This is a genomic window from Actinorugispora endophytica, assembly GCF_004363075.1.
Lineage (GTDB): Bacteria > Actinomycetota > Actinomycetes > Streptosporangiales > Streptosporangiaceae > Actinorugispora > Actinorugispora endophytica.
Map to the genome: position 1 here is coordinate 1 of NZ_SNYN01000006.1, position 57250 is coordinate 57250.

Consider the following 57250-nt stretch of genomic DNA (forward strand, 5'->3'; position numbering starts at 1 on the left):
GCCGCCCGCCGTGACCTCGCGATCCGCGTGGCGTGAGGCCGAAAGACCCACCCGAAGCACCGGCACGCGAATCACCCCCGCGCCGGAGCCTCCCTACTGGAAGTAGGCGTCGGCTTCCTCGGGGGTGAGGTGGCCGTCCACCGCGTAGGTGTCGGCCTCGTCCTCCACCGCGGCGAACCGCTCGTCGAAGTTCTCGTCGGTGACGGTCTCGGGGATCGGCAGGTACAGGGTGTTGCCGTCCAGCGCGTCGGGCGCGAACTCCCGGCCCTCGAGCATCCGGACCACCACGTGCAGCGCGGAGACCGACCCGGCGGGCGGGTTGGGCACCCCGATGCTGGAGTACTCCGGGTCCTCCTCGCGCTGCTCGGCCCAGCGCCGCATGAAGCCCACCCGGGCCTCCCCGGTGATCGCGACGTCGTCGACCAGGTCTTCGGCCTCCAGCGCCTGGAGCGCGCCCAGGGCCATGCCGTCCTGGACGAAGACGCCGTCCACGTCGGGGTGGCTGGCCAGGAGGTTCTGGGTGACCTGCTGGCCGGTGGCCTGGTCCCATTCGGCGAAGTCGTTGGCCACGACCTCCACCCCGGCCTCCTCGAAGACCGCGCTGGCGCCCTCCCAGCGGGCCTCGTTGGCGGGGTGGCCGTCGATGCCGTTGACGGCGATGACCTCGCCGCCCTCGCCGACCTCCCCGGCCAGCCAGCGCGCGCCGGTCGCCGCCCATTCGCCCTGGTCGATGACGACGTTGGTGACGTGCTCGGAGGTGACCGCCTGGTCGATCGCGACGATCATGATGCCCTGGTCGGCGGCCTCGGCGAAGACCTGGTCCAGGGCGGTGGGCGAGTTGGGGTTGACGATGATGGCGTCCACCCCCGAGTTGACCAGGTTGCGGATCTGCTGGATCTGGCCGTTCACGTCGACGTCGGCGCTCTCCACCACGAGCTCGTCGACGACGCCCTCGGCCTCGTACTCGGCGACCGCCTCCTGAAGGGTGGCGAGCATCTGCTCGCGCCATTCGCTGCCGATGAAGCCGTTGCTGAGCCCGATCGTGAACGGGCCCTGCGCGTCGTCCTCCCCGCCGCCGCCGGACTCGGGAGTGGTGCAGGCGGTCGCGCTGATCAGGATCGCGCCGGCGGCGAGGGCGGACAGGCGCGGGAGTCGTGGTCGTGTGGTCATCATGGGCCTCCAGGTCGGGATGCCGGGTGCTGCGGGAGAGGGACGGCGCCGGTGGGACCGTCAGGTCGCGCCGGTGGGCGGGGAGAGGGCGCGGTTGACGTGGTCGGGGGCGAGGACGTGGTCGATCGCCAGGCGGCCCGCGCCGAGTACACCGCCCTCCTCGCCGGAACGGCTGGGCACGACGGTGAGGCGGTGCGTGGCCAGCGGCAGCGACCGCTGGTAGATGACCTCGCGCATACCCGCCAGGAGGGGTTCGTGGACTCTGGCCATCACGCCTCCCACGACGATGACCTCGGGGTTGAAGAAGTTGACCAGCCCGGCGAGCACGTCGCCGATGATCCTGCCCCCCTCGCGCACCAGCCGGAGCGCGGTGCCGTCGCCCTGGTTGACCAGGGCGACCACGTCGCGGCCGGTGGCGGCGGGGACGCCGGCCGCGGTGAGCCGGGCGGCCAGGGCGGCGCCCCCGGCCACCGCCTCCAGGCAGCCGGTGTTGCCGCAGCGGCACAGCGCGTCGGCGGCGTCGGGCACCCGGATGTGCCCGATGTCCCCCGCGCCGCCCTGGGCGCCGCGGTGCAGGTGGCCGTCGACGACGACGCCGCAGCCGATGCCGGTCCCGATCTTGACGAACAGCAGGTGGGCGGAGTCCGGGTAGGCGAAGCGCCGTTCGCCCAGGGCCAGGACGTTGACGTCGTTGTCCACCAGGACCTCGACGGGGTAGCGGCCGGTGAAGAACTCGGGGACCGGGTACTCGTGCCAGCCGGGCATGATCGGCGGGGCGACGGGGCGCCCGGTCGCGAACTCGACCGGTCCGGGGACGCCGATGCCGACCGCCTTGAGCGTCTCCAGCGGGCGCCCCGCCTCGGCGAGGAGCTCGTGCATGCGGGTGTCGACGTGTTCGAGGACGCTGAGCGGCCCCTGGCCGATCTGGACGGGGTCCTCGCTGGCGGCCAGGATGGTCCCGCCGATGTCCATGAGCGCGACCCGGCAGTGGGTGGCGCCGAGGTCCACGCCGAGGACGCAGTTGCGCGCGGTGTCGAGCCGCAGCAGCCGGGGCGGGCGCCCGCCGGTGGACGCCCCGGCACCGGTCTCCTCCACCAGCCCGTGCTCGATCAGCGCCTCCACCCGCTGCGCCACGGTGGAGCGGGCCATCCCGGTGAGCCTGGCGAGGTCCGCCCGCGTTCCGGCGGCCCCCCGGCTGATCAGGGCCAGCACGTCTCCTGCTGAGTTCAACACGGTCTCCGAAGTCCCGTTGTGTGATGTGACACACAAACTAGGACGACTTTTGAGAGCTCGTCAACGCCCCTTTCGTCGACGATCGACCGAAGTTACCGAACCGAGTTATGCCGAGCCGTCGGCGAAAGCCCCGGTTCGCGGTCCCCCTCCTCCCGGTGATCTTGACCTTTTCGGGGTCTCAGAGGCGGTTGAGGCCCCGAAAAGGTCAAGATCACCGGAGAGAGCCCCGAACAACCCCGCGTCGAGCTTCCCTAGACCGGCGTCGGCGCCGTCTCGCCGGGGCGTGTGGTGTACCAGCGGGAGCGGACCAGCAGGGTGGCGGCCACCAGGGCCGTCGCGGCGGCGGCCGTGGTGAGGGCGAACGCGCCCGAGGGGCCGAACCGCTCGGCGAGGCGGCCGGCCGCCGCCGAGCCCAGCGACTGGCCCAGGATGAGGAAGCTGAGCAGCACGGTCATGGCCTGGGCCAGCCGGTCGGCCGGGGCGGCGCGCTCGACCAGCGAGAAGACCGTGACCAGGTGCGGCCCGACGGCCGTGCCCAGCAGCAGCATCGCCGCCAGCAGCGTCCCCGTTCCCGGGGCCGCCAGCATGGGGAGCGAGAAGACGGCGAGCCCGGCGGCGGCCAGGCGCAGCCGGACCGGCAGCGTCACTCCGGATGGCACCGAGGCCATCAGGAGTCCGGCGGCCGCGCTGGTGACCCCCATGACGGCGTACAGCAGACCGGACAGGTCGGGGCGGCCGATCTGCTGGCTGAACGCGGTCACCCCGGCGGTCGCGCCGCCGAAGAACGCGCCCTGGCAGAACATCGGGACGGCGAGCACCAGCAGTCCCGACCGCCACAGCCGCTCGCCCCCGGGCCGGGGCGGCGCGCCCAGCGGCGCGGTGCGGTGCAGGGCGAACGCGGAGCCGAAGACGGCGACCAGGACGGCGGCGCCGAGCACGGCGGCCGCGGGACCGACCGCGACCGCGAGCAGGCCCACCACGGCCGGGCCCACCACGAACCCCGTCTCGTCCAGGACCCCGTCCACGCTCATCGCGGCCGCGACGGAGCGCTCGCGTTCGCGCTCGTTCGCGGCGCGTCCGGCGATCGAGATCCACCGGGACCGGGCGAGCGGGCCGATCTGCGGCATCGCCAGTCCGGCCAGGACCGCGAGCGCGACCGGTACGGCCGGTGCGGTGTCCGCGGACACCGCGAGCACCAGCAGGACCAGAAGCGCGCCCTCCGCCAGCGAGGCGGCCAGGACCACGGGCCGCTGGCCGCGCCGATCGGCCAGACGCGCGATGACAGGACCGCCGACGGTCTCGCCCAGGGCGAGCGCGCCGGAGGCCAGGCCGCCCGCGGCGACGCTGCCGGTCTCGGCGGTGACCAGGGTGAGGATGCCGATGAGGGACATGGACATCGGCAGCCGGGCCAGGAAGGAGGAGAGCAGCAGGGGCGTGCCCGCGATCTCGCGCATGCGGCGCAGGGTGCTGAGGGGTGACACGGGAGAGGGCTCCTTCGTACCCTCCAGGCGAGCGCCTTCCCGGAGCGCGGGGACTCGTGTGCCGATCGTGCGGCGGGCGCTGCAGCTCTGCGGGCTGGACGAGCCCGGATGGCGGTGGACCGGCATCCGGAATACATCCTATCTATCGATCCCGGAGGGCGGTTTCAGGGTGTTCGTCCGGTGGCGAAGAGTGTTCGGGGTCGAATTGCGGTGCGCCGGGTAATACTCTTTCGATTGAATCGAATGCTGTACGAATTGGTAACCCGCTCGGGTAAACCGGTTCACAAACGAGCGGGGGAGTTGATATGAGGCGTCCGACGATCGTCGACATCGCCAAGGCCGCCGGGGTGTCGAAGGGCGCGGTCTCCTACGCGCTCAACGGTCGGCCCGGAGTCTCGGACGCCACCCGCCGGCGCATCCTGGACATCGCGGAGCAGCTGGGATGGGCGCCCAGCAGTGCGGCCAGGGCGCTGTCGGACGGACGGGCCGGGGCGATCGGCATGGTGGTGGACCGCCCGGCCAAGATACTGTCGGCCGAACCGTTCTTCATGCGCCTGATCGGCGGGATCCAGGCCGAGCTCGCGGGCGGGGCCACCTCCCTGATGCTCCAGTCGGCCGACGACAAGGGGCTGGAGATGGCCACCTACCAGCGTTGGAACGCCGAGCGCCGGGTGGACGGCGTGCTGCTGGTCGACCTGCGCCGGGACGACCCCCGGCTGCCGGTCGTCAGGGACCTGCGGCTGCCCGCGGTGGTGATCGGCGGCCCCGACCACACCGAGGGCACGCCGTGCGTGTGGACCGACGACGCCGCGGCGATGAGCGAGGTGGTGGAGTACCTGGCGGGGCTGGGCCACCGGCGGATCGCCCGGGTCGCGGGACCGGCCGAGTTCGTGCACACCGAGACGCGCTCGCGGGCGTTCGCCGGGACCGCGAAGGAGGTGGGCCTGGCCTCCGCGGAGGTGGTCCACACCGACTACCTCAGCGACCAGGCCGAGGTCGTCACCCGCGAGCTGCTCACCGGCGCGAACCCGCCCAGCGCGCTCGTCTTCGACAACGACCTGATGGCGGTGGCGGCGCTGGGGGTCGCTCAAGAGCTCGGCGTCCCGGTCCCCGAGCGGCTGTCCATCGTGGCCTGGGACGACTCGGTGATCTGCGGGGCGATCCGCCCCGCCCTGACCGCTGTCGGGCGCGACGTGACCCAGCACGGCAGGCTCGCGGTCTCCCTGCTGCTGGAGACCATCGCGGGCGGGCCGGCGCGGTCCGTGCGGACCCAGCGCAGCCGGCTGGTCCCGCGAGCCAGCACCGGTCCGGCCGCGTCCTGACGTGCGCCCTGTGCGGCGATAGGGCCCCTTTGGGGCCTTTTCGCGTCTTCGGGAGCCTTCGCGGCAGCCGGGGGACGTTGGTCCCGTACCGTCCGTGAACCGGTTTAGTTTTCATAACGCATCTTGACGCTGAACCGGTTTAGTGATGTTCTTTCGTTCACTCCCCGACGTGACCCGCGTCACGGCGGGGCGGGAGAGCATGAGACACCGCATCAGGCGATGAACGCGTGATCGGGCGGTCGGCTACGGGGGGACCGGAGCCTGGGAACGCTCTCGAACGACTGCTGCCAGGGGCGAGGCCCCCGGCGGCGGATGGAGGAGAGAAGGATGACACGAAACCGGTTCAGGTTTCTGATCCCTCTCGCGCTGGCGGGCCTGGTGGCCACATCCTGCGCGAGCGACACCGGAGAAGGGGACGCCCCGGCGGGGAACTACCCGCGCGCGGAGACCCTCTACACCGGCGGAACCCAGTGGGGACCGCCGATCAGCTGGAACCCCCTGGACACCGGTAGCTATGCTACCGGAACGGTCGGCCTGGTCTACGAGACGCTGTTCCTGTACGAGCCGCAGTCCGGCGAGTACATCCCCTGGCTCGCCGAGAGCGGCGAGTGGACCGACGACAGCACCTACGAGCTGAAGCTCCGCGAGGGCGTCGAGTGGTCCGACGGCGAGGCGTTCACCGCCGACGACGTCGTGTTCACCGTCGAGGTCGGCCAGATCGAGACCTCCTCCTACAGCAACCTCTGGCAGTGGCTGGAGAGCGCCGAGGCCGTCGACGACCACACGGTGGAGTTCACCTTCTCCGAGGCCAACTACGCGCAGTGGGCGAACTGGCTGTACTTCAACGCCATCGTGCCCGAGCACCTGTGGGCCGACCGCTCGGACGAGGAGATCATCACCGGCGCCAACGAGGACCCCGTCGGCACCGGCGCCTACGCCTACGAGACGCACGACCAGGACCGCCAGGTCTGGAGGAAGCGCGAGGACTGGTGGGCCACCGAGGCCCTGGACCGCGAGGTCGCCCCCACCTACATCGTCGACGTGGTCAACACCAGCAACGAGGCCGCCCTCGGCCAGGTGCTGCAGGGCAACATCGACATGAACAACAACTTCCTGCCGGGCGTCGCCCAGCTGGTCCAGGGCGGCTACGGGGTGGAGACCTACTACCCCGAAGAGCCCTACATGCTCTCCGCCAACACCGCCTGGCTGGTGCCCAACACCACCCGGGAGCCGATGAACGACCCCGAGTTCCGCAAGGCGCTCTCGGCCTCCATCGACATGGACGAGATCGTCAACGGCGTGTACGGCGGCATCGTGACCCCGGCGGACCCCACCGGTCTGCTCCCCGCCTGGGACGACTACATCGACACCGAGGTCGTCGAGGAGTACGCCACCCCGTTCGACACCGACGAGGCCAAGAGCATCCTGGAGGAGGCGGGCTACGAGGACACCGACAACGACGGCCTCGTCGAGACCCCCAACGGCGACCCGATCGAGCTGTCCCTGATCGTGCCCAGCGGCTGGACCGACTGGATGGAGGCCGCGCGGGTCATCAGCGAGAGCGCGACCGCCGCCGGCATCAACGTGACCGCCGAGTTCCCCGAGTTCAACGCCCTGGTCGACCAGCGCAACAGCGGCGACTTCGACCTGGTGATCAACAACGAGCGCCAGATCAGCAACACGCCGTGGACCTACTACGACTACATGTTCCGCCTGCCGGTCCAGGAGTCGCAGACCACGGTCAACTTCGGGCGCTACGAGAACGAGGAGGTCTGGGAACTGGTCGGCGAACTCGACCGCACCCCCGTCGAGGACACCGAGGCGATCCTGGAGATCACCGGCCGGCTCCAGCAGATCCACCTCGAGGAGATGCCCATCATCCCGCTCTGGTACAACGGCCTGTGGTCGCAGACCAGCAACACGGTGTGGACCAACTGGCCCTCCAGCGAGACCGACAACCACTACCTGCCCTCGACCTGGCGCGGCTACTTCCAGCTGGGCGGCATCCTGATGCTGACCGAGCTCGAGCCGGCCACCGGAGAGTAGCGGCGGATCCCCGAGTGAGCGGCCGGTGACGGCCGGTCCCCGCCCCGGCCCCCGCACGGGGGAGCGGGGCGGGGACCGGCCCCGGCCGCCAGGGCCAGGAGGGCCTGTTGCGTAAATACTTCGGCCGCAAGATCTTCGTCTACGCGCTGACGTTCTTCGCCGCCGTCACCATCAACTGGATGATCCCGCGCTTCATGCCGGGAGACCCCGTCCAGAGCAGACTCGCCCGCGCTTCGCTGTCGAACCCCGAGGCCTCGCAGGCGATGCGCGACTACTACAACAGCGTGTTCGGCCTCGACATGCCGGTCTGGCAGCAGTACCTCAACTTCTGGGGCTCGCTGTTCAAGGGCGACCTGGGCGTCAGCATCTGGCTGTTCCCGACCCCGGTCACCGAGGTCATCATGGACGCGGTGCCCTACAGCCTGGGCCTGCTGCTGCCCGCGATCCTGCTCAGCTGGGTCATCGGCAACAAGTTCGGCGCCTACGCCGCGCGCAGCAAGTGGCTGGACAACACGGTCCTGCCCGTCGGCTACGTGCTGACCGCCACCCCGTACATGTGGCTGGCCCTGCTCCTGGCCTGGAGCCTGGGCATCGTCGGCGGCTTCTTCCCCTCCTCGGGCGCGTACAGCTTCGCGTTGCGCCCCGAGTTCTCCTGGGTGTTCGTCTCCAGCCTGCTCGAGCACTGGTTCCTGCCGTTCCTGTCGCTGTTCCTGGTGTCGCTGGGCGGCTGGGCGATCGGCATGCGCAACATGATCATCTACGAGCTGGAGTCGGAGTACGCGAACTACCTCCAGGCCCTGGGCGCCCCGCGCCGCCTGATCCGCAGGTACGCCTTCCGCAACGCGATGCTCCCCCAGCTCACCGGCCTGGCCGTGCAGCTGGGGACGGTCGTGGCGGGCGCGCTGCTCACGGAGATCGTCTTCTCCTACCCGGGCCTGGGCTTCCTGATCCTCCAGGCGATCCAGAACCAGGACTTCTTCCTGCTCCAGGGCGTGTTCCTGTTCATCGTCGCCGGAGTCCTGATCGCCAACTTCATCATCGACATCGTGTACGTCCTGGTGGATCCGCGGACCCGGATCCAGATGCAAGGTGGGGCCAAATGACCGCCGCACAGCCGCTGCCCGACCCGGCCACGTCGCCCGACGCGCCCGTGCCCGCGCTTCCGGAGGCGCCCAAGCGGGAGGCGCTGTACTTCGCGCTGCGCAACCCCAAGCTGCTGATCGGCCTGGGGATCGTGCTGGCCTTCCTGGTGACGGGGATCCTCGGGCCGTTCTTCCTGAGCCCCGACCCCAACGCGCGGATCGCGCCGCCGGGACTCCCCCCGTCGGGGGAGTACTGGTTCGGCACCACCCAGTTCGGCCAGGACATCTTCACCCAGTTCGTGTACGGCATCCGCGCGACCTTCCTGGTGGGGATCCTCGGCGGCGTGGTCGCGGCGGTCATCGGCATGGCCATCGGATTCGTCGCCGGGTACAAGGGCGGCTGGGTCGACGAGATCCTCAACATGATCACTAACGTCGTGCTGGTGCTGCCGACCCTGGCGGTGCTGTTCATCCTCGTCGCCTACATGGACTCGCGCGGCGTGATGATGCAGTCCTTCTTCATCGGCCTGACCTCGTGGCCGTGGGCCGCGCGCGCGATCCGCTCCCAGGCGCTGTCCCTGAGCTCGCGCGACTTCGTGGACCTGGCCCGGCTCAGCGGTGTGAGGACCTGGAAGATCATCGTCCGGGACATCGCGCCGAACATGAGCTCCTACCTGTTCATGACGCTGATCCTGCTCTTCGGCGGCGCGGTCCTGGCCGCCGCGGGCCTGGACTTCGTGGGCCTCGGCCCGACCGACGGCACGTCGCTGGGCCTGATGATGCACCAGGCGGTCAAGTGGGGGGCGCTCCAGCTCGGCGTGTGGTGGTGGTTCGTACCCCCGGGCCTGGGCATCACCGCGATCGTCGGGTCGCTCTATGTCATGAACGTGGGACTGGACGAGGTCTTCAACCCCAGACTGAGGGAGATGTGACGGTGAGCCTCAAGGTCTCGGACCTGCGGGTCTACTACCGGACCCTGCGCGGGGACGTGCGCGCGCTCGACGGGCCGGCCTTCACCCTGGCCGACGGCGAGATCATGGGACTCGCGGGGGAGTCCGGCAGCGGGAAGTCCACGCTCGGCAAGAGCCTGATCCGCCTGGACGGGCGGATGAAGTACGTGGGCGGCGCCGTCGAGCTCGACGGCGACGAGGTGCCGGTCTGGGACGACAGGAAGATGAACGACTTCCGCTACAAGCGGATCTCGCTCATCCCGCAGTACGCGATGAGCGCGATGAACCCGACCCGCAAGATCGGCAGGATGACCGCCGAGCTGCTGGAGTCGCGGGGCGTGCGCTTCAGGGAGGTCCGCGAGGAGCTGAACCGCCGGATCGAGCTGGTGGGCCTGGACGTCGACGTGCTCGACCGGTACCCCATCGAGCTGTCCGGCGGTATGAAGCAGCGCGTCGTCATGGTGCTGTCCACGCTGCTGAACCCGTCCCTGCTGATCGCCGACGAGGTGACCTCGGCGCTGGACGTCTCCACCCAGCGCGCGGTCGCCGAGACGCTGGTGGAGTTCCGCGACCGCCGGTTCGTCAAGAGCATGATCGTGGTCACCCACGACATCTCGCTGGTGTACCAGATCGCCGACAGCATCATGGTGATGTACGCGGGGCGGCTGGCGGAGAAGGCTCCGGCCCGCACGATCATCGAGGCGCCCCGGCACCCCTACACCAAGATGCTGATCTCGGCGCTGCCCGAGGTGGGCGTCAAGTACGCGGAGAAGCGGCTGACCGGGATCCCCGGGAGCCCGCCCGGGCTGCTCGACCCGCCCAAGGGCTGCCGGTTCCGGGCGCGCTGCCCGCTCGCCTCCGAGGAGTGCGAGGAGCAGCCGCCGTTCGTCGAAGTCGAGCGCGACCACTACGTCGCGTGCTGGAAGGCCGAGTGAGCAGATGTTGAAATTCGACCGGGTCTCCAAGGTCTACAGGGTCGGCTCCTTCGGCGGCGACGAGCTGACCGCCGTGCGCGACGCCGACTTCGAGGTGCGCCCCGGCGAGGTGGTGTCGCTGATCGGTGAGAGCGGCAGCGGCAAGAGCACGCTGGGGAAGATGGCGCTGCGCATCGCGTCGGTCAGTCGCGGGGCGATCACCTGCGACGGGACCGACATCTCCACGCTGCGCGGCAACCGCAGGCTCAAGGAGTACTACCGGAGGGTCCAGGGCGTCTTCCAGGACCCCTTCAGCAGCTACAACCCCATCTTCAAGGCCGACCGGGTCTTCGCGGTGATCCGCTCCGAGTACCACCGGGGCGTGTCCGACGCGGAGTGGCGCGAGAAGGTGCGCTCGGCGCTCGACGTGGTGCGCCTGGACCCCGCGCAGGTCCTCGGCAAGTACCCGCACCAGCTCAGCGGCGGCCAGTTGCAGCGGCTGCTGATCGCCCGCGCGCTGCTGCTGGACATCGACTACCTGGTGGCCGACGAGGTGATCAGCATGCTGGACGCCTCCACCCGGATCGACGTGCTCAACCTGCTCGCCGACCTGAAGGCGCGGGGCATGGGCATCCTGTTCATCACGCACGACCTGGCGCTGGGCAACTACATCAGCGACCAGACGGTGATCCTGCACAAGGGGTCGATCGTGGAGCGCGGCGGCACCGAGAAGGTGTTCGGCGACCCGCTGCACCCCTACACCAGGAAGCTGCTCGCCTCGGTGCCGCAGTTCCACAAGAAGTGGGAGGAGGTGGAGGCCGAGCTGCGCGCCCGCGAGCTGGCCGACACCGGGTCCCGCGACTACCACCTGTCGACCGCCCAGGAGGTTCCCGGCGACCTGGTCGAGGCGTCCGAGGACCACTTCGTGCAGCCCTTCGTCCCGGGGGTCCGGGCCTAGGGCGTTCCCGGTCCGCGGCGGCCCCCGTTGGCCGTGACGTTTCCAGGGTCCCGGGGACGGTCGAGACCCCGGAAACGTCACGGCAAACGGGGGAACTGAACCGATTCATTTTACTTCTTACTCTTGACCCTGAACCGGTTTAGTAGTCTCATTGAATTGACGGCGGCGACATGAGGAGGACATGGGGCCGCCGAAAGCCGGGTGCGGTCCGGCACCGGGTTACGCCCCCTCCCTCCTCCAGGCGCCCGGGCCGCACCCTCCGACAGTGGACACACCCGCACAAGTGTGGAGACGCAATGGCAGTGCGCATCGATCTGCGCGACGACTGGACCCTGCGAGCCGAGGCGCCCGAGGAGGTCCCCGCCTCGATCGGGTCGGCCGGCGTTCCGGCGACCGTGCCCGGATGCGTGCACACCGACCTGCTGGCGGCCGGCCTCATCCCCAACCCCTACGAGGGGGCGAACGAGGACGAACTGACCTGGATCGGCCGGACCCGGTGGAGCTACACCACCGGTTTCGACGCCGCCGCGCTGGCCGGAGCCGAGCGGGTGGACCTCGAGTGCGAGGGCCTGGACACCGTCGCCGACCTGAGCCTCAACGGGCGGCCCCTCGGCCGGACCCGCAACATGCACCGCGCCTACCGGTTCGACCTGCGTCCGGCGCTGCGCGAGGGCGGCAACGAGCTGCGGGTCGAGTTCGCCTCGCCGTACGGCTACGCCGAGGCGCTGCGCGAAGAACTCGGAGACCGCCCCAACGCCTATCCCGAGCCTTTCCAATTCATCCGGAAAATGGCGTGCAATTTCGGCTGGGACTGGGGGCCGACCCTGGTCACCTCCGGTATCTGGCGGCCGATCCGGCTGCACGCCTGGAGCACCGCCCGGCTTTCCCGGGTGGTCCCGCAGGTCACCGTCGCCGCGACGCCCGAGGGCGGCGCGCGGGGGCGGGTCCTGGTCCGGGTCGAGGTCGAGCGGTCCGACACCGGTGAGGACGCCGGGCTGACCCTGCGCGCCGAGATCGCCGGGCGGACCGCCGCGGTCGCGGTGCCCCCGGGCGTGTGCCGGACCGAGGTCGAGGTCGAGGTCGACGACCCCGCGCTGTGGTGGCCGATCGGACACGGGGACCAGCCGCTGTACGACCTGCGCGTGGTGCTCTCCGCCGACGGCGCCGAACTGGCGGACTGGCGGCGGCGCGTCGGCTTCCGCACCGTCGAGCTGGACACGGGCGTCGACGAGGGCGGGCGCCGCTTCACCTTCGTGATCAACGGCAAACCCGTCCTGGTCAAGGGCGCCAACTGGATCCCCGACGACTGCTTCGTCACCCGCGTCGGCCGCGAGCGCTACGCCGAGCGCATCGACCAGGCGGTCGGGGCGAACATGAACCTGCTGCGGATCTGGGGCGGCGGGCGTTACGAGAGCGAGGACTTCTACGAGCTCTGCGACGAGCGCGGGGTGCTGGTCTGGCAGGACTTCCTGTTCGCCTGCGCGGCCTACCCCGAGGAGTCGCCGCTGGCCGAGGAGGTCGAGGCCGAGGCCCGCGAGGCCGTGGTCCGGCTCGCCCCGTACCCCAGCCTGGTGCTGTGGAACGGCAACAACGAGAACATCTGGGGCTTCTGGGACTGGGACTGGGAGAAGCCGCTGGCCGGGCGCAGCTGGGGCGAGGGCTACTACCTGGACCTGCTGCCGCGGGTGGTCGCCGAACTGGACCCGACCCGCCCCTACTGGCCGGGCAGCCCCTACTCCGGCTCCCCGGACGTGCACCCCAACGACCCCCGGCACGCCGCCATGCACATCTGGGACGTGTGGAACGAGGTGGACTACACCGTCTACCGCGACTACAAGCCCCGCTTCGTCTCGGAGTTCGGCTTCCAGGCCCCGCCCGCCTACGCCACGCTGCGCGCCGCCCTGCCCGGCGAGGACCTGCGCCCGGACTCGCCCGGCATGCTGCACCACCAGAAGGCGATCGACGGCAACGGCAAGCTCGCCCGGGGACTGGCCCCGCACTTCGGCGACACCGCCGACTTCGACGACTGGCACTACCTCACCCAGGTCAACCAGGCGCGCGCGCTGACCGTGGGGATCGAGCACTTCCGCGCCCAGTGGCCGGACTGCGCCGGCAGCGTGGTGTGGCAGCTCAACGACTGCTGGCCGGTCACCTCCTGGGCCGCCGTGGACGGCGACGGACGGCGCAAGCCGCTGTGGTACGCGCTGCGCGCGGTCTACGCCGACCGCCTGGCCACCATCCAGCCCGAGGGCGAGGGGCTGGTCCTGGCGCTCGCCAACGACACCGACCAGGAGTGGGCGGGGACCGCCCGCCTGGCGCGGCGCTCCCTGGAGGGGGTGGTGCTGGCCGGGGCGGAGGCGCCCTTCACGGTGCCCGCGCGCGGCCTGGTCCGGGTGGAGGTCCCCGCCGACGTGGCGGGTGCCGGGGACGCGGCGGCCGAGCTGGTCACCGCGGACACGGACGAGCGGCGGGCGTACTGGTTCTTCGCGGAGGACCGAGACATCGCCTACCCCGAGCCCGGGTACGACGTCGGCGTCGCCCCGAGCGGTGAGGACCTGCGGGTGACGGTGGTGGCGCACAGCCTGCTGCGCGACCTCTCGTTGTTCGCGGACCGCCTCGACCCGGGGGCCGAGGCGGACGACATGCTGGTCACCCTGCTGCCGGGGGAGTCGCACACCTTCACGGTGCGCGGCGGCGCGCACCTGGACCCCGGGCTGGTGGCGCGCGCGCCGGTGCTGCGCAGCGTCAACGACGCGCTGCGCGCGTCCGGGCGGGACGAGCAGGTGGTGGCGTGATCGGCACCGAGGCCGGTTCCGGAGGGAGATAGCGGGCTCTCCGGGACCGTGGCAGGACGGCGCGTGGTGGGTTCCCATCGCGCGCCGTCAGTGTTTTCCGGATCGGGACAAGTTTCTGCTTCGAGAGTACTTGCCAAATTGGAAAGTACTTGCCATTCTTGTGGCGAAGGTCCGGGAGCCGGGCCCCGAGGCGAGGAGATCCGATGAGTGAGGGCACCTACCGTCCCGAGGCCGCGCAGGCGGCACTGGCCGACGTCGAAGCCGTCGGCGGCAGGGTGCGGCGGCACACGCGCGGGTACGGCGTCTTCGTCCTGGCGCTGGCGGCCTTCTTCCCCCTGGTGCTCCTGTTCTGCGGGTTCGCCCCGCTGTCCGGAGCGGTGCTCGGCGCGGTCAGCGGCGTCGCGGGCGCCCTGGTCGGGATCGGCAGCGGGCTGGCGGCCACCCGGATCAGGGCGTTCCCCCGCAGGTACGGCCCGCGCTACCTGCTGGCCTTCCTGACCTCCGCGGCCCTGTACGCGGTGGTGCTGATCCTCGGCGGCTACCTCTTCGAGGACGTCGCCGCGTGGTGGATCGGCGGCGCCGTCGCCACCGCCCTCCCCCTGACCGTCCTGGGAGTGTCGGTCCTGCGCTCCGGCGGGGCCCGGTCGTGACCGCGGCGCGCTCCGGAGGGGCGGGGGCTCCCGGCGGCCACCCGCGCGGCAGGCTCGACGACGTCATCCACGCGCCCGTGCGGTTCTCCGTCACGGCCGCGCTGGCCGCCGTCGACGAGGCCGAGTTCAAGGTCGTGCGGGACGCGGTCGAGATCACCGATTCGGCGCTGTCCAAGCAGGTCGCGGTGCTGGAGGAAGCCGGGTACGTCAAGGTCCGCAAGGGCTTCGTCGGGAAGCGCCCCCGAACCCACCTGTCGCTGACCGGGGCCGGTCGCGACGCCTTCGCGCGGCACGTCCGGGCACTGCGCGACATCGCCGCGACCGGCCTCCCCGGCTCCCCGCCGTGAGCCCCGGCCCCCGTCCGGGGGTCAGCGCCCGGGATCGCTCATGCGGGCGTAGACCACGGTGTTCTCCGAGTAGTGGCCCGTGGCGCGGTCGAACTCCCCGCCGCAGGTGATCAGGCGCAGCGCCGGGTGGTCCACGGGCCCGTAGACCTGTTCGGCGGGGAAGTCCTCCTTGGCCACGCGCTCCACCCGCTGGACCGTGAACTCGGGCTCGGAGCCGTCGGCGCGGCGCACCCGGACGGTGTCGCCGCGCCGCAGCTCGCCCAGGCGGAGAAAGACCGACGGCCCGGTCCTGGTGTCCAGGTGGCCGGTGATGACGGCGGGCCCGGCCTCGCCGGGGGCCGCGCCCAGCGAGTACCACCCGGCCAGGCCGGCCTCCTCCAACGGCGGGTCCTGCAGGGTTCCGTCGGGGTTCAGGCCCAGCCGGACCAGCGGCGCGTCCACCCCGATCTCCTCGATGGACAGGTGGACGGGGGCCGAGCGCGCCAGCGGCTCGGGCCCGCCCGGCCCCCCGAAACCCCCGAGGTCGTCGTCCACCGCGAACGCGAACACCGCGCCCACCGCCAGGGCCGCCAGCAGGCCCGCGCCCGGTCCCCTATCGGCCATGGCGCACGGCGCGCCGGTAGGCCACCAGCCCGACACCGGCCACGACCAGCAGGCCGCCCGCCAGGGTGGCCAGCGGAACGGTCGGGTCGGTCCGCTGGTAGGTCCCGCCGCCGCCGGACTGCGGGGCGCCGGCCGGCGTCGGGGGGACGGCCGGGACGGCGTCCGGCCCGGAGGAGGGGTCGTCCTCGACCACGACGATCTCGGAGCGCACCACCTCGTCGGAGGGGCCGCCCTTGCACTCGCCCCTGACCTCGTAGACGCCCGGCGCCAGCCCGTTCTTGAGGGTGGCGTGCGCGGAGCCCGCGTTGTCCTGCAGAGAGACGGTGGCGGTCCCCGCGAAGGCCTGGGAGGTGTACTCCAACCGCTTGGCGCCCTTCACGCAGGACGACTCCAGTACGACCGCCGACCCCGGCCGGGCCTCCCGCGGGACCACAGTGACGGAACCGTCGGCCGCGGCCGGCCCCGCGACCAGGACCAGAGCGGTCGCCGCGATTCCGGACGCCATCAGAAGCTTCATGGACTCTCTCCCTCGCCCGCCGGCACGTTCGCGCCGGTCACCCCACGGAGATATGGGCATTGATGACTCAGGGTAATCATCCCTTGTGGACTTTTTGCCTGCCCGATACCGGAACTTTCTTTCATGACTTTCGGTGGTGCAGTAGCGGCCCCGAACCGCTGTAGCGTCGCCGCATGAGGTTCTCGGTGTCCGACCTCGGCACGGCCGTCCGCCCGCTCCAGGGCTGGCCGACCAGGGCGGAGAAGGTCAAGGACGCCCTGCTGGTGCTGGCGCTGGTCCCGCTGGTCGTACTGAACGTCGCGGGGATGCGCGGAGGGGGCGGGACGCCCGCCCTGATCGCGACCGAGACCGTGGGGGCGGTGCTGCTCCTGGCCGTCACGGTGCTGCTGACCCGCCCGTACCCGCTGGTCGCCCTCGTCGTCGCGCTCCTGGCCGTCTCGTGGGCCGGGGTCTTCTCGCTCGTCCTGATGGTCGTGGCCTACCTGGCGGGCCGCCGGATGCCGGACTCGCGCCCGGCGCTGGTCCTGTTCGGCGCGGTCGCGACCGTGGGCGTTCCCCTGGTGGCGCTGGTCTCGCTGGACGAGCCCGAGAGCTGGATCACGGTGGTGGGGGTCTTCGCCTTCAACATCCTGTTCCCGTGGGTGGTCGGGATGTACCGGCGCCAGCGGCGGGAGCTGGCGCTGGCCGGCTGGGAGCGGGCCGAGCGGCTGGAGCGCGAGCAGCGCATCGTCGCCGACCAGGCGCGGCTGCGCGAGAGGTCCAGGATCGCCCAGGACATGCACGACTCCCTCGGGCACGAGCTGAGCCTGATCGCGTTGCGCGCGGGCGCGCTGGAGGTCGCCCCCGACATCGGCGAGCGCGTCCAGAAGGCGGCGGGCGAACTCCGGGAGAACGCCACCACCGCCACCGAGCGGCTGCGCGAGATCATCGGGGTCCTGCGCGACGACGCCGAGCCGGTGCCCATGGAACCCGCCGGAGAGGACGTTTCCGCCCTCGTCGAGCGGGCCCGCGCCTCCGGTATGGCGGTGACGCTGATCCGCCGCGGCGACCCCGCCGGGCTGCCGCACATGGCGGACCGCGCCGTGTACCGGATCGTCCAGGAGGCGCTGACCAACGCCAACAAGCACGCGCCGGGCGCGGTGGCCACCGTGCGCCTGGAGCACGCCCCGGACGGGACCCTGGTGAGGGTGTCCAACACCGCGCCGAGGACCGGACCCGCGCCGGACGCGGGGGGCGGCCGCCACGGGCTGATCGGGCTGCGCGAGCGCGTCCGCCTGGCGGGCGGCGTCCTGCGGGCGGGCGGGAACGAGGACGGCTGGCTGGTCGAGGCGTACCTGCCCGCGCGTCCCAGGGGCGCGAAGGACCCGGACGGGGAGTGCTCCGCCGAGCAGGAGGAGCAGAGCCGCACCACCCGCTACTACCGCCAGGCCCAGCGCCGGGTGCGGTGGGGGCTCGTCGCGCTCGTCGGCCTGCCCGGGACGGGGATGGCCGTCCTCGTGGCGCTCGCGGTCGGGGTCACCTACGCCGAGGCCGTGGGCAGCACGCTGCCGCCCGAGCGGTTCGACGGGCTGCGGGTGGGCCAGGCCGAGGCGGAGGTCCGGGACCGGCTCCCGGAGACGGAGTGGGGCTTCTACGAGCCCGAGGAGTCCGAGGATCCCCTTCCCGGGGGATGGGAGTGCGCGCACTACCGGTCCGCCCCGGACCTGTTCGACGTGGACTACCGGATCTACCGGCTGTGCTTCGCCGACGGACGTCTGGCGGCCAAGGAGGACGTCACCCCGTAGTGGCGCGGATGCCGCGAAACAGGATGAACCAGGGAAAATCGACGACGCGGCCGCGCGGACCGCGCCCCGGCCGCGCGGGCACCGAAGACGAGTACGGACGACTGCGACCACGGGGGAACCGAGTGATCCGAGTGCTGCTGGCCGACGACGAGGCCATGATCCGGGCGGGGGTGCGGGCCATCCTGGGCGCGGACCCCGGAATCGAGGTGGTCGCCGAGGCGGCCGACGGGCGCGAGGCCGTGGAACTGGCCTGCTCGCACCGGCCCGACGTGGCGCTGTTGGACATCCGCATGCCCCGACTGGACGGCCTGGCCGCGGTCGCCGAGATCCGCCGCGCCGTGCCGGAGACGGCCGTGGTCGTCCTCACCACCTTCGGCGAGGACGACTACATCGCGCGGGCCCTGGGCGACGGCGCGTCCGGGTTCCTGCTCAAGGCCGGGGACCCGCGCGAACTGATCGCGGGGGTGCGCGCGGTCGCCGACGGCGCCGCGTTCCTGTCGCCCAGGGTCGCCCAGCGGGTCATCACCGAACTCAGCGACGGGCGGATGGAGCGGGGTGCCAGGGCCCGCCGCCGGACCGAGGAGCTCACCGGGCGCGAACGCGAGGTGCTGGCCCTGGTCGGGGCGGGGCTGTCCAACGCCGAGATCGCGCGCCGCCTCTTCCTGGTGGAGGGCACCGTCAAGAGCTACGTCAGCGCGATCCTGAACCGCCTGGGCGCCAGGAACCGGGTGCAGGCCGCGATCGTCGCCTACGAGGCGGGCCTGGTCACCGAGCGCCACTGAGGTTTCCGGAAGCGGTGCCGGGGCCGTCCCGTGTCACGGGTTCCGCCCCCGCTCGTGGCGATCACGGGCTTTCCGCTCTTCCGGGCCCAGAAACGGGCAGAAAGCTCAAGATCATCGAGCAGGGCCTTTCTGCGGACACCGGACAACCCCCGCGCCGCACTGCCGTCCCGCGTCACGGGGGCCGCGCGGGCGGCCCCCGACCGGCCGGGACTTCCGCCGGCGGCTCGGTCGGGGGCCGGTGTGCCGGGGTCAGGCGTCGCGCCCGCGCAGGACCGCGTAGCCGGCGGCCAGGCCCGCGACCGCCCAGGCGGCCATGAGGAGCGCCGCGAACTGCGGCGAGTGCGGGACGTCCCCGCCCGAGGTGAGGAGCTGGCCCTGCGGGTTGGGGGTGTGGTCGACGATCCTCAGCAGTGTTTCGTTGCCGACGATCTGCGCGATCAGGGGGAGCCCCACGAGCAGGCCGATGGCCCCGGTCAGGGCCCCGGCGGTGCTGCGCACCACCGCGCCCAGCCCCAGGACGAACAGCGACAGCAGCGCCAGGTACAGGCCCGGCCCCAGCAGGCCGTAGAGCAGGCCCTCGGCGGTCACCTCGAGCGAGTCCCCGAAGTACCAGGCCGTGGCGGCGAGGGAGAGCAGGCCGGTCAGGACGCCGGTCGCCAGGGACACCGCCCCGATCACCACGGCCTTGGCGGCCAGCGCGGTGCCCCGGCGCGGCACGGCGGTCAGCGTGGTGCGGATCGCGCCGGTGGCGTACTCCCCGGTGACGGCCAGCGAGGCCAGCGCGATGAGGATGAACTGGGGCAGCATGATCGCCAGCGACGCCAGGGTGTGGGCGTCGACCTCGTCCGCCCCGCCGCTGATCTGGATCGACTCCGCGCCCAGCACGGACGTGGCCAGCCCCAACAGCAGCGTCGCGGCCAGGCAGACCCAGGTGGAGCGCAGTCCCCACAGCTTGGTCCACTCGGCGGCGAGCGCCCCGGCGAGGCCGCCGCCCGATCGTCGGGCGGCCGGTCGCGTCATCGTCTCGGTCATCGTCCTCACACCCGGGTCTTCCTGGTCTCGGCGGGGCCGCCCGGGAGCAGGGCGGTGGTGTACTCGACGCTGGAGGCGGTCAACTCCATGTACGCCTGCTCCAGCGAGGCCGACCGGTTGCTCAACTCGTACAGCAGGGCCCCCGCCTCGTGGGCGACCCGGCCGACCTGCTCGATGGTGGCGCCGGTGACGATCAGCTCGTCGGTGGAGGGCTGCTCGACCCGGGCCTCCGACGCCGCCAGCAGCCGGCCCAGTTCGGAGGCCTGCGGGCTGCGGACCTTCACCGCGTTGACCGAGCTGCCCGCGATGACCTCCCCGATCGGGGCGTCGGCGATCAGCCGCCCGCGGCCGAGCACGACCAGCTGGTCGGCGGTCTCCTGCATCTCGCTCATGAGGTGGCTGGAGACGAACACGGTGCGTCCCTCGGCGGCGAGCGAGCGGACCAGCTCGCGGACCCAGCGCACGCCGTCGGGGTCCAGGCCGTTGACCGGCTCGTCGAACATCAGGACGCCCGGGTCCCCGAGGAGCGCTCCCGCGATGCCCAGGCGCTGGCCCATCCCGAGGGAGAAGGACCCCGCGCGCCGGCCCGCGACCCCGGTCAGGCCGACGGTCTCCAGCACCTCCTCCACCCGGGACACCGCGATGCCGTTGCTGCGCGCGACGGCCCGCAGGTGGGTGCGGGCGGTGAGCCGCGGGTGCACGGCCCTGGCGTCCAGGAGCGCGCCGACCTCGCGCAGCGGGTGCCGCAGCGCGGCGTAGGGCACGCCGTTCACGAGCGCGCTCCCGGCGGTGGGGCGGTCCAGGCCCAGGATCATCCGCATCGTGGTGCTCTTGCCCGCCCCGTTCGGACCGAGGAACCCGGTGACCCGTCCCGGGGAGACGTCCAGGTCCAGGCCGTCCACGGCGGTCTTGTCGCCGTAGCGCTTGGTCAGTCCCCGAAGGCTGATCATGTGGTCTCCTCTGCTGTCTTCGCTGTCCGTCCCGACGCTACGGACCGGCCGCGTCCCGCCGCATCCGGCGATGGTTCGGAGGGCGCGCCCACTTTCGACGTGGTCCGCCGCGGGCGCGGGACCGACTTTCGTCCACCGGTGGCCGCAAGTGGTCCACCCCTACCGGCCGGTCGCCCGGATAGAGGTCCCGAGGCCGGGGTATCCCCAGTGCGCCCGCACCCCGCAGGGGCACCGCGGACAGCGGTACGGGAGGAGAAGCAGATGTCGTTGCGCCGGCCCGACCTGTCGGACGCCTGGAGGCGCCTGGCCGGATCGGGGGCCGAGGCCACCGCGGTGGGAGCCGAGCTGCTCGCCCGCTGGGCCGAGCCGCACCGCCGTTACCACACCCTGGACCACCTGAGGGCGGTGCTGGCGGGCGTGGACGAGCTCGCCGGGGAGGCCCGCGACGCCTCGTCGGTCCGCTACGCGGCGTGGTTCCACGACGCGGTGTACCGGGGGGAACCCGGAGAGGACGAGGAGAGCAGCGCCCGGCTCGCCGAACTGCTGCTGCCCTCGTGCGGGCTGACCGAGGACCGCGCCGCGGAGGTGGCCCGGCTGGTCCGCGTCACCGCGGGGCACGATCCCGCGTCCGGGGACGCCGACGCCGAGGTCCTGTGCGACGCGGACCTGGCGGTCCTGGCCGCCGCTCCCGACGAGTACGCCGCCTACACCCGGGCGGTGCGGGAGGAGTACGCGCACGTGGGGGCCGCGGACTTCGCGCGCGGACGGGCGGCGGTGCTGGGCGGCCTGCTGGCGGCGCCGCGGCTGTACCGGACCCGGTACGGCCACGGGCAGTGGGAGGCCAGGGCCCGCGCCAACCTGACCGCCGAGGTCGCCCGGCTAACCGAGTACGCGACCCGGTTTGCGCCGTCGCAGACCTGAGGCGTGCAGGCGCGCCACGATCGTGCGGCTCGACACGGCGAGCGCGCCGAGTTCCACCGCGCGCTCGTACAGCGTCTCGGGGACGTCGTAGTGGTCCCGGTCGAAGGCGCGCTCGGGCACTCCGAGCCCGCGCGCGAACGCGTGCAGTTCGGCGTACGAGGAGTCGCTGACCAGATGCGACCACAGCAGCCCGCGCGGCCCCGGCCACGCGGGAGGGTCGATGAGAACGCTCACCGGACCGAGGGTACCCACCGCCGGGCCCCGCGCGGCCGGCCCCGGCGGCAGGGGCTCACCGGGGCGGACGGGCGCCCGGGCGGCCGACCGGGCGCCAGGGCACCGGGCTGGACAGCACCATCGTCGAGGACGGGCGGCCGTGCTCGGCGAGGGCGTCGATGACCTGCTCGAAGTGCTCCATGGAGCGCACCCCGATGAGCAGGACGCAGCAGGCGTCGCCGGTCACCCGGTGCAGCTGCAGGATCTCCGGGCGGTTCACGGCCGCCTCGTCGCGCAGCAGGCACAGCGGGCCGTAGCAGCGCATCTGGACCAGCGCCGTCACCGGCAGGCCCGCCGAGGCCGGGTCCACGTGCGCGTGGTAGCCGGTGATCACCCCGCGCTCCTCCAGGCGGCGCACCCGCTCGGCGACGGCGGGGGGCGAGAGCTTCACCCGGCGGGAGAGCTCGTTGAAGGAGAGGCGGCCGTCGGCCTGGAGCTCGGTGAGGATCCGCCAGTCGACCATGTCTGTCATACCTGTCGATTGTAAGGCGGAAACGTGAAACAGCTCGTATCCCGAAGGTCGAATCCGCCGTACGGCGCGCGACGCCCATTCTCTTCACGGATGAATAGGGACATCCTGGTGGTAGGTCCGAACCGGTGGACGCCGGGCGCTGTGAGAACAGCGGGACAGCACGAGAAGCACGGGAACGGGGTGCGTGACCATGGCCTCCTCAACGGCCTACTCACATCGGGAACGAGCCGGACAGGACGGGGAACTGCCCACGCTCTCCTTCGACGGGGGCACCCCGTACGCGCGCTACGGCGGGATCGACACCCTGCTGTCCCTGCAGAACCCCGTCTCCGACGAGCCCGCGGAGACCTCGTTCATCATCACCACGCAGGTCATGGAGCTGCTGTTCACGCTCGTCCGGCACGAGTGGGAACTGGCCCGCGACGCGCTGGAGGCCGACGACGTGCCCGCCGCGCTGGCCGCGCTGCGCAGGGGCGCGGGAGCCCAGGACGTGCTGGTGGAGTCCTGGGGCCTGCTCGCCACCATGACGCCCACCGAGTTCGGCCGGTTCCGCGACGGACTGGGGGAGGCGTCGGGCTTCCAGTCCCACACCTACCGCCACCTGGAGTTCCTGCTCGGCAACAAGTCCGCCGCGATGGTCCGGCCGCACCGCGCGACACCCGAGGCGCGCGCCCGACTGGAACGCGCGCTGGCCGAGCCCGGCCTGTACGACGCGGCCCTGCGGCTGCTGCACCGGCGCGGGGTCCCGGTGCCCGCCGAGCGTGTGGAGCGCGACTGGACCAGCCCCGCGCCGCCGCACCCGGACGTGGTGCGCGCCTGGGCCCTGGTCTACGCGGACGACCGCCCCGGAAACGAGCTGCTCGCGCTGGCCGAGGCGCTGCTCGACACCGCCGAGCGGATGACCCGCTGGCGGCACCGCCACCTGATGGCGGTCAAGCGCACGATGGGGGCCAAGCCCGGCACGGGAGGGTCCAGCGGCCTGCGGTGGCTGGACAGGAACGCCCGGGAGGACGTGTTCCCCGAGCTCTGGCAGCTGCGCACCGGCATCTGAGAGGGGCGACCGCCCCGCCGGACCAGCGTCGACCACAGTGGACAGTGGAAGGGCGCGGCCCCGGTCCGGGAGGACCGCCGGCCCGACCACGACCACGACCACGGAGAGGAACCCGTGCGCATGACCACCACCCCCACGACCCGGGACGACTGCGCCGAGCGGGACGCCGCAGACCCGCTGGCACGCTTCCGGGACGAGTTCGCGCTTCCCGACGGAATCGTCTACCTCGACGGCAACTCCCTCGGCGCGCTGCCCAGGGCCACCCCCGGCCGGGTCGCGGACGTGGTCGAGCGCGAATGGGGACGACACCTCGTCGCGAGCTGGAACGACGCGGGCTGGTGGGACAAGCCGCGCACCCTCGGCGCCGCGCTCGCGCCGCTGGTGGGGGCCGGGGCCGACGAGGTCGTGGTGGGCGACGGAACCTCGGCGAACCTGTTCAAGACGCTGGTCGCGGCGCTGCGGCTCAACCCCGGACGCCGCGTGGTGGTGGGGGAGGAGGGGAACTTCCCCACCGACCTGTACATCACCCAGGGCGTCGTGGAGCTGTTCGAGGGCGCGAGCACCCGGCTGGTCGGCGAGGACGACGCCGGACTCGCCGCCGCGCTGGAGCCCGGCGACGTCGCCGTGGTGCTGCTCAGCCAGGTGGACTACCGCACCGGCGCGCTGCGCGACATGGCCGCCGCCACCGAGCTCGCGCACGCCCACGGCGCGCTCGTCGTGTGGGACCTGTGCCACAGCGTCGGCGCGCTGCCCATCGCGCTGTCCGAGGCGGGCGCGGACTTCGCCGTGGGCTGCACCTACAAGTACCTCAACGCGGGTCCGGGCGCGCCCGCCTTCACCTACGTGGCCCGCCGCCACCACGCCACCGCGCGCCAGCCCCTCACCGGCTGGCACGGCCACGCCGAGCCCTTCGGGTTCACGGGGGAGTACGTCCCGGCGCCCGGGGCGAGCCGGTTCCTCAGCGGGTCGCAGCCGCTGGTCGCGGCCGCCGCGCTGGAGGCGAGCCTGGACATCTGGGCGCGCGTGGACATGGCCGGGGTCCGCGCCAAGAGCCTGGCCATGACCGACCTGTTCCTGGAGCTCACCGCCGGGACCGGCCTGGAGCCGGTCACCCCCGCCGAGCACGCCCGGCGCGGCAGCCAGGTGTCGCTGCGCCACCCCGACGGCTACCCGATCGTCCGGGCGCTCGCCGAGCGCGGCGTCATCGGGGACTTCCGCGCCCCCGACGTCCTGCGCTTCGGCTTCACCCCGCTGTACCTGCGCTACGTGGACGTGTACGACGCCGCCGCCGCCCTGGTCGACGTCCTGAAGACGGGGGAGTGGCGCGAGCCCCGCTTCGACGTCCGCGCCCAGGTCACCTAGTCCGTCTTCCCCGCCGGTCGTGGCCTTTCCGGGGGCTCGGAGGCGGTCGAGACCCCGGAAGGGCCACGACCACCGGGGCGGCCGCCGCGGACCGGGCGCCCGCGCGGCGCGGAGTGACTCATGTCTCCTCCCGGCCTCCGGGTTCTCCCCGATCCCCGGCCCCACAAGGGAAGGCGGGCCGCGCGGAGTGTGGCGGAGCGCTCGCGGCCAGTCGTTTTACCTTTTTCTGTCGCATTCCGGGACAACACGTGGGTTAGAGTCCACGTGATCGGTTCGTGATCTAACTGTGGCCACATTTGGGTCAACCGATGTCGACCCCCGCGCGTCATCGACGTCCGCGGGGAGCAGGACCCGTCCCGCGCGGTGCTGAGCGCCTCCAGCGCTCCGCTGCTCCCCTGCCCGCCGTCCAACGGCGGCCGCGCCGAGCGTCTGACCGCCAGTCACGACGCGCCCCCGTCCGCCCGGGCCGCTCACCCCTGCCCGCGAGAACCGGCCGAAGCCGGGACGGTCCTGCCCGACCCCTGTCGCCGACCCCTTCCTCACTCTCATGAACCCTTCCACTGGAACCGACGACGTGCTGCTGCACGGCGAGGTCAAAGCCTCCTACTTCTGGGACGACGGATCCGGGATCAACGGTGACACCGGCGCGCCCGCCTCCGGCGAACCAATGCAGAAAGGCCTGTTCGCGGCCCCGAGCTGGCCGCTCGGCACCAAGGGCTACGTCGTCTACGAGGGCCGGACGGCCGACTTCTTCATCGGCGACCGCGGCCCCGGGGACCCGTCCGCGGACTGCGGCGTGATGCTCGACATGGACGGCCAGACCTTCGCCGAGCTGACCGGCGAGTCCTGGAACGACACCAGCTACACCGTCAGCGGCGGCGCGGGCCACATCGACGTGGAGTACTTCGTCACCGAGTGGGGCAGCGGCAACGGGACCGAGGGCACGCCGCACCCCTTCCAGAACCCGTCAGCCCCCTGCGAGAGCGCGGTCTCCCCGGTGCCCGCCTCCGATACCGGGGAATCGGCGGAGACCCAGGAGGCCCAGGAGGCCGAGGCGTCCGAACCCGCGGAGCAGGAGCGGCAGGAGCAGGCGCCCGACGAGTCCGGGGCCCCGGAGGAGGAGGAGTCCGGGGACGAGGCCCAGGCCCCGGCCGCCGCCGGGGAGGAGGCCCCGCCCGCCTCCGGCGGGGAGACCGGGAGCGCCGGCTCCGACGTCCCCGCGGACACGGGGGACGCCACGAGCGGGACCGTCGGCCAGCACGCGCTCGCCCTCGTCGCCGACGAGATGCCGATGCTCTCGGGCGGCCTCACCCTCGCCGGCGTCACCGCCGTGGCACTGGCCGCGGTCGCGGCCAAGCGGGCCGCCGCCGCGGCGTCGGACCGCGTCAGGGGCCGCCACCGCAAGCCCTCCCGGTTCTCCCGCGAGGCGAAGGCCACCACCTGACGGATCCGTGCCCCGTGCCCCGGGCGCGGGGCACGGATCCGGTCAGACCTCGCCCAGCAGCAACTCCGGCCGCTCCACGAGGTCGGCGACGAAGCGCAGGAAGCCGCCCGCCTCCTCCCCGTCGCAGACGCGGTGGTCGAAGGCCAGGGTCAGCTCGGTGACCGGGCGGACGGCCAGCTCGTCGTCGACCACCCAGGGGCGCTTGACGATCCGGCCCATGCCCAGGATCGCGGCCTCGGGGTGGTTGATGATGGCCGCCGAGCCGTCCACGCCGAACACGCCGTAGTTGTTGACGGTGAACGTGCCGCCCGTCAGGTCGGCCGGGGCCAGCGTTCCGGCCCGCGCCGAGTCGGTGAGGCCGCGCAGCGCCGCCGACAGCTCCCGCGTGGTCATCGCGTGCGCGTCGTGCGCCACCGGCACCACCAGCCCGCGCGGGGTCCGCGCCGCGAACCCCAGGTTCACCCGCGCCAGCCGCACGATCTCGGACCGCTCGGAGTCCACCCGGGAGTTCAGCGCGGGGAAGCGGCGCAGCCCCGCCACGCAGAACCGGGCCAGCAGCGCCAGCAGGCTCACCGGCCGCTCCGGATCCGCCGCGTTCAGCGCCGCGCGCACCGCCAGCAGGCCGCCGGCGTCGGCGTCCACCCACACCGTCGCCTCCGGGATCTCCCGACGCGACCGCGAGAACCGGTCCGCCGCCGCGCGGCGGGCGCCCCGCAGCGCGACGCGCTCGTCGCCCCGCTCCGCCCGGTCCGGGGCCGCGGCCTTCGGCGGCGCCGTGTCGGCCCCGCGGGCCGCGTCCCGCGCGCCACGCCGGTAGGCCAGCACCGCCTCGACGTCCCGGCGCAGCACCAGCCCGCCCCCGCCGCTCCCGGTCAGGGCGGTGACGTCCACCCCGTGCTCGCGGGCGATCCGGCGCACCAGCGGGGACACCACCGGAGTGCGGCCGCCCGGACGGGCCGGGGAGGCGGACGGGGCCCCGGACGCCGTTGTCCCGGGCCCGTCCGGTGCGAGGACGCGCCCGGTCCGGCGCCGCCGCCCGCCCTCGCTCGTGCCGTACCCCACCAGGACCGCGCCGGAGCCCGAACCGCCGGGGGCGGCGCCGTCGCCGCCCCCGCCGGGCTCCGCCGGGCCGTCCGAGCGGGCCTCCGGCACGACGGCCCCGGGGACGCGCGGACCGGCGCGCCGATCCGAGGCCGCGGTATCGACACTGACCAGGGGGGACCCGACCGCGATCACGTCCCCTTCCGCGCCGTGCAGCGCGGTCACCCGGCCCGCGTACGGGCACGGGACCTCCACGACCGCCTTGGCGGTCTCCACCTCGGCCACCGGCTGGTCCACCGCGACCGCGTCACCGGGGGCGACCAGCCACCGCACGACCTCGGCGTCGGCCAGGCCCTCGCCCAGGTCGGGCAGCGGGAAGTCCCTGACGGCGCCCGCCGCGCTCACGCGCCCACCTCCGCCACCGGGAGCGGCTCGCCCGCCGCCCCGGCCCGCGCCCCGGGGGACACCCAGCGCGACTCCCACTGCAACCGCGCGATCGCGTCCAGGATCCGGTCCACCCCCGGCAGGTGGTGCTCCTCGAGCCGGGGCGGCGGGTACGGGATGTCGAACCCGCCCACCCGGAGTACCGGGGCCTCCAGGTAGTGGAAGCACCGCTCGGTCACCCGGGCCGCCACCTCGGCGCCGTAGCCGCCGAACACGGGGGCCTCGTGCACCACGACGGCGCGCCCGGTCCCGCGCACCGAGTCCGCCACGGTGGCGTCGTCGAAGGGGGACAGGCCGCGCAGGTCCACCACCTCGACGCCGACGCCCTCGGCGGCGGCCGCCTCGGCGGTCTCCAGCGCGGTGGCCACCGTCGGCCCGTAGGCGATCAGCGTGACGTCGGAGCCGCGCCGCCGCACCACCGCCCGGTCCATCGGCTCGGTGCGGGTCCCGCGCTCCACCTCGCCCTTGGTCCAGTAGCGCCGCTTGGGCTCCAGGAACACCACGGGGTCGGGGCTCTCGACCGCCTCGCGCAGCATCGAGTAGGCGTCCGCCGGGGTCGACGGGGTCACCACCCGCAGCCCGGGCGTGTGCGCGTAGTAGGCCTCCGAGGAGTCGCTGTGGTGCTCGACCCCGCCGATCCCGCCGCCGTAGGGGACGCGGATCACCATCGGCAGCGACACCCGGCCGCGGGTGCGGTTGCGCGTCTTCGCCACGTGCGAGACGACCTGTTCGAACGCCGGGTACCCGAAGGCGTCGAACTGCATCTCCACGACCGGGCGCAGCCCGTACATCGCCATGCCCACCGCCGTGCCCACGATCCCGGCCTCGGCCAGCGGCGAGTCGAAGCAGCGGTCCTCGCCGAACTCCGCGGTCAGCCCGTCGGTCACCCGGAACACCCCGCCCAGCGGGCCCACGTCCTCCCCGTACACGACCACGCTCGGGTCCTCGGCGAGCGCGTCCCGCAGGGCCAGGTTCAGGGCCTGCGCCATGGTCGTCTCAGCCATGCCCCGCCTCCTTCCGGACCTCGTCGCGCAGCGCCGCCCGCTGCTCGGTCAGCTGCGCCGTCGGCGCGGCGAGCACGTGCGCGAACAGCTCGTCCGGGTCCGGCGCGTCCTCGTCCGCCATCCGCTCGCGCAGGTCGGCGGCGAGCTCCTCGCCCTCCTGGGTGAAGCCCGCCAGCGCCGCGTCGTCCAGCCGCCCCTCCGCGCGCAGCAGCGCCGTCAACCGGTCCACCGGATCGCGTGCGCGCCAGCGCTCGACCTCGGCGTCGTCGCGGTAGCGCTGGGGCGCGTCGGAGTTGGTGTGCGGGTCCATCCGGTACGTCCGCGCCTCGACGATGGCCGGCCCCCGCCCGGCGCGCGCATCGGCCAGCGCGCGCGAGACCACCGCGTACACGGCGGCGGCGTCGTTGCCGTCCACGTGGTGGCCGCGCATGCCGTACCCGATGGCCTTGTGCGCGAGCGTGGGCGCCCTGGACTGCTTGCGCACCGGAACGCTGATCGCCCACTGGTTGTTCTGGACCAGGAAGACCACGGGCGCGTTCCACACGGCGGCGAAGTTGTACGCCTCGTGCGCGTCGCCCTCGCTGGTCGCGCCGTCGCCCATCATCACCAGCGCGGCCAGGTCCGAGCCCGCGCGGCGCGCGGCGTGGGCCAGGCCCACCGCGTGCGGCGCGTTGGTGGCCAGCGGCGTGCACTGGGGCGCGCAGCGGTACCGGTTGGGGTCGTACCCGCTGTGCCAGTCCCCGCGCAGCAGGGTCAGCACCCCGACCGGGTCCACTCCCCGGGTGACCAGCGCGACGCTGTCCCGGTAGGTGGGGAACAGCCAGTCGTCCGCGCGCATCGCCAGCACGCCGCCGACCTGGCACGCCTCCTGCCCGAAGGAGGACGGGTAGACCGCGAGCCGCCCCTGCCGGGCGAGCGCGCCCGCCTGCCGGTCGAAGCGGCGCCCGACGACCATCCCGCGCAGCAGCCTCAGCAGGACGGCGTGGTCGGGGGAGTGGTGGACGGGGTCGTCCACGCGCCGTCCGCGCTGGTCGACGAGGCGGATGGGTTCCAGAGAGGGCAGCGGTGGAGAAGCCTGGTCGGGTCGGTCGTCGGTGCGCTCCATGTCTTGAATATGATCTGGATCACCCCATAGTGTCCATGAGTCGGTTCCAAACGCGGACGGACGGCCGGTTCCGCGCCCGTGGGCCGCAGACCGTCCACGAAGTCCACGACGTGGACGGTGTGAGGTGAGACACATGGCCGTCGACCTTGACGACGTCGACCGCGACATCATCGAGCTGCTGCGCGCCGACGGCCGGATGTCGATCCGGGCCGTCGCCGAGCGCGCGCACATCTCCCGGGCCAACGCCTACGCCCGCCTGGACCGGCTCCGACGGGAGGGCGTGATCAGGGGGTTCACCGCCGTCGTCGACCCGGAGAAGTGCGGGGTGGGCCTGGCCGCGTACGTCTCGGTGCGCATCGAGCAGCACTCCTGGGAGCTGTTCCGCGACCACCTCCGCGACATCCCCGAGGTCGACCACGCGGCCCTGGTCTCCGGCGACGTCGACCTGCTCCTCCTGGTCCGGGTCGCCGACGCCGCCGCGCTGCGCGTCTTCGTGCTGGAGCGGCTCCAGCGGATCCCCGAGGTGCGCTCGACCCAGACGATGTTCATCCTGGACGAGCCGCGCCTGCGCGGTCCCCGGGACTGATCCGGGGACGCGCGGAGGGGCCCGGTGGGATGCTGGGCGGAGTCGTCCCCCCGAGAGAGGAAGGTGCCCGTCGATGGCGGAGGGCAGGGAAGCGGCGGAGCGGTACCGGTCGCGGGTGCGCGGCTGCCTGCTGGGCGGGGCGGTCGGCGACGCGCTCGGCGCCCCCGTGGAGTTCAGGACGCTCGACGGCATCCGGGCCGAGCACGGTCCGGCCGGGGTGCGCGACTACGCGGGCGGTACGGCCCCCGGGTACGGGCGGATCACCGACGACACCCAGATGACGCTGTGGACCGTGGAGGGGCTGATCCGGGCCCGCAACGGGGATCGGGGCCCTGGCTTCGACCCCGTCCCCGCCGTCCACGACGCCTACCTGCGCTGGTACCGCACCCAGTGTTCGAGGGAGCCCGTGTGGGAGCCTTCCGGGTGGCTCCAGGGGCGGGCGTGGCTGTACGCCCGGCGCGCGCCGGGCAACACCTGCCTGGGGGCGCTGGGAGAGGCCGGGAACGGGGCCCAGGGCAGGGGCGAGCGGGCCGCGAACGACTCGAAGGGCTGCGGCGGCGTCATGCGCAGCGCCCCCTTCGGCCTGCTCCCGGCCGGGCACGGCGACGACGACGTCTTCGACTGGGCCGAGCGGGCGGCCGGGCTCACCCACGGGCACCCCACCGGTTCGCTGGCCTCGGGCGCGCTGGCGCTGCTGGTCCGCCGCCTCGTCGAGGGCGACGAGCTGGACGCCGCGCTGGACGCGGTCCTGGCCGCGCTGGCCCGGCGGCCCGGCCACGAGGAGACCACCCGGGCGCTGGAGGCGGCGCGCGCCGCGGCCGGCGGCGGCGCGGTGTCGGCCGAGACCGTCGAGAGCCTGGGCGGCGGCTGGGTCGCCGAAGAGGCCCTGGCCATCGCGGTGTACGCGGCGCTGGCGCACCCCGGTCCGGAGGAGTTCGCCGACGCGCTCGCCCTGTCGGTCACCCACTCGGGCGACAGCGACTCCACCGGCGCGGTCTGCGGCAACATCCTGGGCGCCCTGCACGGCGAGACCGCGCTGCCCCCGCTCCTGGCCCCCTGGGTGGAGGGACGCGGGGACCTGCTGGAACTGGCCGACGACCTCGTCTGGGCGTTCGCCCCCGGAAGCGGCCCGCTCCGCGCGTCCCCGCGATGGCTGGAGCGGTACCCGGCGGACTGAGAGGCCCCGGGCCCGCCGGGGCGCGGGAAACCGCGCCGCGGCGGTTCGAGGGCCGGTCCCGCCCCCACCCGGAATGACCACGGGCTTTCCGCCCTTCCAGGCCCCGAGACGGGCGGAAAGCCCACGACCGCCAACGAAACCCCCACGCGACGGAGACCGCGCCCGGGCGCGTGGAGCTCCTCGAGGGCCTCCGGTAGCCCGCCGCGTCCGCCGGACCGGCCTGTGGACAACCCGGGCGCCGTCCCCCGGAAGGTGCGTAGCATCCCTGGTGGTGGTCGCCGGGACCACGGAACGGGGGCGGCACATGGACGCGGGGCACGGCGGGGGACGGCGCGGGTACGGGCGCCGGGACGGGGGAGCGCGGGGCGGCCGCGAGCCCGAGCCGATCCGCGGGCGGCGCGACGCCGAGCGGCTCGAGGACGAGATCCGCCGCATGGACGGCGCCTCCTACGGCCGGTACAGGTCGCTGGGCGGGGACTGGGACTTCGGTGGTTTCACCCTCACCGTGGAAAGGGTCCAGGCCGACCCCTTCGCCCCGCCCTCCCGGCTCCTCGTGCGGATCCCCGCCGACACCGCGGGCCTGCCCGGGCACGCCTGGCTCGACCCGGTGCGCCGCCGCGCCACGGCCGACCACCTGGCCCGCCGCGCCCGGCGGGTCCTCAAGGGCACCCGCTCGCGGATCGACGCGGGCGGGCAGCAGGTCATCGACCGCTCCTCCTGCCAGATCCGCGAAGGCGGAATCCACCTGCGCCTGGGCGTGGAGCTGCCCGGGCACGGCCGCCGCGTCGACGCCCGCGGGGCCGTCCGCGAACTCTGCGGGACCGTCCCCGACCTGGTGGACGCGGTCGTGTGGGAGGCGCTGGACGCCGCCGAGGCCACCGCCTTCGCCGACGTCGTCGAGGACGCCGTCGCGCTGCGCGCCCGGCTCGCCGGCCTCGGCCTGGTCGCGTTCGTCGCCGACGGCGCCGTCCTGCCCCGCGCCAGCGGCGTCAGCGACCTGCCGATGCGCGGAGCCGTCCCGTTCGCCTCGCCCGAGAGCCTGCGCGTCACCGTGTCCCTGCCGCACCGCGGCGAGGTCACCGGAATGGGGATCCCCGAAGGCGTCACGCTCATCGTCGGCGGCGGCTTCCACGGCAAGTCCACCCTCCTGCACGCCCTCGAGCGCGGCGTCTACGAGCACGTGCCGGGCGACGGCCGCGAACTCGTCGCCACCCGCTCCGACGCCGTGAAGATCCGCGCCGAGGAGGGGCGCCGGGTCGAGCGTACCGACGTCAGCGCGTTCGTGCGCAACCTGCCCACCGGCGCGGACACCCGGGACTTCAGCACCGACAACGCCTCGGGGTCGACGTCCCAGGCCGCCAACATCGCGGAGGCCATCGAGGCGGGCACCTCCGTCCTCCTGGTGGACGAGGACACCACCGCCACCAACCTGATGGTCCGCGACGCCCGCATGCAGGAGCTCGTGCACGGCGACCGCGAACCCCTCACCCCGTTCGTCGACCTCGTCCGGCCGCTGCGCCGCGACCACGGGGTCTCCACCGTCCTGGTCATGGGCGCCAGCGGTGACTACTTCGACGTCGCCGACCACGTGGTCATGCTGGACGCCTACCGCGCCCGCGACGTCACCGAACAGGCCAGGACCCTGGCCGCGCCGCGCCGCGACGCCGGTTTCCCCGCGCCCGCGCACCGGGTCGCGGACCCCGCCTCGGTGGACGACACCGCGCGCGGGCGCAGCCGGATCAAGCGCCGCGACATGGACGTGCTCACATTCGGCGAGACCGACATCGACCTGCGCCACATCGCCCAGCTCGTGGACCCCGCCCAGGTGGTCGGGCTGGGGCTGGCCCTGCGGCTCCTCGCGCGCGAGCGCCTCCTGGACGGGCGGCGCACCGTCGCCGAGGCCCTCGACCTGCTGGACGCGCGCCTGGACGCCGAAGGCGTCACCTGCCTGGGCGGCGGCCACCCCGGCGACTACGCGTTCGTGCGCCGCCAGGAGGTCGCCGCCGCCCTCAACCGGCTGCGCACCCTCGAAGTCCGAGATCAGCGGTAACAGGGAAATAGTGCGGGGGTGTGCCGGGTTGTAGCCGATGACGTGCATTACGGGCATGTGCCCGCGGGTCGCTATCCTGAAGACCCGATCGCACGGAGTTGAGAACGGAGACCCGTCCAGGTGCGAGATCCCGCTGATCTCTACGAGCTTCGCCCCGAGCCTCCCGAGCTGTCCGCGCCGGTAATGCTGGTGTCGCTGAACGGCTTCATGGACGCGGGCTCGGCCGGTAAACAGGCCGCGGCCAGTCTTTTCGAGGAGTTCGAGGCCACCGAGATCGCCGCCTTCGACATCGACGGCCTCCTGGACTACCGCTCGCGGCGCCCAGTCATGACCTTCGACGAGACGGCCTGGGTCGAATACGCCGACCCCGCGCTCTCCCTCTACCTCATGCGCGACGCCGAGGGAACGCCGTTCCTGCTGCTGAACGGGCTGGAGCCCGACCGCGAGTGGGAGGCGTTCGCCGCCGCGGTGCGCCAACTCGTCGAACGCTTCTCGGTGAGCCTCACGGTCGGCTTCTACGGGGTGCCCATGGCTGTGCCGCACACCCGCCCCGCCACCGTCACCGCGCACGCCACCCGCGCCGACCTCGTCGCCGAGCACACACCGTGGCTGGGCCGCGTCCAGGTGCCCGGCCACGCCATGGGGCTGGTCGAGTACCGCCTGGGCCAGGCCGGCCACGACGCCATCGGATACGCCGTGCACGTGCCGAGCTACCTCGCCCAGTCGGAGTACCCGCGCGCCGCGATCGCCGCGCTCGAGTACGTCGCGGGGGCGACCGGCCTGGTCCTGCCCACGGAGAAGCTCGCCAACGAGGCCCAGGGCACCGACGTCGAGATCGAGAAACAGGTCGAGGCCTCCGACGAGGTCCAGCGCGTGGTGCGCAACCTGGAGGAGCAGTACGACGACTTCATGTCCACCCGGACCGGGTTCGTCGACGTCGAGCCGCTGCTGGGCGGCGACGAGTCGGACCTTCCCACCGCCGACGAACTCGGCGCGGAACTCGAACGGTACCTCGCCGAACGCGACCGCGGCTCAGAAGGATAACCACTCACCGTGCTGTACCAGCTGCTCTTCCACGCCGTCCTCCGGCGCCTGGACGCCGAGAAGGCGCACCAACTGAGTTTCGCGGGGCTGCGCGCGGTCACCGCGGTGCCGGGGGCCGCCCGCGCGATGGAACGCGTCCTGGGCCCGCGCGAGCCCGAACTCCGGGTGCGCGCGCTCGGACTGGACTTCGCGGGCCCCCTCGGCATGGCCGCCGGGTTCGACAAGAACGCCCGGGGCGTCCAGGGGCTCGTCGCCCTGGGCTTCAGCCACGTGGAGATCGGCACCGTCACCGCGCGGCCGCAGCCGGGCAACCCCGCCCCGAGGCTGTTCCGCCTGGTCCCCGACCGCGCCATCGTGAACCGGATGGGCTTCAACAACGAGGGGTCGGCCGCGGTGTCGGCGCGCCTGCGCGCCCAGCGCGCCAAGCACCCCCGACGCCTCGTCATCGGCGCGAACATCGGCAAGACCAAGGTGGTGCCCGAAGCCGAGGCCGTGGGCGACTACGTGACGAGCGCGCGCCGCTTCGCCGACATCGCCGACTACATCGCGGTCAACGTCAGCTCGCCGAACACGCCCGGCCTGCGGAACCTGCAGGCCGTCGAGCACCTGCGCCCGCTGCTGAGCGAGGTGCGCCGCACCCTCGACGAGGCCGGCCGCGCGGACCTGCCGCTGCTGGTCAAGATCGCTCCCGACCTCGCGGACCCCGACGTGGACGCCGTCGCCGACCTCGCCCTGGAGCTGGGCCTGCACGGCATCATCGCCACCAACACCACCGTCTCCCGCGAGGGCCTGGCCACCGATCCCGAAACCGTCGCCGGGATCGGGGCGGGCGGGCTGTCCGGCGCGCCGCTCAAGGACCGCTCGCTGGAGGTACTGCGCCGCCTGCGCGCCCGCGTGGGCGACAGGCTGCTGCTCATCGCGGTGGGCGGGATCGAGACCCCCGAGGACGCCTGGGCGCGCATCCGCTCCGGGGCCACCCTCGTGCAGGGCTACACCGGCCTCGTCTACGGGGGCCCGTTCTGGCCCCGCCGCATCCACCGGGGCCTCGCCGCGCTCGCCCGGCGCGACGGGTACACCTCGATCGCCGACGCGGTCGGCGCCGACGTCCACCCGGCGGGCAGCGGGGCCGCCCACCCCTAGCGGACGCGGGGGTGCTTTCCCCGCTGGTCGTGACCTTTCCGGGGGCTCGACCACCTCCGAGACCCCGAAAAGGTCGAGATCGCCAGGAAGGCCGCCACGGACCGGACGCTAGGAGTGCGCCATCAGGGGGAGGGACTCGTCGAGTTCGGCGCCCAGCAGCGGGCCGGTGAGGTCGCCCGGGCGCACCCGGACACCGGTCACGCGTTCGGCCAGGGCCAGCAGGGCCGGGCTCGGGTCGGTCTCCTCGGGGTCGGTCTCGCCGGTCAGGCCGAGGACGCGCAGGTCCTCGGCGAGGGCGTCGGGGTGCGAACCGAGGCGCCGGTCGGGCGAGCGCGCGTCGAAGAAGGTCCGCAGGGCCCCGTCGGCCACCCACCGGAACTCGTACCGGTGCTCCATGACCACCCGGACGCACACCAGCTCGGTCCCGGCCGACAGCCTCCGGTACACCGACGGCCGGGTCGAGCGGCAGCCGGTCGGCTCCACGACGACGGTCCACCCGTCCAGGCGCAGCGCGTGCGCGGTGAGCGGGGGAGCCTCCTCGGCGCACAGGCCGGCCTCCACCGCCTCGGCGATGGGCAGCGAGCGCAGGGCCCGCTCGTCCACGCCCAGCCGGTGCAGCGCCTCGGTCCTGGAAAGCCCCCTGACGTAGCACAGGCAGTAGGCCTCGGCCAGATCAGGCTGGCTCTCCTGCAGCCAGGCGTAGTCGCGGGCGTACACAGCGGACATCAGCCCGTCCCTTCCGGAAGTCTCGGGTGTACCCGGCGCCGGGAACCGGCGCTGTGCTCGTTCGGCGTGGGAGGGGCGCGAACGGGGAATGAGGGGTGGGCGCCGACGGCCGGTCGGCCGGGACACCGGTCCCGGCCGGGGTGTGCGTTCGGAAAAACCCACGATCTACTACCCTACGCTCGTCTCCGGGCTTTCCGTGACAGGGGGCCCGGCAGAGTAGGACGTGCCCGGTTCCGTGTCGCCCAGTAGTTGCCCGACGGTGACCATCGTGTAGCCCCGCTCGTCCAGCCCCTCCAGGATCGAGGGGACCGCGTCCACGGTGGTGGAGTGGATGTCGTGCATCAGCACGATCGAACCGGGCTGGACCGCGTCCAGGGCCCGCTTGGAGACCACGCCGGAGTCGCGGTCCCGCCAGTCGTTGGTGTCGACGCTCCACAGGATCTCGGCCATGCCGTGCTCCGCGGAGACCTCCGCGACCGTGTCGTCGGTCGCGCCGTACGGCGGGCGCATCAGGTCCGGGGTGTAGCCGGTCTCCCGCCGGATCAGCGCGTTGACGGTGCGCAGCTCCGCGTCCACGCCCTCCGCCGACAGCGTCGTCAGGTCGGGGTGGCGCACCGTGTGGTTGGCGATCTCGTGGCCCTCGGCGTACGCGCGGCGTACGAGCAGCGGGTGCTCGCGGACCGGCTCTCCCGTCACGAAGAAGGTGGCCCGGGCGTCCTTCCCGGCGAGCATGTCGAGCAGCTCGCCCGTGCGCGCCCCGGGGCCGTCGTCGAAGGTCAGCGCCACGCACTTGGAGTCGGGAGAGGAGCAGTCCACGCTGTCGCCACGCGGCGTGAGCACGCCGGGGACGGCCGATTCCGGTCCGGGCGCGGGCGTCGCGGGAGCGGGGGAGGCGGGCGTGGCGGGCAGCGCGAAGTCCGGCGTCACCACGGTGGCCGCCGCCTTCGCGCGCCGGCCGAGGTCCGACAGCAGGGGGTCCGCCTCGTCGGAGGGCACCACGGCGACCACCCGGTCCTCCGAGACCGGTGCGACGGAGCCGGCGTCGAACTCCACCACCAGGTCGCCCGCGGGGTTGAAGCCGATCGAGTCGTACAGCCCCAGGATCGGGTGGACCGAGGCGCCGTCCACACCGTCCCGGCCGTCCAGCTCGTCCTTGACGGCCTCGTTGAGCCGGTCGAGTTCGGCCTGTCCGGCGAGCAGTTCGGTGGAGTGCGCGGTGTACCCCGAGGCGCCGTCGTACCAGTAGGTGGAGTACCCGGTGCGCGGCCCCTCGGAGTCCTCCTCGTCCTGGGTGAAGCGCACCCCCACCACGTCGCCGCCCGCCGCGGTCAGCTCCCATCCCATCGCGAAGCTCACCGCCCCCGGATTCGCGGCCCTGAAGTCGTCGAGCTCGCGCGCGGTGGCGTCGCCCAGGAACTCGGTCAGGGGGGCCGCGCCCGGCACCACCGGGTAGGCGACGTCCACGTCGATCCCGTCGCCCTCGGTGGATGACTCCTCCTCCAGGCCCGGCACCAGCGAGCGGTCCACGACCGTCAACTCGTCGGGCTCCCCCGAGACCGGGGTGGGCGGGGGAGACTCGTCGCCCGCCACCGGCTCCGCGGTGTCCCCCGGAGCGCAGGCGCCCAGCAGCAGGACCGCGGAGGCGGCCGTCGCGGCGGCGCGGACAGGGAACGGGAGCGCGGTGAGGTTGTTCGTCAAGGGAAGGTCTTTCTCACGGTCGTCGAAGGGGGCTGGACACCCCGTATGTCGCGTTGCGACACTGTTCGGTTCGCGATTATTCGCTCTTTCCGAAATATCCGTCGAATCCCAAGGTAGAAGCGGCCTCTGACAGTCCGGGAGCCGGGGGGCCGCGGCCGGGGGGCGCGGCCTATACTCCTGAGCGCGGTTGGTTCACGTCCGGCATCCGGTCGGACGTGTCGCAAGAGGGAACCCGGTGCGAATCCGGGACTGCCCCGCAGCGGTATGTGGGAACGAAAGCCGTCACCAGCACTGGACGCCGCCAGGCGCCCGGGAAGCGACGGCCGGTAGGAGGCGCCGAGCGCCGCGCCCACGAGTCCGAAGACCTGCCACCGCCCGCGGCCGCGCCACGCGTCCGCGGTGGTCCGAGGCCCCGAGGGAGGGCCGGACGACGACGGGCAGGCGGGCCACCGCCGCGTCCGCGCGTTCGCGTGGTCTCCTCCTTCGCGGCCTCGACCGAGGCGCTTCGACGAGGGAGAGAAAGCTCACCATGCGAACCCGAACCCGAATCCCCGCCCCCGCTCCGGGGGAGGCGCGATGAGCACCACCGTCCTGGGCTACCCGCGTATCGGAGACCGGCGCGAACTCAAGCGCGCCAGCGAGTCCTACTGGGCGGGCCGGTCGACCGCCGCCGAACTGGACGCGGTCGGCGCCGCGCTGCGCCGCGGGACGTGGGAGTCCCTGAGGGCGACCGGGATCGAGCAGATCCCGTCCAACACCTTCTCCTACTACGACCAGGTCCTGGACACCGCGGTCCTGTTCGGCCTGGTCCCCCCGCGCTTCGCGGAGGCCGGCGCGGGCCGGCCCGCGCGCGAGGCCGAGCTGGAGCGCTACTTCGCCATGGCCCGGGGGTGCGATGGCGCCCCGGCGATGGAGATGACCAAGTGGTTCGACACCAACTACCACTACCTGGTGCCCGAGCTCTCGCCCGAGACCCGGCCGCGCCTGGTCGGGCGCAAGCCGCTCTCGGAGTACGTCCAGGCCAAGGGCCTGGGCATCGAGACGCGCCCCGTCCTGGTCGGCCCGCTGACCTTCCTGATGCTGGCCAAGAACGCTGCCGGGGCGCCCGAGGGCTGGGACCGGTTGGAGCTGCTCGACGAGCTCGTCGACGGCTACGCCGAACTGCTCGGATTCCTCGCCGCGGCCGGGGCCGGGTGGGTCCAGTTCGACGAGCCGATCCTGGTCACCGAGGCCGGGACCGCGGTGACGGCGGAACTGGAGCGCGCCTACGACCGCCTCGGCTCCCTCGCGGAGCGCCCCCGGATCCTGGTGGCGACCTACTTCGAGGCCCCCGGCGCCAGGGCGCTGGAGGTGCTCAAGCGGAGCCCGGTCGAGGCCGTGGGCCTGGACCTCACCGCCCCGCGCACGCTGGAGGTGCTGAGCTCGGTCGCCGGGCTGGGCGACAAGACCCTGTACGCGGGGGTCGTGGACGGCCGCAACGTCTGGCGCGCCGACATCGGCGCGGCGCTGTCCGTCCTCACCTCGGTGCTCGGCCTGGCCGAGCGGGTGGTGGTGGGCACGAGCTGCTCGCTCCTGCACGTCCCCGTCGACCTGGACGCGGAGACGGGTCTGGACCCGGCGCTGCGCTCCCGGCTGGCCTTTGCCCGGCAGAAGGCCGCCGAGGTGGTGCTGCTGGACCGCTGCCTGACCGACGGCGGCGCGGAGGCCGCCGCGGCGCTGGCCGAGGCCCGCGCGGCCGACGCCGCCAAGCCCCCGCCGGGCTTCGTCGACCAGCGGGTGCGCGCCCGCCTGGACGCGCTGGGCGCCGGAACCGCCCGCGCCGACTACGACCGGCGCCGCAGGGCGCGGGAGGCCGCGGGGGCGCCGCCGCTGCTGCCCACCACCACGATCGGCTCCTTCCCCCAGACCGACGACGTGCGCGCGGCGCGGGCCGGGTACCGGGAGGGGCGCCTGGACCGCGCGGAGTACGAGCGGCGCATGCGCGCCGAGATCGACCGGGTCATCGCGCTCCAGGAGGACATCGGCCTGGACGTGCTCGTGCACGGCGAGCCCGAGCGCAACGACATGGTCCAGTACTTCGCCGAGCAGTTGGGCGGCTACGCGACCACCCGGTACGGCTGGGTGCAGTCCTACGGCTCGCGCTACGTGCGTCCGCCGATCCTGTTCGGCGACGTCTCCCGGCCCGAGCCGATGACGGTCGGGTGGACCACGTACGCCCAGTCGCGCACCGACAAGCCGGTCAAGGGGATGCTCACCGGACCGGTGACCATGCTCGCCTGGTCGTTCGTGCGCGAGGACCAGCCGCTCGCCGAGACAGCCCGCCAGGTCGCGCTGGCGCTGCGGGACGAGATCGCCGACCTGGAGCGGGCCGGGATCCGGCACATCCAGGTCGACGAGGCCGCGCTGCGCGAGCTGCTGCCGTTGCGGGAGGAGGACCGGTCCGCCTACTTCGACTGGGCGATCGGCTCGTTCCGCCTGGCGACCTCGGGCGTGGCCGAGACCACGCGGATCCACTCGCACATGTGCTACTCCGAGTTCGGGCAGATCGTCGCGGCCATCGACGCGCTCGACGCGGACGTGACCAGCGTCGAGGCGGCCCGTTCGCGCATGGAGCTGGTGGACGACCTCGCCGCGATCGGGTACCGGCGCGGGATCGGTCCGGGCGTGTACGACATCCACTCGCCCAGGGTGCCCTCCGTCGAGGAGGTCGAGGCGGCGCTGCGGACGGCGCTGGGCGCGGTCGCACCGGACCGGCTGTGGGTCAACCCCGACTGCGGTCTCAAGACCCGCGGCTACGCCGAGACCGAGGCGGCGCTGCGCGCCATGGTGGAGGCGGCCCGCAGGGTCCGCGCCTCCCTGGCCGAGGGGTGAGCGGCGGGGGCGCCGGGACGACGCGAAGCGTCCCGGCGCCCCCGGGCCGTCAGAACTCCAGCGGGGCGAGGTCGAGCTCGCCCGGGTCCGCGCCCACCCGGCGGCAGGTGTGCGCGGCCACCCGGTGGGCGTGCTCCACGCAGACGGCGAGCCGGGCGTCGGTGAGCGCGGCGAGCCGCTCCCGGCCGCCCGCCCCCAGGGCTCCGGCCTGGCCGAACGCGTCCAGCAGGCCGGCGCAGAACGCGTCGCCCGCGCCCACGGTGTCCACGACCTCAACCGGTGCGGGCGTCAGCGACAGCGGCGCGTCCTCGCGGCCGCGCACCACGACGGTGGTCTGCTCGCCGCCGCGGGTGACGGCCACCAGCACCGGTCCCAGGGCCAGCCAGGAGCGCGCGGTCTCCAGTAGCAGCTCGGAGGAGTCGGGACCCGGTTCGCGCTCGAACAGCCAGTGCACGTCCTCGTCGCTGACCTTGACCACGTCGGCCAGCGCGATCTGGTCCTCCACCCGGGCGCGGGCCCGCGCGGGCTCCCCGGCCAGCGCCGGGCGGATGTTCGGGTCGTAGCTGATGACGGTGCGGCCGCGCTGGCGGGCGGCCCACTCCCGCAGAACGGACGCGCCCGGCTCCATCGCCATCGCCAGCGACCCCAGGTGCAGTGCGGCGACGTCCTCGGGGATCGGGTCGGGCAGCTCGTCCGGTGCCCACTGCCAGTCGGCGGTGCCCTTGACGTAGAAGTCGTAGCTGGCGTGGCCGTGCTCGTCCAGGTTGGCGATGGCCAGCGTGCTGGGCTGCTCGGCGGACACCAGGTCGCGGGTGTCCACCCCGCGCGAGGCCACGTAGGCGCGCAACTGGCGTCCGAAGCGGTCGGAGCCGATGCGCGCCAGCAGTGAGGAGTCCACCCCGAGCCGGGCCAGTGCCACCGCCGTGTTGGCGGGCGCGCCGCCGGGGGCCGAGCGGTAGGTTCCGCTCTCGGAGCTGATGAGGTCGATGAGCGCTTCGCCGACGACGGTGATCAAGTGAGGGGTCCTTTCGGGGCTCAGCGGGGGACCGGGACGGTCCCAGGAGAGTATTCCCGGGGGAGGCCGTTTCTGACAACGTTGACATAGCCGGTCGAACAGAGGCGGGGGCGCGCGGAACCCTCCGCGCGCCCCCGCCTCTCGGGTGCGGTAAGCGCTACAGAACGCCCAGGGCGTCCGCGCCCGCCTGCTTCATGACGTCCTCGACATCGGCGAGGGTCTGAGGGGGCTCGTTGCCGCTCGAGGAGAAGCTGCTGCTGACGCTCCACTCGACCTTGACGACCATGTTGTCCTGGCGGATCAGCACGGTCGTGCGGTTGCCGAGGGAGATGATCTCCTCCTCGGCGAACACGAACACCGACTCGTCGCCGTAGTCGAGGTCCTGCTCCTCGATGACCTTGAGGTCGAAGACGGACTCCTCCTCGTCGGTCGCGTAGTCGTAGTAGAACTCGAAGTCGTCCTCGGCGCCCTCGACCGAGTCCGAACCCACGTAGGGGGTCTTGTACTCCACCGACAGGGTGCCGTACTCGTCGTCGGCCGACACCGTGCTCCAGGAGCAGGAGGAGGTGCTGTCGGTGATGGTCTTGCTGGGGTCCTCGGCGCCGAACTGGGAGAGCGTGCCCTCGGGAAGGCCGGCGCAGGGGTCCTCGGGGACCGAGTAGGGGGGTTCGCCCTGGGCGCCGGTGTCGCCCTCGGGCTCTCCGGCGGGTTCCTCGGACGGCGCCTGCTGGGCGCTCTCCTCGGTCCCGGGCGGCTGGGCCACCGGGGGGGTCTCCTCGTCACCGCCGGTGAACAGGACCACGACCACGGCCACGACCAGCAGGACGATGACCACCCCTCCGGCCATCACGACCCACAGGCCCGCGCTGCTCTTGCGGGGCTGCTGCGGCGGGGGGTACCCGGGCACGCCCGGTCCGCCGCCGTACGGGGGCTGGCCGCCCTGGTGGAACATCTGCTGCTGGTCCTGGGGCTGCTGGAACTGCGGCCCGCCCTGACCGGGGTACGGCCCCTGGCCGTACGGCGCCTGCGGCTGGCCCTGGTAGGGCTGCTGACCGCCGGTTCCCTGCTCTCCGTAGGGGGCCTGGTAGGGGCCGCTGGGGTAGCCGGGCTGGCCGCCGGTTCCGGGGTCCGGCTGACCGGGCTGCCCCTGAGGCTGCCCGCCCTGTCCGTGGGCGCCGCCGTAGGCCCCCGACTGTCCTTGGTTACCCTCGCCACCGGGATACTGGGGTGGCTGTGTGTAGGGTCCGTTGTCGCTCATGACTCCCCTCGCGCCAGCTGCGTTGTGATCAGATCTCGGACGCGCGTTGACGCGTTCACGGTTCCATTGCTGTTCTACCCCGTGACCGCGACAACGGCGGATCAGCCGGGGCAAGCCCCTGCGCTCTGCCTGTGGAGAGCTTTGAGATCTTATCTGCCCAGCATGGAGCCCATGTGGACCACTTAGGGCAAAAGGTGGTGGATCGTCACCTTTTTGGGACCAGAGGCTGAAGCCGCGATCGGATCGTTGCCCGATCGAAACGGGAGCGGGCCGCGCGGCGGTGGAAACGCGTGTGGCCGACATCGGCGAGTTACCTGCGAGGGCCCGCCGCGCGCCGTAGAGTTGCCCTGCAAGCAGGGTCGACATGAGGGGCGATGATGTCGTCTTCCCCGCCGGAACCGCCGAGGCACGGCCTTGTCGCCTGGCTGGTCTTCGTCGCCGCGATCCTGGTGGTGCTCACGATCACCGCGGGGTGCACGGTGATGATGTACGCCCCGGCCTTCGGCTGACCCCGCCCGGCCGCGTCCGGCGGATCGTCCGGGCCCTCGCCGCGCTCCCGCCGGGGTCCTGGCACCGGTGGGGTCCGTCCCCGTCAGAACATCGAGATGTGCACGTGGTCGTAGTGGTTCTCGGTGACGCTGCCCCGGTCGGCCATCTGCCGCCATCCCTCGTCGCCGCGGCGGATGTCCCAGATCTGCTGGCGCCAGATGATGTACATGATGCCGAGGTCGCCGGCGTTGTCCTGGGCCCAGTCCGCGATCGCCTGGCCGTGCGCCTGCTGCTCCTCCGTCGGCATCTGGCCGTTCCCGTTGACCATGAAGTCGCAGGCCCGCCCCTTGGGGTGCTCGCCGACCACGTACCCGCCGCTCTGGCGGTAGCAGCCGTACCCGCCGTTGGCCCGGTTCTCGCCGAACCGCTCGACGACGAGGTTCCTCATCTGCCGGGTCCGCGGGGTGAGGCTGTCCGGCGGACCCATCTCCTGGACGGGGTAGTCCGCGATGAGCTTCTGGACCTCCCTGCGGCGGCCCTCCAGCTCGTCCAGGTCGTCCTCGACCTGGTCGAGCTTCTCCTGGGCGCTCTCCTGGGCCTTGTCGTCGCGCTCCATGGACTCGACGAGGTGCTCGATCTTGTCGTTGTTGGTGGTGGCCAGGTGGTCGACCAGCAGGGCCCGGTCGATGGTCTCCTGCGGGTCGGCCTCGATGAACAGGCTCAGCGCCGGGTCCAGGCCCCCGCTGGTGTAGGCGACCACGGCCAGCTGCCGGACCTGCTCCTTGGCCTCGTCGACCTCCGCGCGGGTGGTTTCGGCCCGCTCCTCGGCCTTCTCGGCGTCCTCGATGACGCCCTCCATGTCGCGCAGCTCGCCGTTGTACTCCTCGCTCAGCGAGTCCGCCCGGTCCAGCAGCGAGTCCAGGCTCTCGGCCGGGGGCGGAGGGGCCAGGGGGGCGGCGTGCGCGGGCGCCGCGGGCACGGTCAGGACGAGCGACAGCGCGCCGACGAGGAGACCGGTGGCGCGCCCGCGGGCGCCCGCGCGGGCGGCGGACGGGCCGGTGAGCCCGGCCAGGCGGTCGCGCCAGGTCCGGTCGGAGGGGTCGGGGGCCCAGAAGTCGGCGTGGTCGGTGTTCCGACCGTCGCCGGTCGAACGGAAGGGCGGCACTGTCTCGCTCCTCGGTCGTGCGGAGGCCCTGCGAACGGCACGCGCCGCTCGACGGGAGGCAGGGACTCCGCTTGTGGGGTCGGCCGGGCGGAACGGTCGGCCTGGGCCCGGTCGCGCCCCCGGATCGTTCTCGGGACCGCGGGCCCCGCACCGGAGGCCGCGCGCTCACCCGGAGGCGTCCCGGGAAGCGCCTCCTGGCGGGCCCGGGGCGGGGACGTCCATCCGCTCGGCGAAACCGAGTGTAGGCGGCTTCGGGGCGGAAAGCCGAAATCCGCGGTGATCCACCCCACTGACCAGGGTGGGGATGATCGCTCCGAAGCGGGCGGCGAAGCCGATTTCCTACTGATATTGTGGGTTTTGAGCCCCTGGTGCGCCGCTCCCACCGGGGGCGCGCCGCCGGGGTTCCACTGCCGTGCCCGGACGCGCCCTGACGAGGAGCTCTCCGGTGGGGCGGGCTTCCCACAAGGAATCCAGACTTTTTCGAGGGAACAGTGATAAACGCTGTCGGCCTGCACAAGGCCTACCGGTTGAAGGGCCGCCGGATCGCGGCTCTCCAGGGCGTCGACCTGCACGTCCGCCAGGGCGAGGTCTACGGCGTCGTGGGGCGGAGCGGCGCGGGCAAGAGCACCCTGCTGCGCTGCGTCAACCTGCTGGAACGCCCCGACCGGGGCGAGGTCCGGGTGGACGGCCAGGACCTCACCGCGCTGGGCTCCGCGCGGCTGCGCGCCGCGCGGCACGGGATCGGGATGGTCCACCAGCACTTCGCGCTGCTGTCCTCGCGGACGGTCGCGGGCAACGTCGCCTTCCCGCTGGAGATCGCGGGAGTCTCCCGGGTCGAGCGCCGTCGGCGCGTGGCCGAGCTGCTGGACCTGGTCGGGCTGGCCGACAGGGCCAGGGCCTATCCGGCCCAGCTGTCGGGCGGGCAGAAGCAGCGGGTGGGAATCGCCCGGGCCCTGGCCCCGCGCCCCAAGGTGCTGCTGTCGGACGAGGCGACCTCGGCGTTGGACCCGGCGACCACCGCCGGGATCCTGGACCTGCTGCGCACGCTCAACCGCGAACTCGGGTTGACCATCCTGCTGATCACGCACGAGATGGAGGTGGTCAAGCGCGTCTGCGACTCCGCGGCGATCATGGAGGACGGCTCCTTCACCGAGTCGGGCCGGGTCTCCGACCTGCTGCGCACCCCCGGATCGCTGCTGACCCGCTCGCTGTTCCCGCTCCCGTCGGACCCGCCGCCCGGAACCGTGGCGCTGACCTACCCGGACGGAACGGACGAGCCGCTGATGTCGCAGATCACCCGGGGCTTCGACGTGGACGTCAACATCATCGCGGGCGCGCTGGAGGAGGTCGCCGGGCACTCGGTGGGCCGCCTCAACGTGCGGATCACCGGCGAGCGCCGGGCCGAGGCGCTCGCCTACCTGGCCGACAACGGCCTGCTGGTGGAGGAGGTCCGATGACGGAGTGGTTCGGCGAACTGGCCGCGCGCTGGCCCGAGATGTGGCCGGTCCTGTGGCTGGGCACCCTGGACACCCTCTACATGGTCCTGTGGTCCGGACTCGTCACCGTCGCGGTCGGGCTTCCGCTGGGCGTGCTGCTGGTGGCGACCGACCGGGACGGGCTCACCCCCGCCCCGGTCCTCAGGGCGGTGCTCGGCGCGGTGGTGAACGTGGGGCGCTCGCTGCCGTTCATCGTGCTGATGGTCGCGGTGCTCTCCCTGACCCGGTTCATCACCGGCACCACACTGGGGCCCACCGCCGCCGTCGTGCCGTTGAGCATCGGCGCGATCCCGTTCTTCGCCCGGCTGGTGGAGACGGCCCTGCGCGAGGTGGACCGCGGCGTCATCGAGGCGTCGCACGCGATGGGCGCGCGCAAGAGCGTCATCGTCGTCAAGGTGCTGCTGCCCGAGGCGCTTCCCGGCCTGGTCGCGAGCCTGGTGATGACGGTCGTCACGCTGGTCTCGTACTCGGCGATGGCGGGGGCCATCGGCGGCGGCGGGCTCGGCGACATCGCCATCCGGTACGGCTACCAGCGCTTCGACGACTACTACCTGTGGGCGACCGTCGTCTTCCTGGTCCTGATGGTCCAGCTGGTGCAGAGCGCGGGGGACCTCCTCGTGCGGAGGGTGTCCCACCGGTGACACGCCACAGGGGCCCCGAACGGGGCCGTTCCAACCGACAGTCAACGACGACAAGGAGTGGTGACATGCGCAGGACGATCGCGGGGGTCGGGGCCATCGCACTGGCGGCGACGGTCTCGGCGTGCGGGGCGCCCAGTGAGAACGCCTCCGACGGGGGCCCGGAGCAGGAGGGCCTGACCACCCTGACCGTCGGGGTGAGCCCTGTTCCGCACGGCGAGATCCTGGCGTTCGTCCAGGACGAGCTGGCCGCCGACGCGGGCCTCAACCTGGAGATCGTGGAGATCGCGGACTACAACCAGCCCAACCCGCAGCTCGCCCAGGGCGAACTGGACGCCAACTACTTCCAGCACCGCACCTTCCTGGAGGAGTGGCAGGCGGCCAACCCCGACGACGAGCTCGCCTACATCAGCGACGTGCACGTGGAGCGGCTGGGCCTGTACTCGGACAAGCACGAGAGCGTCGGGGACATCCCCGACGGCGCGGAGATCGCGGTGCCCAACGACGCGGCGAACCTGGACCGCGCGCTGGCGACCCTGGAGGCCGAGGGCCTCATCACGGTCGACCCCGAGGCGGGGGCCCTGGCCACCGAGGCCGACATCACCGACAACCCCAAGGACGTCACGGTGACCCCGCTGGAGGCGGCGCAGCTGCCCAGGTCGCTGCCTGACGTGGACGCCGCCGTCGTCAACGGCAACTACGCCATCGAGGCCGACCTCCCCGGGACGGCCAACGAGCTGGCGTGGGAGCCCAGCGACACCGCCGACTACGTCGAGGACTACGCCAACGGACTGGTGGTCCGCGCGGCGGACGCCGAGGACCCCGACCTCGTCAAGCTGGGCGAGCTGCTGCACAGCGACGAGGTGCGGGCCTACGTCGAGGAGACCTGGCAGGGCGTGGTCTTCCCGGTCGACGACCAGGCCTGACCCACCGCCCCGCTTCGGGAGCGGACCGCTCGGACCGCCCGGATTCCCTGGTGAGCAGGGTTTCCGGGCGGTCTTCGCGTTTTCCGGGAAAGCCTCGGAGTGATCCAGGTAACGGTTGCGTTGCGTAAGCATGATCGGGGATTGACGGAAGGCAGTGGCGTGGGCCACTCTCTTGGGAGCGCTCCCAGCCCGGGGGATTCGGGACGCGATCCAAGACATTCCACCTTGAGCGAGGGGTCGCACATGCGAGCTTCTAATCGTCGGCACTGGAAGGTGGCCGCCGCGGCGGTCGGAGCGGTCGCACTGCTCACCGCCACCGCGTGCGGCGGCGGGGACACGGCCGAGGACGGCGAGATCACGCTGACCATCGACACCTTCGGGGTCTTCGGGTACGACGCGCTCTTCGAGCAGTACATGGAAGAGAACCCGAACATCACGATCGAGGAGAACAACCTCAGCGACCTCAACGCCGACTACGTCCCGGCGCTGCAGCAGAACATCGCGGCCGGCGACGGCGCGGGCGACATCGTCGCCATCGAAGAGGGCATCGTCCAGCAGTTCTACCTCAGCCAGAGCGACAACTTCGTCGACCTCGGCGAGTACGGCGCGGCCGACATCGAGGGCAACTACCTGCCGTGGAAGTGGGAGCTGGGCAAGGACGCCGAGGGGCGCGTCGTGGGCCTGGGCACCGACATCGGCGGCATGAGCATGTGCTACAACAAGTCCCTCTTCGAGGACGCCGGCCTGCCGACCGACCGCGAGGAGGTCGGCGCCAGGTGGGAGACCTGGGAGGACTTCATCGCCCTCGGCGAGGAGTTCCAGAAGGCCGAGACCGGCGCCTCCTTCGTCTCCACCGTCACCCCGTACTTCAACGCCATGAACGCCCAGGGCGGCACGCACACCTTCTTCGACACCGAGAACAACCTGGTGGCCGAGAGCAACCCGGTCATCACGGACAGCTGGGACCTGGCGGAGCAGATGGCCGACAAGGGCCTGTCCGCCAACCTGCCCATGTGGTCCGACGAGTGGAACGCCGGCATCCAGAACAACGTCTTCGCGACCCTGCCCTGCCCGGCCTGGATGCTCGGCCACATCGAGAGCACCGCGGGTGAGAGCGGCCGCGACCGCTGGGACGTCGCCTCCGTGCCCGGCAACGGCGGCAACTGGGGCGGTTCCTGGCTCTCGGTGACCACCCAGAGCGAGCACCCCGAGGAAGCGGCCGACCTGGCCATGTTCCTGAGCAGCCCCGAAGGCCAGACCTCCGCCTGGAACGAGGCCAACACGCTGCCCTCCTCGCCGCAGGCCCTTGAGGACCCGGCCGTCACCGAGTTCACCCGCGACTACTTCAACCAGGCCCCCGTCGGCGCGATCTACAGCGAGACCGCCCAGCAGCTGGAGCCCGTCTACTACGGCGTCCACAACGCCCAGGTCTCCGAGGAGTTCCGCAAGGCCCTCGAGGCCATGGAGCAGGGACAGGCCTCCCCGAGCGAGGCCTGGGACCAGGCCATCAGCAACTCCGAGCGGGCCGCGGGCCAGTAGCGCCCCTGCCCCCCGAACGTGCGGACCCGCCCCGCGCCCCGCCCTCGCCGGCGGTCTCTCCAGCCGGGGCGGGTCCGCACATCCCCGTGTCGAAAGGCGCGGTCCGGTCCGGGCGGCCCGTCCCGGTCCCTCCGGAGTCTCTTCTCCCGACTCCGGCGGGGACGGGCCGCCTGCTCCGTCTGACATCTGACCACCCACCGACCATCCACGAGGAGCGCACGACGTGACTCTTCTCAGGCGCGGCGGCGCCCCGCCCAGGGACACGGAGGGCGCGACCCCTCCCGATCCCTCGAACGACGACCGGAAGCGGCGGGAGCAGCGACAGATCCTGCTCACCCGCCTGGACCTCCGGACCTCCCCCTACCTGTTCATCGCGCCCTTCTTCCTGCTCTTCGCGGTGTTCGGGCTCTTCCCGCTGCTCTACACGGTCTGGGTCTCCCTGCACGACTGGACGCTCCTGGGCGGCAACCAGGGCTTCGTCGGCATCGACAACTACGTCCGCCTGGCCCAGGACGCGAAGTTCTGGAACGCGCTGTACAACACCTTCGGGATGTTCGTCCTCGGCGTGGTCCCCCAGCTGCTGCTGGCCATGTTCCTGGCCGACACGCTGAGCCGCAGGATCCGCGCCGTCAACTTCTTCCGGATGGGGCTGCTCCTGCCCTACCTGACCTCGGTCGCGGCCGTGGCCATCGTCTTCTCCCAGCTGTTCGGGACCGAGTTCGGCCTGGTCAACTACGCGCTCGGGTTCTTCGGCATCGACCCGGTGAACTGGAAGGGCGGAACCTTCTCGTCCTGGGCGGTCATCGCGGTGATGGTCGACTGGCGCTGGACCGGCTACAACGCCCTGATCTACCTGGCGGCCATGACCGCCATCTCCAAGGACCTGTACGAGGCCGCCTCGATCGACGGCGCCTCCCGCATGCGCCAGTTCTGGCAGATCACCGTCCCGATGCTGCGGCCCACCATCATCTTCACCGTGATCGTCTCCACCATCGGGCAGATGCAGCTGTTCACCGAGCCGGTCATCTTCGACGGCGGCAGCGTCGCCGGCGGTACGCAGGGCCAGTTCCAGACCGTCATGATGCTCATCTTCGAAGAGGGCTTCCGGTTCAACAACTACGGGTACGGCTCGGCGATCGCCTGGACGCTGTTCGTGCTCATCGTCCTGATCGGCGCGCTCAACGCGCTGCTCAGCAGCAGGATCAAGGGGGCGCAGTGACCACCACGCTGAACCCGCCGCCCACCAGGCCCACGCCGGCCGGGGGCGGGGGCAGGAACCGCGCCAGGCGGGCCAAGGGCAGCAGCGGGATGCGCGAGGCCACCCCGCTGACCTATATCGGGCTCACCATCACCGTCCTGCTGTCGGTGTTCCCCCTGTGGTGGATGTTCGTCGTGGCCAGCCGCGACTCGGCGGCCGCCTCGGCCCGCCCGCCGCAGTTCCTGCCCGGCGGGAACTTCCCGGCCAACCTGGAGCGGCTCTTCGCCAACACCACGGCCAACTTCACGCTCGGCCTGACGAACTCGGCGATCTCGGCCACCGTGCTCGCGGTGTCGGTGGTGCTCTTCTCCTCCATGGCCGGGTTCGCCCTGGCCAAGCTGCGCTTCAAGGGCCGCAACGTCGCCGCGGTCGGCGTCGTCGTGACCATGGCCGTCCCGGTGCAGATGGGCATCATCCCGCTGCTCATGCTGATGGGGTGGTTCGGCTGGCGCGGCGAGATCATCTCGATCATCGTCCCGTTCATGGTCAGCGGCTTCGGCGTGTTCATGATGCGCCAGTACTGCATCCAGGCGATCCCCGACGAGCTCCTGGAAGCGGCGCGCATGGACGGCTGCTCCACCTTCCGCGTCTACTGGAGCGTGGTGCTGCCCGCGCTGCGCCCGGCCATGATCGTGCTCGGCCTGTTGACGTTCATGACGCAGTGGAACGAGTTCACCTGGGCGCTGGCCGTGCTGACCCCCTCCAACCCGACGGTCCAGCTCGCCATCAACCAGCTCAACCAGTCGGCGTACTCCCGCGACTTCGCCCTGATGTTCACCGGATCGGTCGTCGCCACCCTCCCGCTGCTGATTCTGTTCTTCGTCCTCGGCCGCCAGCTGATCGGCCGGATCATGGAAGGTGCCATCAAATCGTGACTTCGCAGCCAGCCACCTCGCTCTCCCGGACCGGTCAAGAGTCCGAGACCGGCGTCCAGTTCCCTCCCGGCTTCGTCTGGGGAGTGGCCACCGCCTCCTTCCAGATCGAGGGCTCGACCACGGCCGACGGCCGGGGCGCCAGCATCTGGGACACCTTCAGCGCGACCCCCGGCAAGGTCCAGAACGGCGACACCGGGGACCCCGCCTGCGACCACTACAACCGTTACCGCGACGACGTCGCGCTCATGCGCGACCTGGGCGTCGGCGCCTACCGCTTCTCCGTGGCCTGGCCGCGCGTCCAGCCCACCGGCAGCGGCAAGCCCCTCCAGGCGGGGCTGGACTTCTACGACAAGCTCGTGGACGCCCTGCTGGAGGTCGGGATCGAGCCGTGGCCGACCCTCTACCACTGGGACCTGCCCCAGACGCTGGAGGACGCGGGCGGCTGGCCCAACCGCGACACCGCCTACCGGTTCGCCGAGTACGCGGGCGTCATGTACGAGCTGCTGGGCGACCGGATCACCAACTGGAACACCCTCAACGAGCCGTGGTGCGCGGCGTTCCTGGGCTACGCCTCCGGCGTGCACGCGCCGGGCCGCCGCGAGCCCGCGTCCGCGCTGGCCGCGGCGCACCACCTGATGCTGGGCCACGGCCTGGCCGCCAACGTCATCCGCGACCTGGGAGCCGGGGCCGGGCGCGCGCCGCTGGTGGGCATCGTGCACAACCAGACCACGGTGCGCCCGTACACCGACGGCGAAGCCGACGTGGACGCCGCCCGGCGCATCGACGCCCTGCGCAACCGGATCTTCACCGAGCCGCTGGTCAAGGGGCGCTACCCCGAGGACCTGCTCGCCGACGTCGCCGCGGTCAGCGACTACGGCTTCGTGCGCGACGGCGACCTGGAGACCATCTCCGCGCCCCTGGACATGCTGGGCGTCAACTTCTACAACCCCAGCTGGGTGTCCGGCTCCCGGGAGGGAGTGGACCCGGACGACCTGGGCCCCGCCGAGTACTCGCCGTCGGTCGGCAGCGAGCACGTCGTCGACGTGGACACCGGCCTGCCGGTCACCGCCATGGGCTGGCCGATCGACGCCACCGGTCTCTACGACACGCTGACCCGACTCGCCGCCGACTACCCGGGCCTGCCCCTGTACGTCACCGAGAACGGCGCCGCCTTCGAGGACAGGGTCGTCGACGGCGCGGTGCACGACGAGGACCGGATCGCCTACCTGGACGCCCACCTGAGGGCGGCGCACGAGGCGATCGGGGCGGGGGTGCCGCTCAAGGGCTACTTCGCCTGGTCGCTGATGGACAACTTCGAGTGGGCGCTCGGCTACGGCAAGCGGTTCGGCCTCGTGCACGTCGACTACGACACCCAGGTCCGGACCGTCAAGGACAGCGGCCTGTGGTACGGGCGGGTCGCCCGCAACGGGGGGATCGGCGCCGCGGACTAGGGGCCGCTCCCCGGTCGCGCCCGGGTGGACGAGCGTCCTCCGGGGCGGGGCCGCGAGCCGGTCCGCGACGGCCGCGGCGGAGCCCGCCCCGGGGGCCCGAGCCCGAGAGGTTCGAGGAGTACGCCCCGGCGTTCGCGGCTGTGCTGTCGCCGTTCCGGCGTGCTCCAGGATAGAAAAAGGGGGCGCCGGGACGGCGCTGCCATGGGTTGGGGGAAAGCGATGGAACGTCGGCGGCGTCCGACACTGGAGATGGTGGCCGCTCTCGCGGGGGTCGGCAGGGGGACCGTCTCCCGGGTGATCAACGGGTCCGAGCAGGTGAGTCCGGCCACCCGCGAGGCCGTGCAGCAGGCGGTCCGGGAGCTGGGGTACGTTCCCAACCGGGCGGCCCGGACGCTGGTCACGCGGCGTACCGACACGGTGGCGCTGGTGGTGTCGGAGAGCAACCAGCGCCTCTTCTCCGACCCCTTCTTCGCGGGGATCGTGCTCGGGGTGGGGATGGCCCTGTCCGAGCGGGGCTTCCAGCTGCTGCTGGCCACCGGCCGCTCGGGCACCGAGCACGAGCGGCTCGGCGGCTACCTCGCCGGGCAGCACGTCGACGGCGTGCTGCTGCTGTCGCTGCACAGGAACGACCCGCTCCCGAAGCTGCTGTCGGAGTCGGGTGTGCCCTTCGTCTACGGCGGCCGGCCGCTCGGGATGTCCGAGGACCAGATGTCGTACGTGGACATCGACAACTTCGGCGGGGGCCGGATCGCCACCCGGAGGCTGATCGAGACCGGCCGGCGCAAGATCGCCACCATCACCGGCCCCCAGGACATGATCGCCGGTGTGGAGCGGCTCCAGGGCTACCGCGCGGCGCTGGACGAGGTCGGCATCGAGTTCGACGAGAGCCTCGTGTTCTACGGGGACTTCAGCTACGACAGCGGCACGTCGGCCATGCGGGCCCTCCTCGAGCGCCACCCCGACCTGGACGCGGTGTTCGCCGCCTCGGACCTGATGGGCCTGGCGACGCTGCGCGTGCTGCGCGCGGCGGGGCGCACGTCTCCCGGGGACGTCGCCGTGGTCGGCTACGACGACTCGACCCTCGCCGAGCACGCGGAGCCGCCGATGACCACCGTCAACCAGCCGACCGAGCTGATGGGCCGGGAGATGGCGCGGGTGCTCATCGACCGCATCACCGGCGACTCCGCCGAGCCCGTCCAGCTGATCCTGGACACCCACCTGGTACTGCGCGAGTCCGCCTGACCGGCCCTTCCACGGGCTCCCGCCCGGCAGGCCCCAGTGGACGCGGACTCGCCCGCTGTGCCACGCTGACCTGAAAAGAAGGCGTCGAGAACAGCGGGGGGACGGTCGGGTGCGGGTGGAGACGCTCCGAGCGCGGTGCGAACTGGACGGCTGCGAATGGTGCGACCGCGCCGCCGGCCCCTGCCGCTGCTGCGGCGGCACGGGCCGGTGGCGTCCGGAGATGCCCCGCCGCGAGGCCTCGGGGGTGATCTGCTGGACCCGCGTCGAGGAGTGGTGCCGCATGTGCGCGGGCACCGGCAAGGAGCACAACCCGCTGTAGCCCCGTCCTTCCGATCCGGTCCGGAAGAGCCGGTATGTTGCCTGGAAGGGAGCCGCGCCCGCACGGGGAGCACCGGGACGGGGCGCCGGCCGGGAGGGGTTGCTGAATGCGTTGGGTCACCTATCTGTCCCCCAGCGGGGGTGAGCGGCGCCCGGGTGTCGTCGACGACGGATGCGTCTTCGGTTATCCGGGCCCCGAGAGCATGCCCGAACTGCTCGCGGCGGGCCGGGACGCCATGGCCGACGCCTACCAGCGGGCGCTCGCGGTCCCCGTGGAGATCATCGTCGAGTTCGAGACGCGGCTGTGCGTCCCGCTGGAGCCCCGCGATCCGGTCCCCGTGCGCGGGGCCGACGCCGAGGAGCAGTCGGTCGAGCCGCACCTGGTCCACGGCACCGACGACGGCGTCGCCCTGCCCGCGGGAGAGCCGGGTCTGCTGGCCGACGTGGGCGTGGCGGCGGTCTTCGGCGGGGGAGGAGGGCACGCCGGGTACACCCTGGCCTGCCTGTGGCGCACCCTCGGCGGCGGGCGGGTCGGCCTGACCCTGGGCCCGGCCATCACCACGTGCGACGAGTTCGACGGCGCCGACCTCGTCGTCTCCGGGAGCGTCGAGGGCAAGCCGGTGGCGGAGGCGGTCCTGGACGGCGGGCTCGGCTGGTCCCGGGGGCTGGGCGGGGCCTTGGTCGGCTCCCTGCCCGCCCGGACCCGGCTGCTGGAGCCGGGCGAGGAGCTCCTCGTGGACGGCGGCCCGCTCGGCGAGTTCGAACTCCGGGTGGGCTCGGGCGCTTAGCCCGCGGTCGTACCTCCCCGCTGATCTTGACGTTTTCGGGGTCTCAACCACGTCCGAGACCCCGAAAAGGTCAAGATCACCGAGAAGAACGGGCGTCGAGGTACTCCCAATGCCAGGGCTCGAAGCCGTTCCGCGCCCAGTCGGGGTTGGTCCAGCCGTACGACGGGGCGGTGTCCAGCATCCAGGCGTGCTCCCGCGAGCCGTGCTCGTGGACGCCGCCGCACAGGTCGACGGCCAGGCCCAGGCCGTGCGCGCTGGTGCCGGGGCGGGCGGCCGTACCCGGGGGCTTCTCCCGGAAGAGCCTGACCTGCTCGTCGAACGGACGGTAGGAGTCGGTGACGCACATGGGGCGGCCGAAGCGCTCCCGGTAGGCGCCGTCCAGTTCGATGAACGCCGCGGCGGCGTCGGCGCGCAGCGCCTCACCCGGCTGGGGGAGCGGGCAGAGCGCGGACGCGGGAATCCCGCCGTTGGGATGGCGGTCGAACGGCCCGCCGGTGCACGCCGCGTCCGACGGTCCGGCGGCGTCCTCGGAGCCGTCCCCGGAGTCGTCCCCGGGGTCCGTTCCGGACGGTTCGGCGGAGTCCCAGGGGGCGCCGTGGTCGGCGTTCCCGACCGCGCTCCGGGCCCGCAGCAGGGCGCGCTCGTGCTCGGCCCCCGGTTCGGCGTCGCCCTCCCGGGCCGCGGCGAGCGCGGTGTCCAGGCCGGTCTGCTCCTCCAGGAGGGACCTCAGTTCCGACTCCTGCGCGTCCACCGCGTCCAGCGCGGTGTTCCTGGCCTCGGCCGCGTCCAGCGCGGCCGCGCCCCGCGCCTCCCGGGTGGCCCGGGCGCGCCGGCGCAGGGTCTCGCCGACCAGGCCCGCGGCGTTCGCGCGGTCCAGCCGGTCCAGCTTCCGGCCGTCGAGCAGCCGAAGGTAGCCGTCGCGCGCCAGGACCTCCTGGAGGGCGCCGCCGTCCGCCCAGGCCTGGGCGGGGCCCAGGTCGACGCCCTGGTACGCCAGGACCGCGTACCGCACGCCGCCGGAGCGGGCCTCGCCGTGCAGGTCCGCGGCCACGTCGGCCTGCTCCCGGGCCTCCTCGTACGCGTCGGCGGCCTCCTCCAGCAGCTCCCGCTGCTCCTCGTAGGCCAGGATCGCCGCGTCGGCGTCCGCGTACAGTTCGTCCAGCCTGGCGCCGACCTCGGCGAGCCTGATCCTGAGGCTCTCGACCGACACGGGCTCCCGCGCTCCCGCGCTCCCCGCGGGCGCGGCGGCCAGGCAGGCGCCCAGAACGATCGCGGCCGTACGCCGACACGCGCTGTTGCGTTGCCTCACGGCCCGTTCCCCCAGCCCCCGAAAAAACGTGTGTGCGGCGTCACGATGCCACGTTGACCGGCGGCTTCCCAGTTTGCGCGAGGTGTGTTCAAAAAGTTATCAACGTGTCGGGGGAGGGCTCGTATCCTCCTCTCCACACGCAGAAGTCGCACGAGAGAGGCCCCGAGGACTAGCCCTGGGGGCGCAAAACGTATAAACCGGTCCCAGGCGACTCCGGCGGTTGGGGATAATCGGGGTATGCGGGATGTCTGGCCGGATTGGTACGCTAACGACCTCACGCACGCCGTTTCGGTTTAGCGGTGAGCGACGCCTCTCTCCCCATGAGGTGCGTCCTGGCGGCGGCAAGATCCCCCTTCTCAATGCCGGGCCACTACACATGACATCTCAAACGGCGCTCCGTGCTGTTCGCACAGTCCATACGGCGCCGTATGCGTGATCCTGTCTGGATTCCACCCACC

General features: G+C 72.6%; 50 protein-coding genes and 1 riboswitch. Of the genes, 32 read left to right on the forward strand and 18 right to left on the reverse strand.

Translation table 11 applies throughout. The annotated features are described in order from the left end of the window. Nucleotides 1-93 precede the first annotated feature (93 nt). The 3 genes from EV190_RS10280 to EV190_RS10290 form a co-directional block, all read right to left on the reverse strand. Complete coding sequence (locus EV190_RS10280) at nt 94-1170, reverse strand: ABC transporter substrate-binding protein (RefSeq protein ID WP_133741281.1); 1077 nt, start codon at nt 1168-1170, stop codon at nt 94-96. A 60-nt stretch (nt 1171-1230) separates the two neighbouring features. Further along, entirely contained in the window at nt 1231-2403 is a 1173-nt protein-coding gene (locus tag EV190_RS10285) for an ROK family transcriptional regulator (RefSeq protein WP_394345515.1), read from the reverse strand. Between the two features lie 251 nt (nt 2404-2654). Next, nucleotides 2655-3884 (reverse strand): MFS transporter, encoded by a 1230-nt coding sequence (locus EV190_RS10290; RefSeq protein WP_133741283.1) that lies wholly within the window; start codon nt 3882-3884, stop codon nt 2655-2657. A gap of 305 nt (nt 3885-4189) precedes the next feature. Between EV190_RS10290 and EV190_RS10295 the strand changes: the two genes are divergently transcribed. From EV190_RS10295 to EV190_RS10335, 9 genes are all read left to right on the forward strand, one after another. Next, nucleotides 4190-5206 carry a LacI family DNA-binding transcriptional regulator gene (locus tag EV190_RS10295; protein WP_133741284.1) on the forward strand — a complete coding sequence of 339 codons (1017 nt, stop codon included), beginning with the start codon at nt 4190-4192 and terminating at the stop codon, nt 5204-5206. Between the two features lie 327 nt (nt 5207-5533). After that, complete coding sequence (locus EV190_RS10300; RefSeq protein WP_133741285.1) at nt 5534-7252, forward strand: ABC transporter substrate-binding protein; 1719 nt, start codon at nt 5534-5536, stop codon at nt 7250-7252. 107 nt (nt 7253-7359) lie between these two features. Next, nucleotides 7360-8355, forward strand: a complete 996-nt coding sequence (locus EV190_RS10305; protein ID WP_133741286.1) for an ABC transporter permease — start codon at nt 7360-7362, stop codon at nt 8353-8355. After that, nucleotides 8352-9266, forward strand: coding sequence for an ABC transporter permease (locus tag EV190_RS10310; protein ID WP_133741287.1), 915 nt, complete (start codon nt 8352-8354; stop codon nt 9264-9266). Before EV190_RS10305 ends, EV190_RS10310 begins: the two co-directional genes overlap by 4 nt. Before the next feature lie 2 nt (nt 9267-9268). Further along, nucleotides 9269-10219: an ABC transporter ATP-binding protein gene (locus EV190_RS10315; protein WP_133741288.1), complete on the forward strand. Its 951-nt coding sequence runs from the start codon at nt 9269-9271 to the stop codon at nt 10217-10219. Nucleotides 10220-10223: 4 nt separating this feature from the next. Then, complete coding sequence (locus tag EV190_RS10320) at nt 10224-11156, forward strand: ABC transporter ATP-binding protein (protein WP_133741289.1); 933 nt, start codon at nt 10224-10226, stop codon at nt 11154-11156. A 296-nt stretch (nt 11157-11452) separates the two neighbouring features. Next, nucleotides 11453-13951 (forward strand): glycoside hydrolase family 2 protein, encoded by a 2499-nt coding sequence (locus EV190_RS10325; protein WP_133741290.1) that lies wholly within the window; start codon nt 11453-11455, stop codon nt 13949-13951. Nucleotides 13952-14154: 203 nt separating this feature from the next. After that, nucleotides 14155-14601 (forward strand): hypothetical protein, encoded by a 447-nt coding sequence (locus EV190_RS10330; protein WP_133741291.1) that lies wholly within the window; start codon nt 14155-14157, stop codon nt 14599-14601. Continuing rightward, nucleotides 14598-14948: a winged helix-turn-helix domain-containing protein gene (locus EV190_RS10335; RefSeq protein WP_133741292.1), complete on the forward strand. Its 351-nt coding sequence runs from the start codon at nt 14598-14600 to the stop codon at nt 14946-14948. Before EV190_RS10330 ends, EV190_RS10335 begins: the two co-directional genes overlap by 4 nt. A 21-nt stretch (nt 14949-14969) precedes the next feature. Here EV190_RS10335 and EV190_RS10340 read toward each other — a convergent pair whose 3' ends face one another. After that, nucleotides 14970-15551, reverse strand: a complete 582-nt coding sequence (locus EV190_RS10340; RefSeq protein ID WP_133741293.1) for a class F sortase — start codon at nt 15549-15551, stop codon at nt 14970-14972. Further along, entirely contained in the window at nt 15541-16068 is a 528-nt protein-coding gene (locus EV190_RS10345) for a hypothetical protein (protein ID WP_133741294.1), read from the reverse strand. Before EV190_RS10345 ends, EV190_RS10340 begins: the two co-directional genes overlap by 11 nt. Nucleotides 16069-16241: 173 nt before the next feature. On the opposite strand from EV190_RS10345, the gene EV190_RS10350 reads away from it, so the two are divergent. Both EV190_RS10350 and EV190_RS10355 read left to right on the forward strand, forming a co-directional pair. After that, nucleotides 16242-17852 (forward strand): sensor histidine kinase, encoded by a 1611-nt coding sequence (locus EV190_RS10350; protein WP_133741295.1) that lies wholly within the window; start codon nt 16242-16244, stop codon nt 17850-17852. A 122-nt stretch (nt 17853-17974) separates the two neighbouring features. Beyond that, the gene (locus tag EV190_RS10355) at nt 17975-18634 is read left to right on the forward strand and encodes a response regulator (protein WP_133741296.1); all 660 of its coding nucleotides are present in this window, start codon (nt 17975-17977) and stop codon (nt 18632-18634) included. Nucleotides 18635-18883: 249 nt separating this feature from the next. Here the strand turns inward: EV190_RS10355 and EV190_RS10360 are convergent, their stop codons facing one another. Together EV190_RS10360 and EV190_RS10365 are read right to left on the reverse strand one after the other, a co-directional pair. Then, nucleotides 18884-19666 (reverse strand): ABC transporter permease subunit, encoded by a 783-nt coding sequence (locus EV190_RS10360; RefSeq protein WP_243742508.1) that lies wholly within the window; start codon nt 19664-19666, stop codon nt 18884-18886. A gap of 5 nt (nt 19667-19671) precedes the next feature. Continuing rightward, the gene (locus EV190_RS10365; protein ID WP_133741298.1) at nt 19672-20616 is read right to left on the reverse strand and encodes an ABC transporter ATP-binding protein; all 945 of its coding nucleotides are present in this window, start codon (nt 20614-20616) and stop codon (nt 19672-19674) included. Between the two features lie 261 nt (nt 20617-20877). Between EV190_RS10365 and EV190_RS10370 the strand changes: the two genes are divergently transcribed. Continuing rightward, on the forward strand, nt 20878-21537 hold the full coding sequence (locus EV190_RS10370; protein ID WP_133741299.1) for an HD domain-containing protein: 660 nt from the start codon (nt 20878-20880) through the stop codon (nt 21535-21537). On the opposite strand, the gene EV190_RS10375 is transcribed toward EV190_RS10370, so the two are convergent. Then, nucleotides 21496-21771, reverse strand: coding sequence for a DUF4031 domain-containing protein (locus tag EV190_RS10375; protein WP_133741300.1), 276 nt, complete (start codon nt 21769-21771; stop codon nt 21496-21498). The genes EV190_RS10370 and EV190_RS10375 overlap by 42 nt on opposite strands. Before the next feature lie 55 nt (nt 21772-21826). Further along, a complete protein-coding gene (locus tag EV190_RS10380; protein WP_133741301.1) occupies nt 21827-22282 on the reverse strand; it encodes an Lrp/AsnC family transcriptional regulator in 456 nt (151 codons plus the stop codon). A gap of 190 nt (nt 22283-22472) precedes the next feature. On the opposite strand from EV190_RS10380, the gene EV190_RS10385 reads away from it, so the two are divergent. The 3 genes from EV190_RS10385 (at nt 22473) to EV190_RS10395 (ending at nt 26139) form a co-directional block, all read left to right on the forward strand. After that, complete coding sequence (locus EV190_RS10385) at nt 22473-23333, forward strand: tryptophan 2,3-dioxygenase (protein ID WP_133741302.1); 861 nt, start codon at nt 22473-22475, stop codon at nt 23331-23333. Between the two features lie 120 nt (nt 23334-23453). Then, nucleotides 23454-24695 (forward strand): kynureninase, encoded by a 1242-nt coding sequence (gene kynU / locus EV190_RS10390; protein ID WP_133741303.1) that lies wholly within the window; start codon nt 23454-23456, stop codon nt 24693-24695. A 547-nt stretch (nt 24696-25242) separates the two neighbouring features. Continuing rightward, nucleotides 25243-26139, forward strand: a complete 897-nt coding sequence (locus tag EV190_RS10395) for a hypothetical protein (protein WP_133741304.1) — start codon at nt 25243-25245, stop codon at nt 26137-26139. Between the two features lie 42 nt (nt 26140-26181). Here the strand turns inward: EV190_RS10395 and EV190_RS10400 are convergent, their stop codons facing one another. Genes EV190_RS10400 through EV190_RS10410 form a run of 3 tightly spaced genes read right to left on the reverse strand, consistent with a single transcriptional unit; the run spans nt 26182 to nt 29733 of the window. Beyond that, nucleotides 26182-27585 (reverse strand): dihydrolipoamide acetyltransferase family protein, encoded by a 1404-nt coding sequence (locus tag EV190_RS10400; RefSeq protein ID WP_243742488.1) that lies wholly within the window; start codon nt 27583-27585, stop codon nt 26182-26184. After that, nucleotides 27582-28628, reverse strand: coding sequence for an alpha-ketoacid dehydrogenase subunit beta (locus tag EV190_RS10405; RefSeq protein ID WP_133741305.1), 1047 nt, complete (start codon nt 28626-28628; stop codon nt 27582-27584). Before EV190_RS10405 ends, EV190_RS10400 begins: the two co-directional genes overlap by 4 nt. Continuing rightward, nucleotides 28621-29733 carry a thiamine pyrophosphate-dependent enzyme gene (locus EV190_RS10410; protein ID WP_133741306.1) on the reverse strand — a complete coding sequence of 371 codons (1113 nt, stop codon included), beginning with the start codon at nt 29731-29733 and terminating at the stop codon, nt 28621-28623. The genes EV190_RS10405 and EV190_RS10410 overlap by 8 nt, the downstream gene beginning before the upstream one ends. A gap of 133 nt (nt 29734-29866) precedes the next feature. Between EV190_RS10410 and EV190_RS10415 the strand changes: the two genes are divergently transcribed. From EV190_RS10415 to EV190_RS10435, 5 genes are all read left to right on the forward strand, one after another. Further along, entirely contained in the window at nt 29867-30319 is a 453-nt protein-coding gene (locus EV190_RS10415; protein WP_133741307.1) for an Lrp/AsnC family transcriptional regulator, read from the forward strand. A gap of 73 nt (nt 30320-30392) precedes the next feature. Beyond that, entirely contained in the window at nt 30393-31496 is a 1104-nt protein-coding gene (locus EV190_RS10420; protein ID WP_133741308.1) for an ADP-ribosylglycohydrolase family protein, read from the forward strand. A gap of 304 nt (nt 31497-31800) precedes the next feature. Continuing rightward, nucleotides 31801-33546, forward strand: a complete 1746-nt coding sequence (locus tag EV190_RS10425; RefSeq protein WP_133741499.1) for an ABC-ATPase domain-containing protein — start codon at nt 31801-31803, stop codon at nt 33544-33546. Nucleotides 33547-33666: 120 nt separating this feature from the next. Then, entirely contained in the window at nt 33667-34590 is a 924-nt protein-coding gene (locus EV190_RS10430) for a proteasome assembly chaperone family protein (protein ID WP_133741309.1), read from the forward strand. A 9-nt stretch (nt 34591-34599) separates the two neighbouring features. Then, on the forward strand, nt 34600-35730 hold the full coding sequence (locus tag EV190_RS10435) for a quinone-dependent dihydroorotate dehydrogenase (protein WP_133741310.1): 1131 nt from the start codon (nt 34600-34602) through the stop codon (nt 35728-35730). Between the two features lie 108 nt (nt 35731-35838). Here the strand turns inward: EV190_RS10435 and EV190_RS10440 are convergent, their stop codons facing one another. Beyond that, nucleotides 35839-36456, reverse strand: coding sequence for a DUF6461 domain-containing protein (locus EV190_RS10440; protein ID WP_133741311.1), 618 nt, complete (start codon nt 36454-36456; stop codon nt 35839-35841). Nucleotides 36457-36624: 168 nt separating this feature from the next. Then, nucleotides 36625-38154: a polysaccharide deacetylase family protein gene (locus tag EV190_RS10445; RefSeq protein ID WP_243742489.1), complete on the reverse strand. Its 1530-nt coding sequence runs from the start codon at nt 38152-38154 to the stop codon at nt 36625-36627. 170 nt (nt 38155-38324) lie between these two features. After that, nucleotides 38325-38541: riboswitch (cobalamin riboswitch) on the forward strand. A 189-nt stretch (nt 38542-38730) separates the two neighbouring features. Between EV190_RS10445 and metE the strand changes: the two genes are divergently transcribed. Further along, the gene (gene metE, locus EV190_RS10450; RefSeq protein WP_133741312.1) at nt 38731-41025 is read left to right on the forward strand and encodes a 5-methyltetrahydropteroyltriglutamate--homocysteine S-methyltransferase; all 2295 of its coding nucleotides are present in this window, start codon (nt 38731-38733) and stop codon (nt 41023-41025) included. A gap of 49 nt (nt 41026-41074) precedes the next feature. On the opposite strand, the gene EV190_RS10455 is transcribed toward metE, so the two are convergent. Together EV190_RS10455 and EV190_RS10460 are read right to left on the reverse strand one after the other, a co-directional pair. Continuing rightward, nucleotides 41075-42040: a carbohydrate kinase family protein gene (locus EV190_RS10455; protein WP_133741313.1), complete on the reverse strand. Its 966-nt coding sequence runs from the start codon at nt 42038-42040 to the stop codon at nt 41075-41077. Between the two features lie 157 nt (nt 42041-42197). Further along, a complete protein-coding gene (locus tag EV190_RS10460) occupies nt 42198-43298 on the reverse strand; it encodes a hypothetical protein (protein WP_133741314.1) in 1101 nt (366 codons plus the stop codon). Nucleotides 43299-43675: 377 nt separating this feature from the next. Here EV190_RS10460 and EV190_RS24305 point away from each other — a divergent pair, with 377 nt between their 5' ends. Next, nucleotides 43676-43807, forward strand: coding sequence for a hypothetical protein (locus EV190_RS24305; RefSeq protein ID WP_279536612.1), 132 nt, complete (start codon nt 43676-43678; stop codon nt 43805-43807). 83 nt (nt 43808-43890) lie between these two features. Here the strand turns inward: EV190_RS24305 and EV190_RS10465 are convergent, their stop codons facing one another. Next, on the reverse strand, nt 43891-44952 hold the full coding sequence (locus EV190_RS10465) for a coiled-coil domain-containing protein (protein ID WP_133741315.1): 1062 nt from the start codon (nt 44950-44952) through the stop codon (nt 43891-43893). 491 nt (nt 44953-45443) lie between these two features. Here EV190_RS10465 and EV190_RS10470 point away from each other — a divergent pair, with 491 nt between their 5' ends. The 10 genes from EV190_RS10470 to EV190_RS10515 all read left to right on the forward strand — a co-directional run bounded on the left by EV190_RS10470 (nt 45444) and on the right by EV190_RS10515 (nt 55483). Continuing rightward, complete coding sequence (locus tag EV190_RS10470) at nt 45444-46409, forward strand: methionine ABC transporter ATP-binding protein (RefSeq protein ID WP_133741316.1); 966 nt, start codon at nt 45444-45446, stop codon at nt 46407-46409. After that, complete coding sequence (locus EV190_RS10475) at nt 46406-47089, forward strand: methionine ABC transporter permease (RefSeq protein WP_133741317.1); 684 nt, start codon at nt 46406-46408, stop codon at nt 47087-47089. Before EV190_RS10470 ends, EV190_RS10475 begins: the two co-directional genes overlap by 4 nt. A gap of 65 nt (nt 47090-47154) precedes the next feature. Then, nucleotides 47155-48012, forward strand: coding sequence for a MetQ/NlpA family ABC transporter substrate-binding protein (locus EV190_RS10480; protein WP_133741318.1), 858 nt, complete (start codon nt 47155-47157; stop codon nt 48010-48012). A gap of 243 nt (nt 48013-48255) precedes the next feature. Then, nucleotides 48256-49551: an ABC transporter substrate-binding protein gene (locus EV190_RS10485; RefSeq protein WP_133741319.1), complete on the forward strand. Its 1296-nt coding sequence runs from the start codon at nt 48256-48258 to the stop codon at nt 49549-49551. Between the two features lie 340 nt (nt 49552-49891). Continuing rightward, nucleotides 49892-50770: a carbohydrate ABC transporter permease gene (locus EV190_RS10490; protein ID WP_394345519.1), complete on the forward strand. Its 879-nt coding sequence runs from the start codon at nt 49892-49894 to the stop codon at nt 50768-50770. Then, nucleotides 50767-51684, forward strand: coding sequence for a carbohydrate ABC transporter permease (locus EV190_RS10495; RefSeq protein ID WP_394345517.1), 918 nt, complete (start codon nt 50767-50769; stop codon nt 51682-51684). The genes EV190_RS10490 and EV190_RS10495 overlap by 4 nt, the downstream gene beginning before the upstream one ends. Continuing rightward, complete coding sequence (locus EV190_RS10500; RefSeq protein ID WP_133741320.1) at nt 51681-53135, forward strand: GH1 family beta-glucosidase; 1455 nt, start codon at nt 51681-51683, stop codon at nt 53133-53135. Before EV190_RS10495 ends, EV190_RS10500 begins: the two co-directional genes overlap by 4 nt. Nucleotides 53136-53354: 219 nt before the next feature. Further along, nucleotides 53355-54377 (forward strand): LacI family DNA-binding transcriptional regulator, encoded by a 1023-nt coding sequence (locus EV190_RS10505; protein ID WP_133741321.1) that lies wholly within the window; start codon nt 53355-53357, stop codon nt 54375-54377. A 115-nt stretch (nt 54378-54492) separates the two neighbouring features. Continuing rightward, on the forward strand, nt 54493-54696 hold the full coding sequence (locus EV190_RS10510; RefSeq protein ID WP_208113151.1) for a hypothetical protein: 204 nt from the start codon (nt 54493-54495) through the stop codon (nt 54694-54696). A gap of 106 nt (nt 54697-54802) precedes the next feature. Next, entirely contained in the window at nt 54803-55483 is a 681-nt protein-coding gene (locus EV190_RS10515; protein WP_133741323.1) for a hypothetical protein, read from the forward strand. Nucleotides 55484-55559: 76 nt separating this feature from the next. Here EV190_RS10515 and EV190_RS10520 read toward each other — a convergent pair whose 3' ends face one another. Then, entirely contained in the window at nt 55560-56792 is a 1233-nt protein-coding gene (locus EV190_RS10520) for a M15 family metallopeptidase (protein ID WP_243742490.1), read from the reverse strand. Nucleotides 56793-57250 lie beyond the last annotated feature (458 nt).

Excerpts from the sequence above, each read along its gene's own strand:
- EV190_RS10280 (WP_133741281.1), bottom strand. The coding sequence starts at position 1,170 with ATGACCACACGACCACGACTCCCGCGCCTGTCCGCCCTCGCCGCCGGC.
- EV190_RS10295 (WP_133741284.1), top strand. The coding sequence starts at position 4,190 with ATGAGGCGTCCGACGATCGTCGACATCGCCAAGGCCGCCGGGGTGTCG.
- EV190_RS10300 (WP_133741285.1), top strand. The coding sequence starts at position 5,534 with ATGACACGAAACCGGTTCAGGTTTCTGATCCCTCTCGCGCTGGCGGGC.
- EV190_RS10310 (WP_133741287.1), top strand. The coding sequence starts at position 8,352 with ATGACCGCCGCACAGCCGCTGCCCGACCCGGCCACGTCGCCCGACGCG.
- EV190_RS10320 (WP_133741289.1), top strand. The coding sequence starts at position 10,224 with ATGTTGAAATTCGACCGGGTCTCCAAGGTCTACAGGGTCGGCTCCTTC.
- EV190_RS10325 (WP_133741290.1), top strand. The coding sequence starts at position 11,453 with ATGGCAGTGCGCATCGATCTGCGCGACGACTGGACCCTGCGAGCCGAG.
- EV190_RS10330 (WP_133741291.1), top strand. The coding sequence starts at position 14,155 with ATGAGTGAGGGCACCTACCGTCCCGAGGCCGCGCAGGCGGCACTGGCC.
- EV190_RS10340 (WP_133741293.1), bottom strand. The coding sequence starts at position 15,551 with ATGGCCGATAGGGGACCGGGCGCGGGCCTGCTGGCGGCCCTGGCGGTG.
- EV190_RS10345 (WP_133741294.1), bottom strand. The coding sequence starts at position 16,068 with ATGAAGCTTCTGATGGCGTCCGGAATCGCGGCGACCGCTCTGGTCCTG.
- EV190_RS10350 (WP_133741295.1), top strand. The coding sequence starts at position 16,242 with ATGAGGTTCTCGGTGTCCGACCTCGGCACGGCCGTCCGCCCGCTCCAG.
- EV190_RS10360 (WP_243742508.1), bottom strand. The coding sequence starts at position 19,666 with ATGACCGAGACGATGACGCGACCGGCCGCCCGACGATCGGGCGGCGGC.
- EV190_RS10365 (WP_133741298.1), bottom strand. The coding sequence starts at position 20,616 with ATGATCAGCCTTCGGGGACTGACCAAGCGCTACGGCGACAAGACCGCC.
- EV190_RS10370 (WP_133741299.1), top strand. The coding sequence starts at position 20,878 with ATGTCGTTGCGCCGGCCCGACCTGTCGGACGCCTGGAGGCGCCTGGCC.
- EV190_RS10380 (WP_133741301.1), bottom strand. The coding sequence starts at position 22,282 with ATGACAGACATGGTCGACTGGCGGATCCTCACCGAGCTCCAGGCCGAC.
- EV190_RS10385 (WP_133741302.1), top strand. The coding sequence starts at position 22,473 with ATGGCCTCCTCAACGGCCTACTCACATCGGGAACGAGCCGGACAGGAC.
- kynU (WP_133741303.1), top strand. The coding sequence starts at position 23,454 with ATGACCACCACCCCCACGACCCGGGACGACTGCGCCGAGCGGGACGCC.
- EV190_RS10395 (WP_133741304.1), top strand. The coding sequence starts at position 25,243 with ATGAACCCTTCCACTGGAACCGACGACGTGCTGCTGCACGGCGAGGTC.
- EV190_RS10405 (WP_133741305.1), bottom strand. The coding sequence starts at position 28,628 with ATGGCTGAGACGACCATGGCGCAGGCCCTGAACCTGGCCCTGCGGGAC.
- EV190_RS10410 (WP_133741306.1), bottom strand. The coding sequence starts at position 29,733 with ATGGAGCGCACCGACGACCGACCCGACCAGGCTTCTCCACCGCTGCCC.
- EV190_RS10415 (WP_133741307.1), top strand. The coding sequence starts at position 29,867 with ATGGCCGTCGACCTTGACGACGTCGACCGCGACATCATCGAGCTGCTG.
- EV190_RS10420 (WP_133741308.1), top strand. The coding sequence starts at position 30,393 with ATGGCGGAGGGCAGGGAAGCGGCGGAGCGGTACCGGTCGCGGGTGCGC.
- EV190_RS10425 (WP_133741499.1), top strand. The coding sequence starts at position 31,801 with ATGGACGCGGGGCACGGCGGGGGACGGCGCGGGTACGGGCGCCGGGAC.
- EV190_RS10440 (WP_133741311.1), bottom strand. The coding sequence starts at position 36,456 with ATGTCCGCTGTGTACGCCCGCGACTACGCCTGGCTGCAGGAGAGCCAG.
- metE (WP_133741312.1), top strand. The coding sequence starts at position 38,731 with ATGAGCACCACCGTCCTGGGCTACCCGCGTATCGGAGACCGGCGCGAA.
- EV190_RS10460 (WP_133741314.1), bottom strand. The coding sequence starts at position 43,298 with ATGAGCGACAACGGACCCTACACACAGCCACCCCAGTATCCCGGTGGC.
- EV190_RS24305 (WP_279536612.1), top strand. The coding sequence starts at position 43,676 with ATGTCGTCTTCCCCGCCGGAACCGCCGAGGCACGGCCTTGTCGCCTGG.
- EV190_RS10475 (WP_133741317.1), top strand. The coding sequence starts at position 46,406 with ATGACGGAGTGGTTCGGCGAACTGGCCGCGCGCTGGCCCGAGATGTGG.
- EV190_RS10480 (WP_133741318.1), top strand. The coding sequence starts at position 47,155 with ATGCGCAGGACGATCGCGGGGGTCGGGGCCATCGCACTGGCGGCGACG.
- EV190_RS10485 (WP_133741319.1), top strand. The coding sequence starts at position 48,256 with ATGCGAGCTTCTAATCGTCGGCACTGGAAGGTGGCCGCCGCGGCGGTC.
- EV190_RS10505 (WP_133741321.1), top strand. The coding sequence starts at position 53,355 with ATGGAACGTCGGCGGCGTCCGACACTGGAGATGGTGGCCGCTCTCGCG.
- EV190_RS10515 (WP_133741323.1), top strand. The coding sequence starts at position 54,803 with ATGCGTTGGGTCACCTATCTGTCCCCCAGCGGGGGTGAGCGGCGCCCG.